Source organism: Streptomyces aurantiogriseus (assembly GCF_014649375.1).
Lineage (GTDB): Bacteria > Actinomycetota > Actinomycetes > Streptomycetales > Streptomycetaceae > Streptomyces > Streptomyces aurantiogriseus.
Genome location: NZ_BMSX01000003.1, coordinates 392,778 through 450,016 on the forward strand (window position 1 = coordinate 392,778; position 57,239 = coordinate 450,016).

50 protein-coding genes (2 of these 50 cut by a window edge) are annotated in these 57,239 nt (G+C 71.0%); 30 read left to right on the forward strand and 20 right to left on the reverse strand.

All coding sequences use genetic code 11. The annotated features are described in order from the left end of the window. Both mca and IE263_RS08370 read left to right on the forward strand, forming a co-directional pair. On the forward strand, positions 1-110 hold the end of the coding sequence (mca, locus tag IE263_RS08365) for a mycothiol conjugate amidase Mca (protein ID WP_189934334.1). It extends 751 nt beyond the left edge of the window; 110 of the gene's 861 nt are visible here — the last part of the coding sequence; the start codon falls outside the window, past its left edge; the stop codon is at positions 108-110. Continuing rightward, positions 103-369, forward strand: coding sequence for a hypothetical protein (locus IE263_RS08370; RefSeq protein ID WP_189933877.1), 267 nt, complete (start codon positions 103-105; stop codon positions 367-369). Before mca ends, IE263_RS08370 begins: the two co-directional genes overlap by 8 nt. 246 nt (positions 370-615) lie before the next feature. On the opposite strand, the gene IE263_RS08375 is transcribed toward IE263_RS08370, so the two are convergent. Beyond that, positions 616-3,822, reverse strand: coding sequence for a tetratricopeptide repeat protein (locus IE263_RS08375; RefSeq protein WP_189933879.1), 3,207 nt, complete (start codon positions 3,820-3,822; stop codon positions 616-618). 159 nt (positions 3,823-3,981) lie between these two features. Here IE263_RS08375 and IE263_RS08380 point away from each other — a divergent pair, with 159 nt between their 5' ends. Then, complete coding sequence (locus tag IE263_RS08380) at positions 3,982-6,015, forward strand: thioredoxin domain-containing protein (protein ID WP_189933881.1); 2,034 nt, start codon at positions 3,982-3,984, stop codon at positions 6,013-6,015. 189 nt (positions 6,016-6,204) lie between these two features. Here the strand turns inward: IE263_RS08380 and IE263_RS08385 are convergent, their stop codons facing one another. Together IE263_RS08385 and IE263_RS08390 are read right to left on the reverse strand one after the other, a co-directional pair. After that, positions 6,205-7,410: a glycosyltransferase gene (locus IE263_RS08385; protein WP_189933883.1), complete on the reverse strand. Its 1,206-nt coding sequence runs from the start codon at positions 7,408-7,410 to the stop codon at positions 6,205-6,207. Next, positions 7,407-8,633 carry a glycosyltransferase gene (locus IE263_RS08390; protein WP_189934336.1) on the reverse strand — a complete coding sequence of 409 codons (1,227 nt, stop codon included), beginning with the start codon at positions 8,631-8,633 and terminating at the stop codon, positions 7,407-7,409. The genes IE263_RS08385 and IE263_RS08390 overlap by 4 nt, the downstream gene beginning before the upstream one ends. 657 nt (positions 8,634-9,290) lie before the next feature. On the opposite strand from IE263_RS08390, the gene IE263_RS08395 reads away from it, so the two are divergent. After that, positions 9,291-10,718 carry an ArnT family glycosyltransferase gene (locus IE263_RS08395; RefSeq protein ID WP_189933885.1) on the forward strand — a complete coding sequence of 476 codons (1,428 nt, stop codon included), beginning with the start codon at positions 9,291-9,293 and terminating at the stop codon, positions 10,716-10,718. Positions 10,719-10,881: 163 nt separating this feature from the next. Beyond that, a complete protein-coding gene (locus tag IE263_RS08400; RefSeq protein ID WP_229910871.1) occupies positions 10,882-13,290 on the forward strand; it encodes a galactose oxidase early set domain-containing protein in 2,409 nt (802 codons plus the stop codon). A gap of 5 nt (positions 13,291-13,295) precedes the next feature. Here the strand turns inward: IE263_RS08400 and IE263_RS08405 are convergent, their stop codons facing one another. From IE263_RS08405 to trhA, 4 genes are all read right to left on the reverse strand, one after another. Further along, positions 13,296-14,027, reverse strand: coding sequence for a Mut7-C RNAse domain-containing protein (locus tag IE263_RS08405; RefSeq protein ID WP_189933887.1), 732 nt, complete (start codon positions 14,025-14,027; stop codon positions 13,296-13,298). 34 nt (positions 14,028-14,061) lie between these two features. Then, positions 14,062-14,703 carry a TetR/AcrR family transcriptional regulator gene (locus IE263_RS08410; RefSeq protein ID WP_444545093.1) on the reverse strand — a complete coding sequence of 214 codons (642 nt, stop codon included), beginning with the start codon at positions 14,701-14,703 and terminating at the stop codon, positions 14,062-14,064. Positions 14,704-14,708: 5 nt separating this feature from the next. Beyond that, complete coding sequence (locus IE263_RS08415) at positions 14,709-16,253, reverse strand: DHA2 family efflux MFS transporter permease subunit (RefSeq protein ID WP_189933891.1); 1,545 nt, start codon at positions 16,251-16,253, stop codon at positions 14,709-14,711. A 152-nt stretch (positions 16,254-16,405) separates the two neighbouring features. Further along, positions 16,406-17,119, reverse strand: coding sequence for a PAQR family membrane homeostasis protein TrhA (gene trhA, locus IE263_RS08420; RefSeq protein ID WP_189933893.1), 714 nt, complete (start codon positions 17,117-17,119; stop codon positions 16,406-16,408). Positions 17,120-17,410: 291 nt separating this feature from the next. Between trhA and IE263_RS08425 the strand changes: the two genes are divergently transcribed. Next, a complete protein-coding gene (locus IE263_RS08425) occupies positions 17,411-19,234 on the forward strand; it encodes a phosphoenolpyruvate carboxykinase (GTP) (RefSeq protein WP_189933894.1) in 1,824 nt (607 codons plus the stop codon). 131 nt (positions 19,235-19,365) lie between these two features. Here the strand turns inward: IE263_RS08425 and IE263_RS08430 are convergent, their stop codons facing one another. Further along, positions 19,366-19,878 carry a GtrA family protein gene (locus tag IE263_RS08430; protein WP_189933896.1) on the reverse strand — a complete coding sequence of 171 codons (513 nt, stop codon included), beginning with the start codon at positions 19,876-19,878 and terminating at the stop codon, positions 19,366-19,368. Positions 19,879-20,007: 129 nt separating this feature from the next. On the opposite strand from IE263_RS08430, the gene IE263_RS08435 reads away from it, so the two are divergent. Beyond that, positions 20,008-21,006 carry a glycosyltransferase family 2 protein gene (locus tag IE263_RS08435; RefSeq protein ID WP_189933898.1) on the forward strand — a complete coding sequence of 333 codons (999 nt, stop codon included), beginning with the start codon at positions 20,008-20,010 and terminating at the stop codon, positions 21,004-21,006. A gap of 11 nt (positions 21,007-21,017) precedes the next feature. Here IE263_RS08435 and IE263_RS08440 read toward each other — a convergent pair whose 3' ends face one another. From IE263_RS08440 to IE263_RS08455, 4 genes are all read right to left on the reverse strand, one after another. Beyond that, positions 21,018-22,295, reverse strand: coding sequence for a glycosyltransferase 87 family protein (locus IE263_RS08440; RefSeq protein ID WP_189933900.1), 1,278 nt, complete (start codon positions 22,293-22,295; stop codon positions 21,018-21,020). Next, positions 22,292-22,915 (reverse strand): tetratricopeptide repeat protein, encoded by a 624-nt coding sequence (locus IE263_RS08445; RefSeq protein WP_189933902.1) that lies wholly within the window; start codon positions 22,913-22,915, stop codon positions 22,292-22,294. Before IE263_RS08445 ends, IE263_RS08440 begins: the two co-directional genes overlap by 4 nt. Positions 22,916-23,103: 188 nt before the next feature. Then, complete coding sequence (locus IE263_RS08450) at positions 23,104-23,529, reverse strand: SCO4983 family protein (protein WP_189933905.1); 426 nt, start codon at positions 23,527-23,529, stop codon at positions 23,104-23,106. Between the two features lie 103 nt (positions 23,530-23,632). After that, on the reverse strand, positions 23,633-24,844 hold the full coding sequence (locus IE263_RS08455; protein WP_189933907.1) for a pyridoxal phosphate-dependent aminotransferase: 1,212 nt from the start codon (positions 24,842-24,844) through the stop codon (positions 23,633-23,635). 875 nt (positions 24,845-25,719) lie between these two features. Here IE263_RS08455 and IE263_RS08460 point away from each other — a divergent pair. Further along, on the forward strand, positions 25,720-26,592 hold the full coding sequence (locus IE263_RS08460; RefSeq protein ID WP_189933909.1) for a trypsin-like serine peptidase: 873 nt from the start codon (positions 25,720-25,722) through the stop codon (positions 26,590-26,592). Between the two features lie 22 nt (positions 26,593-26,614). Here the strand turns inward: IE263_RS08460 and IE263_RS08465 are convergent, their stop codons facing one another. Both IE263_RS08465 and IE263_RS08470 read right to left on the reverse strand, forming a co-directional pair. Continuing rightward, a complete protein-coding gene (locus IE263_RS08465) occupies positions 26,615-28,240 on the reverse strand; it encodes an N-acyl-D-amino-acid deacylase family protein (protein WP_189933912.1) in 1,626 nt (541 codons plus the stop codon). A gap of 38 nt (positions 28,241-28,278) precedes the next feature. Continuing rightward, complete coding sequence (locus IE263_RS08470) at positions 28,279-29,556, reverse strand: amino acid deaminase (protein ID WP_189933914.1); 1,278 nt, start codon at positions 29,554-29,556, stop codon at positions 28,279-28,281. A gap of 193 nt (positions 29,557-29,749) precedes the next feature. Between IE263_RS08470 and IE263_RS08475 the strand changes: the two genes are divergently transcribed. From IE263_RS08475 to IE263_RS08490, 4 genes are all read left to right on the forward strand, one after another. Further along, a complete protein-coding gene (locus IE263_RS08475) occupies positions 29,750-30,817 on the forward strand; it encodes a sugar kinase (RefSeq protein ID WP_189933916.1) in 1,068 nt (355 codons plus the stop codon). After that, positions 30,814-31,575, forward strand: a complete 762-nt coding sequence (locus IE263_RS08480) for an IclR family transcriptional regulator (RefSeq protein ID WP_189933918.1) — start codon at positions 30,814-30,816, stop codon at positions 31,573-31,575. Before IE263_RS08475 ends, IE263_RS08480 begins: the two co-directional genes overlap by 4 nt. 45 nt (positions 31,576-31,620) lie before the next feature. After that, the gene (locus IE263_RS08485) at positions 31,621-32,031 is read left to right on the forward strand and encodes a RidA family protein (RefSeq protein ID WP_189933920.1); all 411 of its coding nucleotides are present in this window, start codon (positions 31,621-31,623) and stop codon (positions 32,029-32,031) included. Between the two features lie 87 nt (positions 32,032-32,118). Beyond that, positions 32,119-32,655, forward strand: coding sequence for a hypothetical protein (locus IE263_RS08490; protein ID WP_189933922.1), 537 nt, complete (start codon positions 32,119-32,121; stop codon positions 32,653-32,655). Positions 32,656-32,812: 157 nt separating this feature from the next. On the opposite strand, the gene IE263_RS08495 is transcribed toward IE263_RS08490, so the two are convergent. Further along, positions 32,813-34,168 carry a M14 family metallopeptidase gene (locus IE263_RS08495; protein WP_189933924.1) on the reverse strand — a complete coding sequence of 452 codons (1,356 nt, stop codon included), beginning with the start codon at positions 34,166-34,168 and terminating at the stop codon, positions 32,813-32,815. Between the two features lie 470 nt (positions 34,169-34,638). Between IE263_RS08495 and IE263_RS48320 the strand changes: the two genes are divergently transcribed. The 5 genes from IE263_RS48320 (at position 34,639) to IE263_RS08525 (ending at position 41,553) form a co-directional block, all read left to right on the forward strand. Continuing rightward, the gene (locus IE263_RS48320) at positions 34,639-37,686 is read left to right on the forward strand and encodes a LuxR C-terminal-related transcriptional regulator (protein ID WP_229910854.1); all 3,048 of its coding nucleotides are present in this window, start codon (positions 34,639-34,641) and stop codon (positions 37,684-37,686) included. Positions 37,687-37,874: 188 nt separating this feature from the next. Further along, positions 37,875-38,786, forward strand: coding sequence for an anti-sigma factor RsbA family regulatory protein (locus IE263_RS49465; protein ID WP_189933926.1), 912 nt, complete (start codon positions 37,875-37,877; stop codon positions 38,784-38,786). 94 nt (positions 38,787-38,880) lie between these two features. Further along, positions 38,881-39,363 carry an ATP-binding protein gene (locus tag IE263_RS08515; protein ID WP_189933927.1) on the forward strand — a complete coding sequence of 161 codons (483 nt, stop codon included), beginning with the start codon at positions 38,881-38,883 and terminating at the stop codon, positions 39,361-39,363. Positions 39,364-39,550: 187 nt separating this feature from the next. Beyond that, positions 39,551-40,885: an Nramp family divalent metal transporter gene (locus IE263_RS08520; RefSeq protein WP_189933930.1), complete on the forward strand. Its 1,335-nt coding sequence runs from the start codon at positions 39,551-39,553 to the stop codon at positions 40,883-40,885. 83 nt (positions 40,886-40,968) lie between these two features. Then, entirely contained in the window at positions 40,969-41,553 is a 585-nt protein-coding gene (locus tag IE263_RS08525; RefSeq protein ID WP_189933932.1) for an isochorismatase family protein, read from the forward strand. 28 nt (positions 41,554-41,581) lie between these two features. Here IE263_RS08525 and IE263_RS08530 read toward each other — a convergent pair whose 3' ends face one another. Further along, positions 41,582-42,856 carry a hypothetical protein gene (locus IE263_RS08530; RefSeq protein ID WP_189933934.1) on the reverse strand — a complete coding sequence of 425 codons (1,275 nt, stop codon included), beginning with the start codon at positions 42,854-42,856 and terminating at the stop codon, positions 41,582-41,584. 62 nt (positions 42,857-42,918) lie between these two features. Then, a complete protein-coding gene (locus tag IE263_RS08535; RefSeq protein WP_189933935.1) occupies positions 42,919-43,428 on the reverse strand; it encodes a SigE family RNA polymerase sigma factor in 510 nt (169 codons plus the stop codon). Between the two features lie 138 nt (positions 43,429-43,566). Between IE263_RS08535 and IE263_RS08540 the strand changes: the two genes are divergently transcribed. Both IE263_RS08540 and IE263_RS08545 read left to right on the forward strand, forming a co-directional pair. After that, a complete protein-coding gene (locus IE263_RS08540; protein WP_189933936.1) occupies positions 43,567-44,019 on the forward strand; it encodes a hypothetical protein in 453 nt (150 codons plus the stop codon). A 251-nt stretch (positions 44,020-44,270) separates the two neighbouring features. Next, positions 44,271-44,813, forward strand: a complete 543-nt coding sequence (locus IE263_RS08545; RefSeq protein WP_229910855.1) for an LppU/SCO3897 family protein — start codon at positions 44,271-44,273, stop codon at positions 44,811-44,813. Between the two features lie 25 nt (positions 44,814-44,838). Here the strand turns inward: IE263_RS08545 and IE263_RS48330 are convergent, their stop codons facing one another. Then, complete coding sequence (locus IE263_RS48330; protein WP_229910872.1) at positions 44,839-45,021, reverse strand: hypothetical protein; 183 nt, start codon at positions 45,019-45,021, stop codon at positions 44,839-44,841. A gap of 201 nt (positions 45,022-45,222) precedes the next feature. Between IE263_RS48330 and IE263_RS08550 the strand changes: the two genes are divergently transcribed. Further along, positions 45,223-45,648, forward strand: a complete 426-nt coding sequence (locus tag IE263_RS08550; protein ID WP_189933938.1) for a hypothetical protein — start codon at positions 45,223-45,225, stop codon at positions 45,646-45,648. A 302-nt stretch (positions 45,649-45,950) separates the two neighbouring features. On the opposite strand, the gene IE263_RS08555 is transcribed toward IE263_RS08550, so the two are convergent. Both IE263_RS08555 and IE263_RS08560 read right to left on the reverse strand, forming a co-directional pair. After that, the gene (locus IE263_RS08555) at positions 45,951-46,475 is read right to left on the reverse strand and encodes a hypothetical protein (protein WP_189933940.1); all 525 of its coding nucleotides are present in this window, start codon (positions 46,473-46,475) and stop codon (positions 45,951-45,953) included. Positions 46,476-46,695: 220 nt separating this feature from the next. Then, on the reverse strand, positions 46,696-48,387 hold the full coding sequence (locus IE263_RS08560) for a chitinase (protein ID WP_189933942.1): 1,692 nt from the start codon (positions 48,385-48,387) through the stop codon (positions 46,696-46,698). 239 nt (positions 48,388-48,626) lie between these two features. Between IE263_RS08560 and IE263_RS08565 the strand changes: the two genes are divergently transcribed. The 10 genes from IE263_RS08565 to IE263_RS08610 form a co-directional block, all read left to right on the forward strand. After that, positions 48,627-49,514: a hypothetical protein gene (locus IE263_RS08565; RefSeq protein WP_229910856.1), complete on the forward strand. Its 888-nt coding sequence runs from the start codon at positions 48,627-48,629 to the stop codon at positions 49,512-49,514. Between the two features lie 66 nt (positions 49,515-49,580). Then, positions 49,581-50,288, forward strand: a complete 708-nt coding sequence (gene cpaB / locus IE263_RS08570; RefSeq protein WP_189933944.1) for a Flp pilus assembly protein CpaB — start codon at positions 49,581-49,583, stop codon at positions 50,286-50,288. Between the two features lie 13 nt (positions 50,289-50,301). Further along, positions 50,302-51,552, forward strand: a complete 1,251-nt coding sequence (locus IE263_RS08575; protein WP_189933946.1) for a CpaE/TadZ family protein — start codon at positions 50,302-50,304, stop codon at positions 51,550-51,552. A gap of 113 nt (positions 51,553-51,665) precedes the next feature. Beyond that, positions 51,666-51,995 (forward strand): pilus assembly protein, encoded by a 330-nt coding sequence (locus IE263_RS08580; RefSeq protein ID WP_229910873.1) that lies wholly within the window; start codon positions 51,666-51,668, stop codon positions 51,993-51,995. Position 51,996: 1 nt separating this feature from the next. Further along, complete coding sequence (locus tag IE263_RS08585; protein ID WP_189933949.1) at positions 51,997-52,356, forward strand: TadE/TadG family type IV pilus assembly protein; 360 nt, start codon at positions 51,997-51,999, stop codon at positions 52,354-52,356. 24 nt (positions 52,357-52,380) lie between these two features. After that, the gene (locus IE263_RS08590; RefSeq protein ID WP_189933951.1) at positions 52,381-53,718 is read left to right on the forward strand and encodes a TadA family conjugal transfer-associated ATPase; all 1,338 of its coding nucleotides are present in this window, start codon (positions 52,381-52,383) and stop codon (positions 53,716-53,718) included. A gap of 162 nt (positions 53,719-53,880) precedes the next feature. Beyond that, entirely contained in the window at positions 53,881-54,825 is a 945-nt protein-coding gene (locus IE263_RS08595; protein ID WP_189933959.1) for a type II secretion system F family protein, read from the forward strand. A gap of 17 nt (positions 54,826-54,842) precedes the next feature. Continuing rightward, complete coding sequence (locus IE263_RS08600) at positions 54,843-55,730, forward strand: DUF5936 domain-containing protein (RefSeq protein WP_189933961.1); 888 nt, start codon at positions 54,843-54,845, stop codon at positions 55,728-55,730. Between the two features lie 50 nt (positions 55,731-55,780). Then, a complete protein-coding gene (locus IE263_RS08605) occupies positions 55,781-57,109 on the forward strand; it encodes a sensor histidine kinase (RefSeq protein ID WP_189934344.1) in 1,329 nt (442 codons plus the stop codon). Further along, positions 57,106-57,239, forward strand: the beginning of a protein-coding gene (locus IE263_RS08610) for a response regulator (RefSeq protein WP_189933963.1). The gene runs 586 nt beyond the window's last position; the window shows 134 of its 720 coding nt (coding positions 1-134); the start codon lies at positions 57,106-57,108; the stop codon falls past the right edge of the window. Before IE263_RS08605 ends, IE263_RS08610 begins: the two co-directional genes overlap by 4 nt.

The following is a 57,239-nucleotide window of genomic DNA, read 5'->3' on the forward strand; positions in this document are numbered from 1 at the left end:
AGGTCCAGAAGGAGGTCTGGCCGACGGAGGAGTACGAGCTCGCGAAGTCGCGGGTCGATGTCTCCCTCCCCGAGGACGACCTCTTTGCGGGCATCCGCGACAATGCCTGACATGAGCGCAAGCGTGAGCCTGGCAATGACGCACCTCACCACCCTCGCGAAGGAGGTGGACGAGGACAAGGTCACCCCTGGCGTCCTCGGCTTCATCGTCTTCGCGGTGATGGCGATCGCGGTGTGGGGCCTGATGAAGTCCATGAACAAGCACATGGGCAAGGTCGACTTCACGGAGGCCCCGGAGGACACGGACACAGCCGAGGAGGGCACCTCCGGCAAGGGCGCCCCGGGGAAGACCTCGTCGGCGAAGGGCTGAGCCAGGCCCCACCCCCGGCCGCCCACCACGCGGCCCCGGCCGCCCGCCACGCCACGCCCCGGCCCGGTGGGAACGGGGCGAGCTCGTCCGGGCGGGGCTCGGCCAGCGCGCCGGGCTGCGCCGAGCCTGCCGGACGCGGGCCCGCGGATCAGGCGCCGGCGCGTGGACCGGGCGGGTCGGAGTCGGCGACATCGGTGGGGGCGGGCCGCAGCGCATGCGGCGGCCCGGGTGCTGCAGACAGACTGTTCACCCCTCCCCGCCCTGCACCGCCACCCCCATCACCTCCCGCGCGTGCCTTCCCGGGACCATGCCCAGGCGCCAGGCCTGCCAGCCCGACTCCAGTCGTACCCCTCGCTCCAGCAGCAGCGCGTACGCGTCCAGGGACTCCGTGAGCCTGGTGTCGCGCAGCGGGTGGGCGGATCGCGCCAGCTGGGTCAGTTCCTCCTGGGCCACCGCTGTGCCGATCTCGACGCCGCCCGGGGCCGCGTACGGCAGCAGGGTGCAGCGCAGGAAGCGGGCCCAGTCCTCGCCGCGGTGGTCGCCGTAGGAGGCGAAGAGGGCTGCCGCCTCGTCGCAGAGGGTGAGGGCTTGCGGGAGGCGGGCGTTGCCCGCGTCGACGATCGCGAGTTCCAGACAGGTCCAGGCCTCGCCGTGGGCGAGGCCGATGCGCTGGAAGTCGGCGCGGGCGTCCATGAGGAGCTGGCGGGCGAAGCCCGAGTTGCGCAGTGACCCCGTCTGTGCCGCGCGCTGGTCTCTCGTCACCCGGGCCGAGTGGTGGCGGGCGCAGGCCAGGCCGTAGACGTCGCGCATCCGGGAGAAGAGGGATCTGGAGCGTTCGAGTTCACGGACGGCCCGGTCCAGGTCGCCCGTCTCCTCCAGGGCGAGGCCCAGGTAGTACACGGTCCACGCCTCGCCGCGCGCGTCCTCGTTGTCCCGATGGCGGGAGGCAGCGCCGCGCAGGCCGTCCACCGCCGGGGACGGGTCGCCGGCGATGAGGCGGGCGCGGGCCAGCTGGGTCAGCGCCCAGGCCTCGCCGCGGCTGTCGCGGGTGCGGCCGTACAGCTCGAGGGCCCGGCGCAGGTCGGTCTCCGCGCGCGGGACGTCGCCGCGGCGGAGGTTCAACTGGCCGAGCTGGTAGTGGGCCCATGCCTCGCCGTGCACCGAGCCGCCCTCGCGGTGCAGGACCAGGGAGCGGGTCAGCAGGTCCAGGGCCTCGGCCAGCCGCGCCCGGTCCCGTTCCACCGCCGCCAGCGCGTGCATCGTCCACGCCCGGTCCGTCGCCAGCTCGGGCGCTGCCTGGAGGTCCAGGGCCTCCCGCAGCTTCGCCGCCGCCTCCTCGAGGTTGCCCTGGTGGTGCAGGGTGATGCCCAGCGAGCACAGCGCGCGGGCCGCGCCCGCGTCGTGGTGGGCCTGGAGATAGAGGTCGACCACCGAACTGAGCGTCGTGCGGGCCTTGTCCAGCTCGCCCAGCTGGCGGGCCGCGATACCCGTACGCCACCGCACGGAGTGCACCAGCAGGTCCTGGCCGACCGACTGCGCCAGCTCGCTGATCTCGCCGAGGCGGTAGAGGTCGCCGCGCAGCAGGCAGTAGTCGCACAGGGCGCCCAGCAGGCTCAGTACGGCCGCCTGGTCGACGCCCTCGGTCTGCCGCAGGGTCGCGGTGATGAAGCTGGACTCGTCGTCCAGCCAGCGCAGCGCCTCGTCGAGGGAGGTGAAGCCGTGCGGGGTGAAGCGGTCCGACCGGGTCGACATGTTGCCGTCGACCAGGCGCAGCACCGAGTCGGCGAGCTCGGCGTAGCTGACGATGAGGCGTTCCTGGGCGGCCGTGCGGTCGGCCAGCTCCTCCTCGTCGGCGAGGCGGGCCTGGGCGAAGGCGCGGACCAGGTCGTGCAGGCGGTAGCGGTCGCCGCGGACATGGTCGACGAGCCCCGCCTGCGCGAGGGCCGTCAGATGACGGGTCGCCTCCGTGCGGTCGGTCGCGAGCAGGGCCGCCGCGGCCGCCGCACCGAGCGAGGCCCGCCCGGCCAGCGCCAGCCGTCGCAGCAGCCGGCGGGTGACGTCCGGCAGGTCGGTGTAGCGCAGCCACAGCGCGCGCTCGACCGGATCCACCGGGCCGTACGCCCCCAGGTCCGACGCCAGCCGGCGCGGGGAGCGCGGGCCCAGCGAGGAGCCCGCCACCCGCAGCGCCAGCGGCAGCCCGCCGCACAACTCCGTGATCCGGTCGGCGGATTCGGCGTCGTACGGACCGGAGGCGTCCTGCGCCGCCGCGCCCAGCAGCTCCTCCGCGCCCGCCGCCTCCAGGGGCCGCACCGGCAGGTCGTGCACCCAGGCGGACAGGTCGGCCGGCAGGTTCAGCGGGTCCCGTGCGGTGACCAGCACCAGGCTGTCGGAGCGTTCGGGGACGAGCGCGCGGACCTGTTCGGCGTCGGAGGCGTCGTCCAGGATCACCGTCACCGGCAGGCCCGTCAGATGCTGGTGGTACAGCTCGACCAGCCGCTTGACCTGCTGTTCCGGGGAGGAACGCTCACGGAAGAGAAGCTGCTCGCGGGGTGCGCCGAGCCGGTTCAGCAGGTGCAGCAGCGCGTCCCGGGTGGACAGCGGCGCCTCCTGCGCGCTGTCCCCGCGCAGGTCCACCACGCACGCGCCCCGGAACTGGTCCCGCAGATCGTGCGCCGCCCGCACCGCCAGCGCGCTGCGGCCACTGCCCGGAGCCCCGTGCAGGACGACCACCGTCGGCTGGGTCTGCGTGCCGGCCCGGGCCGCCTGCACCCACTGCCGGATCCGCCCCATTTCCTGCCGCCGCCCCGCGAACGGCCCGATCAGCTCGGGCAGTTGACCGTACGACTGCTCCAGCACCGTCCGCCCGCGTGCCGCCGCGCTCTTGTCCGCGCCGCGCAACTGCGGCCCCGGCTTCTTCGGCCCCGTCGTCGCGCTCAACACCCGCTGCTGGTCCAGGAACGGACGGATCCCGCGCACCTCCAGCGCCGTCAGCCACTGGAGTCTCAGCTGTTCCGGCCCGCCGGGCTGACCGGCCTCGCCCGCGTGGTGATGCGCGGCCGGCAGATGCGATCCCGCCGCCTTCACGACGGTCGTCGCCGCGCCGACGACCCCGACGGCCACGCAGGCCCCCAGCGCCGTGCCCGGACCCGTGCCCAGCGCCAGGTCGGCGACGGCGGTCGTCACGGCCGCGACGCCCGCCACCAGCAGCGGAGTACCGCCACCGGCCTCCCGTGCGTACCGCCGGCCGAAGCTGGGCCGGCCGGCCTCCGTCTCCTCCACGGCCCGCGCGTACGCCTCGTACTCCTCGGCGGCGGTCTGCAGTATCGCGTCCAGTGCGCCCCGCGCCCGCGTCGTCAGCCCCTGCCGGTCGGTACGGCCGCCCGAGCGCCGTACCTCTTCCTCCACGGCCCGTACCAACAGCCGCTCGGCTTCCGCCCGATGGCTGTTCCGCATGTCACGTCCCCCTTTGGCGGCCACAGCGTGTCCTGGTCAAGTGTGCTGCGGCGGGCCCACGGGCGCGAGGGTGCGAACGGGGTCCGATCGCCGGGGCCGACGGCGAGTGGCAGGACGCCTGACACGTGCCCGGCGGGGTACTGCGGCAGGATGGATCCCATGGCGAACCGACTGGCCCATGAGACCTCCCCCTACCTCCTCCAGCACGCCGACAACCCGGTCGACTGGTGGCCCTGGTCGGCGGAGGCGTTCGAGGAGGCGCGCAGGCGGGGGGTGCCCGTGCTGCTGAGCGTCGGGTACTCGAGCTGCCACTGGTGCCATGTGATGGCCCACGAGTCCTTCGAGGACCAGGAGACCGCCGACTACCTCAACGCGCACTTCCTCAGCGTCAAGGTCGACCGCGAGGAACGCCCCGACGTCGACGCCGTGTACATGGAGGCCGTCCAGGCCGCCACCGGTCAGGGCGGCTGGCCGATGACCGTGTTCCTCACACCGGACGCCGAGCCCTTCTACTTCGGCACGTACTTCCCGCCCGCCCCCCGCCACGGCATGCCCTCCTTCCGGCAGGTGCTGGAGGGCGTGCGGCACGCCTGGAGCGACCGGCGGGAGGAGGTCGCCGAGGTCGCCGGGAAGATCGTGCGGGACCTGGCGGGGCGGGAGATCTCGTACGGGGCCGGCGTGGCGCCGGGGGAGCAGGAGCTCGCGCAGGCGCTGCTCGGGCTGACCCGGGAGTACGACCCGCAGCGCGGCGGGTTCGGCGGAGCGCCGAAGTTCCCGCCGTCCATGGTGATCGAGTTCCTGCTGCGGCACCACGCGCGGACCGGGGCCGAGGGCGCCCTGCAGATGGCACAGGACACCTGCGAGCGGATGGCCCGGGGCGGGATCTACGACCAGCTCGGGGGCGGCTTCGCCCGTTACTCCGTGGACCGGGACTGGGTCGTGCCGCACTTCGAGAAGATGCTGTACGACAACGCGCTGCTGTGCCGGGTGTACGCCCATCTGTGGCGGGCCACCGGGTCGGAGCAGGCCCGGCGGGTCGCGCTGGAGACCGCCGACTTCATGGTGCGTGAACTGCGCACCGCCGAGGGCGGGTTCGCCTCCGCGCTGGACGCCGACAGCGACGACGGCACGGGCAGGCATGTCGAGGGCGCGTACTACGTCTGGACGCCCGCGCAGCTCACCGAGGTCCTCGGCGCCGAGGACGCGGAGCTGGCCGCGCACTACTTCGGCGTCACCGAGCAGGGCACCTTCGAGGAGGGGGCCTCTGTGCTCCAACTCCCGCAGCACGAAGGGGTGTTCGACGCCGAGAAGATCGCCTCGATCAAGGAGCGGCTGTTCGAGGCGCGGGCGTCCCGTCCCGCCCCCGGCCGGGACGACAAGGTCGTCGCCGCCTGGAACGGCCTCGCCATCGCCGCGCTCGCCGAGACCGGCGCCTACTTCGACCGCCCCGACCTGGTCGACGCGGCCCTCACCGCCGCCGACCTCCTGGTCCGGCTGCACCTCGACGACCGGGCGCGGCTGGCCCGCACCAGCAAGGACGGTCATGTCGGGGCCAACGCGGGGGTGCTGGAGGACTACGCCGACGTGGCGGAGGGGTTCCTGGCGCTGGCCTCCGTGACGGGGGAGGGGGTGTGGCTGGAGTTCGCGGGCTTCCTGCTCGACCATGTGCTGGTTCGCTTCGCGGACCCCGAGTCGGGGGCGCTGTACGACACGGCCGCGGACGCGGAGCGGCTGATTCGTCGGCCGCAGGATCCGACCGACAACGCGGTGCCCTCCGGGTGGTCGGCGGCGGCGGGGGCGCTGCTCTCCTATGCCGCCCACACCGGCTCCGAGCCGCATCGCTCCGCGGCGGAGCGGGCGTTGGGGGTCGTGAAGGCGCTGGGGCCGCGGGTGCCGCGGTTCATCGGGTGGGGGCTCGCTGCGGCCGAGGCGTTGCTGGACGGGCCGCGTGAGGTGGCCGTCGTCGGACCGTCCGCGGAGGACGACGGCACGCGGGAGTTGCATCGCACCGCCCTGCTGGGGGCTGCGCCGGGGGCGGTTGTTGCCTGCGGCACGCCGGGCAGTGAGGAGTTTCCGCTGCTCGCGGGGCGTGAGTTGGTCGGCGGCGCGCCGACTGCGTATGTCTGCCGACGGTTTGTTTGTGAGATGCCGGTGACGGATGCTGTGGGGTTGCGAGCGAAGCTCACTCCGTGAGGGTGAGCGGGGGCGGGTTTGAGGTGGGGGATTTTGTGCGTTGCGGGGTGCGGGTTCGTTGTGGCTGGTCGCGCCCCCGCGGCGGAGCCGCATATCGATACAGCCCCGCGCCCCTCAGCACGCTGCCCTGGGCCGGGATGCGAAGGTGCCCGGCGGGACACTCGTCCCCCCGGGCACCTTCGACGGCCGTCAGCCCAGCGGGTCCGGGACCGGATCCGGCACCGGATCCGGAGTGGGCCTGGTGACCGTGACCGGAGTCGTCGCTGGAGTCCGCTTCTGCAGGCGGCGGTACAACCACCGGTCCACGACCAGGAAGCGGGCGGTGAAGACGATGGCCATGGCGAGGGCCGTGGCCGGCAGGGCCGTCATGCCGCCGGCGCCGATGAGGAGGGCGGCCAGTGGGATGCGGGCGACCAGGTCGATGTTGCCGACGGCCGCGAAGGACAGGAGTCGTACGCCGCGTCGGCGGTGGCGGCGCTGGTTGCGGTAGACGAAGGAGTCGATCAGGGCGAAGTTCCACAGCAGTCCGGCCTGGTTGGCGATGATCTCCGCCGGTGCGTAGTGGAGGCCGGGGGCCCAGGTGGTGAGGAGCCAGAGCAGGGCCAGATTGGGGACGAAGCCGGAGAGGCCGATCAGGCCGAAGACCACGGCGCGGGCGCGGGGGTCGGCGGTGCGCAGGGTGATGAGGTGGCGCAGGAAGCGCATGCCCTCGCGGGCCGTCGACTTGGACTCGCCGGCGTGTCGCTCGCCGAAGGCGTACGGCACCTCGGCGATGCCGCGCGGCCGGCACCGTACCGCCAGTTCGAGGAGGATCTTGTAGCCGAGGGGCTGGAGGCCCTCGTCCTCCGTCGAGGCCCGGTCGACGGCTGTGCGGCGGATGGCGAAGAAGCCGCTCATCGGGTCGGTGAGGCCGTTCAGGGCGCGGGGGAACAGGGACTTGGTGACCAGCGTGGAGGTGCTGGAGACCAGCTTGCGGTAGCCGCCGTCGAGGCCGCTGCGGTCGCCGCCGGCCGCGTAACGGCTGGCCACGACCAGCTCGGCGCCGGTGGCCTCGCCGCGGGCGATCAGTTCGGGGATGAGTTCCGGAGGGTGCTGGAGGTCGGCGTCGATGACGACGATCCAGGGCGCCGAGGCGCGGGCGATGCCCTCGACCACGGCGCCGCCGAGGCCGCCCTCGGGGACGGGCCGGTGGTGCAGGACCACCGGGACGCGGCTGTACGCCGCCGCCTCCTCGATGACCTCGCAGGTGCGGTCGGTGGAGTCGTCGGCGAAGACGACCTCCGCGCGGGTGCCGGAGGGGATCGCGGCGGAGATGCGGGAGAGCAGCTCGTGGATGTTGTCGGCTTCGTTGAAGGTCGGGACGACTATGGACACGTGGGCGGGCAGCGCCGTCACCGTGCCTCCTGGGGCTGCGGGGTCTGGACGGGAAGGTGGGCGCCGACGTGCGAGGTCAGCTCCCAGTCGCGGCGCCCGGTGTACTCGCGCCACACGGCGCGCAGCGCGGCGGCCGCGAGGATCACGGCGTACACGGGACCGCCGAGGACGAGCTTGGCGTAGTGGCCGAAGCCGATGCGGAAGCCGTACTCACGGCCGAAGTCGTGCAGGGCGACCGCCTCGAAGACGATCATGGCGACCATCGGCAGCATGGGCAGCCAGGCGAACATCGAGAACGGCAGCGGAACGCCGCCGATGACGGCGAAGAGAACACCCAGCGGGATCATCACACCGGTCGCAGCCTGCACGAACGGGGTGCTGAGCGTGTAGCGGGCGAGCATCCGCTGGCCGAAGCCGGGCAGTTGACGCCACTCGCCCTTGCGCAGGACCTGCAGGAACCCCTGGTTCCAGCGGGTGCGCTGCTTGTAGAGCGCCTTGACCGAGTCGGGCGTCTCCTCGCGGGTGACGAGCGCGGAGTGGTAGGCGACGACGACCTTGGCGCCGCCGCTGGACAGCCGGACGCCCAGGTCGCAGTCCTCGGCGAGGCAGTTGCCGTCCCAGCCGCCGGTCTCCCGCAGCAGTGCGGACCGGACGAAGACGGTGTTGCCGCCGAGCGGGATGAACCCCTTGCGGGCGTGCAGGTGCAGCCGGCTACGGAACCAGAAGAAGTACTCCAGGCAGTTGCGCAGGCTGTACCAGCTGCTCTGGTAGTTGATCAGCTGGACGCCGCCCTGGACGACATCGGCGTTCTCGCGCCGGAAGGCGAAGTCCACGTGGCTGAGCAGCTCGGGGTGGACGACGTCCTCGGCGTCGAAGACCCCGATGACCTCGCCGCGGGCGTGCGGCAGCGCGGTGTTGAGGGCGCGGGGCTTGTTCTTCTTGGCGTGGGTGTCGACCACCGTGCGCACCTTGTCGGGGTGCTCGGCGGCCAGTTCGTGGGCGATGGCGGCGGTGCCGGGGTCGTCATGGCCGACGATCAGCAGGATCTCGTAGTCCGGGTGGTCGATGCGCAGCATCTGCTCGACCGTGTGCCGCAGGACGGCCTCCTCGTGCCGGGCGGGCACGAGGAGCGAGAAGGACAGGTCCGACCTGCCGTCGGGTGTGGCGAAGGCCGTCGACTCCAGTGTCTCCGGGGTGCGCCAGGCATGGAGCATCCACCACAGGGTCATGCCGGCGGCGGCCATGAGGACGATCGAATCGATGAAAAGAATGGCGGAGACCACGAATTCCCCCCTCGGTCTTTCTTGGTCATCCTTGAACGTGTGAACGATGGTTCATCTCGTACAGGTGCGCGAAAGCGCGGAATGCTTCCGTCCGTCTGCGGCCCCCCGACCGACGGTCTTCCAGAACGCTCGTGATCATTGCACGGCCCTTGGCGACGGGCCGGTTCCCAGCCGGTTCCCTCTCCGGTTTCCCGGAGTTTTCGCGCATGATCAAAGTGGGCCCACGAGCAAAGTAGGGCCGAAGTTAGCAGGTTCGGCATTTCCCCCGCAATGTGGTCTCGCCGTGATGATCCCCGCCGCAAGCGGAATCACATGTTCAGGTTATGTCGGGACGAAAGGTGTGCCATGATGCTCCGGCATGCCTGATTCCGGGGGGTTTCAAGGGGGAGGCCTCCAGGCTGCCATCAAGCCCAGAAGTGGGTGGGGGGATTCCGCATGGGGACTGCAATACCGCACACACGTGCGCGTGATGCGTCCGAAACTGAGATTTCCGAAGGTTCTTCTTCCGTTTCCCTGCAGACACCCGGGGATTCCGGTAGTGAACGGACCTCTATACGCGGGAGCGTGTTACGGAAAGATTTTCTCTGGGTTGCGCCCATATTCCTTGCCGGCCTTCTCGTGAGGGCTCTCGGAATCGGCAATTACCCATTCCCGAACGACGACGAGGGCACGTATCTCGCGCAGGCGTGGGCCGTACAGCACGGTGAACTCGCGCATTACACCTACTGGTACGACCACCCGCCGCTGGGCTGGATGCAGCTCGCCACCATGTCCTGGCTGCCCAACTGGCTCCTGCCCGACCTGCCCACCTTCGTGCAGGGACGGATCGCCATGCTGCCGGTGGCCGCGGCGGCGATGGTCCTGGTCTATGTGATCGGCCGACGCCTCGGGCTCGCCCGCCCCACGGCCGCCGCGGCGATGCTGCTGTACGCGCTGTCGCCGCTCGCCGTGGTGCTGCACCGGCAGATCTACCTGGACAACTTCGCCGTCCTGTGGGTGCTGGTGTCCTTCGCCTTCGCGCTGTCGCCGCGCCGCCATCTGTGGCACCACGTCGCGGCCGGCATGGCGTTCGCCATGGCGGTGCTCTCCAAGGAGACCATCGCCGTCCTGCTGCCCGTGCTGCTGGTCACCCTCTGGCAGGGCAGCCACCCCAGCACCCGCAAGTTCTCCTTCGCGGGCTTCGGCTCCGGGTTCGTCCTGACCGGCCTGTTCTATCCGCTGTACGCCCTGCTCAAGGGCGAGTTGTTCCCCGGCGCCGGACATGTGTCGCTGCTCGGCACGCTCAAGTTCCAGCTCGGCGGACGCGAGGGCAGCGGTTCGGCCTTCGAGGAGGGCACCGACGCCCACCAGCTGTTCACGGACTGGCTGGACCGGGACCCGTATCTGCTGATCGGCGGTGCCGCGGCGGCCGTGTGCGCGTTCGCGGTACGCCGGCTGCGGCCGGCCGCCCTCGCCGTCCTCGTGCTGACACTGGTCGCGCTGCGGCCCGGCGGATATCTGCCGCAGATGTACATCGTGCAGGTGCTGCCGTTCCTGGCGCTCACCCTGGCCGGACTCGCCCAGGCCGTGATCGCCCGTCTGCCCGGCAAACCGCACCTGCGGCCCGCCGCCGCCCTCGCGGCCGTGGCCGTGGCCGCGGTGCTCGCCGGACCGCACTGGTACGAGCGGGACCGCGCCGCCACCGCCGCCGACGACAACGGCGTCTACCACGACGCCGCGCGCTGGCTGCGCGAGACGCCCGTCGGCGACCGCGACCAGGTCCGCGTCGTCACCGACGGCGTGCTGTGGCTGGACGCGGTCGACGCCGGCTACCGCCCCGGCACCGGGGTCATCTGGCACTACAAGCTCGACCAGGACCCGGCGGTCACCAAGACGCTGCCGCACGGCTGGAAGGACATCGACTACGTCGTGTCCACCCCCGCCCTGCGCGGTGAGCGCGAGCATCTCCCCACCCTGCGGGACCTGTTCGCGCACGGCACCCCCGTCGCCAGCTTCGGCGAGGGCGGCGGCCGGATCGACATCCTCCGCATCGAGAACGACGAGTAACCGAGTGACGCACCACCTGTGGAACAGGGCCTGCCGATCCCGAGGCAGGCCCTCAGGGGGGCCCGTGAACAAGGGGGGACTCACCATGTACGGAGCCCGAAGACCAGCACGGCGGCATCTGCTGCCCCGCGGGAGAACACCGCGTCTGCTGCTGACAGCCCTCATGCTCTTCGCCGCCGCCCTCGGGCTCAGCCCGTTGGGCGCCCAACCCGCCACCGCCGCCACCAACCTGGTGAAGAACCCCGGCCTGGAGATCCTCGACGGGGCGTCCCAGTTCCCCCAGTGCTTCGAGAAGTCGGGCTGGGGCGACAACGACTACAGCTTCACCGTCACCGGCGACGCCCACAGCGGCAGCCGCGCCGTCCGTATCGAGCTGACCCGGCGCGGCGACGGCGACCGCAAGACGATGATGCTGGAGAACTCCTGCGCCCCGCAGGTCACTCCGGACCACCAGTACGACCTGTCGTTCTGGTACAAGTCCACGACACCGAACGTGGCCTTCACCCTCTTCCGGCACGACACCCAGCTCGGGTGGGTCTACTGGACCGACCTCAAGACCCTGGAACAGTCGGCCGGCTGGACCCGCACCGAGGTCCGCACCCCGGTCATCCCGCCCAACACCGACCAGGTGACCTGGGGCGGAGCCCTCTACGGGGTGGGCACCCTCACCACCGACGACTACGCGATGACGGACGCCACCGTCCCCTCCGACCCCGACCCCTGCACCACGGGCGGCACGGGACCGGAGTGCAAGGGCGAGTGGACCGTCCAGACCACGAAGATGCCGGTCCGGGCCATCCACTCGGTGCTGCTGCACACCGGCAAGGTCCTGCTGATCGCCGGCTCCGGCAACGACCTCGACATGTTCAAGGCGGGCACCTTCAAGACGTCGGTGTACGACCCCGCGACGGGCACCTACACCGACATCCCGACGCCGGAGGACTTCTTCTGCGCCGGACACGTCCAGCTCCCCGACGGCCGCGTCCTCGTCATGGGCGGCAACAAGGACTACGCCGCCCCCGACGGCAGCGTCGGCTACAAGGGCCTGCGGACGAGCTACGTCTTCGACCCGGCGCAGAACAAGTACACCAAGGTCAACGACATGCTGGCGGGCCACTGGTACCCGTCGGCGACCGCGATGGGCAACGGTGACGTCATCTCGCTGGGCGGCCTCGCCGAGGACTCCTCGGGCACGGTCGTCAACGAGCACTTCTCCTACGCCCAGAACAAGTGGCTGCCGCTCGGTGAGGCCAAGCAGGCCTGGTCCTTCTGGGGCCTGTACCCGTCGATGATCCTGCTCCAGGACGGCCGCCTCTTCTACACCGGCAGCCATGTCTTCGGCAACGGCCTGCCCGGAACCGGCGCCTCCGTCTACGACTACGACGCCGGGACCATCGCCGAGGTGCCGGGCCTGCGCAAGAAGGACGAGCGGGACCAGTCCATGTCGGTGCTGCTGCCGCCCGCCCAGGACCAGAAGGTCATCACCATCGGTGGCGGCAACCACACCGTCTCGCCCGACGCACACCGGCTCGTCGACCTGATCGACATGAAGGCCGACTCCCCGCAGTACGTGCCCGGGCCCAACCTGCCGCAGGGCCACTACAAGGACGGCACCCCGCAGACCGGCGACCAGGGCAAGGTCTACGTCTCCGCGGTCATCCTCCCGGACGGCAAGGTCCTGGAGACCGGCGGCGCCCTGCACACCTACCGCGAGGACCCCGTCTTCGAGGCGTCGATGTACGACCCGGCGACCAACAAGTTCGAGCCGGGCCTGGCGACCGACCCGGTCCCGCGGACGTACCACTCCTCGTCCCTGCTGCTGCCCGACGGCCGTGTCCTGAGCGTCGGCGACAACCCGGGCGACGGCTCCTTCGACCAGCGGGTGTCCCTCTACAAGCCGCCGTACCTGTTCAAGGGCGACCGGCCGCAGATCACGTCGATGGCCGGCAACAGTTGGGCGTACGGCACCTCGCAGCGCATCACGGTCGACAAGCCGGTGGTGAAGGCGTCCCTGATCCGCCCGGCCGCGATCACCCACTCCTCCGACCCGAACCAGCGCTACGTCGACCTGCCGATGAGGGTCGAGGGCAACACCATCGACCTCAGCCTGACCAGCAACCCGAACCTGGCACCGCCCGGCTGGTACATGCTGTCGGTGGTCGACGCGAACGGCGTGCCGTCGGTGTCGAAGTGGGTGCGGATCGGCGCGGACGGCCAGGTCGCCGCGGCCCGGGTCCAGGAGTTCGCGGAGGATCTGAAGGAGACCCCCGCGAGCGAGACGAGCACGGCCAGCCCCGAGAGCAGCGCCCACAGCGACCACCAGAACCACCAGGGCCACAAGGGCGTGAAGATGCCCGCCGGCTTCGACGGCTGCGACCACTCCTACGGCACCATCAGCCAGTGCGTGCCGTGGACCTTCCCGAAGAAGGTGAAACAGGTCGCCGAGCGGTGCGACTGGCTCAAGAAGCAGGGCTACGGCACCGGCCTGCAGGTCCACGGCCGTGACCGGCACGGCCTTGATCCCAACAGGGATGGCATCGCCTGCGGAAAGGGTGACGTGAAGAAGCGGTAGCAGCGCTAGCGGTTGCCGGCGAACTCCGCCAGGGCGCGCTCCACGATGGCCTCCAGCTGCTCGTGGTGCGCGCCCTTCCAGTACGCCCGCCCGCACTCCCGGCACTGCGCGAACACGTCGTACGACCGGTGCGTGCCGTGCTTCAGCTGGTCGGCGACCTCGTCCTTGGTGGCCTCCTTCAGCAGGCCGTTGCAGGCGGTGCACCGCGTCCACGGGTGCAGCGCGGGCGCGAACCGGTCGAGGACGTCACGGAGTTGGTCGTCGGGGCGGGTGCTGTAGACGAACGCGCCGGCCCACAGCTCGCGGCGGCGCAGCAGGCCCCGGTCACGGCTGAGCATGACCCGCTTCTCGGCCGCGGAGCGGGCGGCGAGCGCCGGGTCGCCGATGTCGGTCGACTCGTACGCCGTGTCCACGCCGAGCAGCCGCAGCCGGCGGGCGAGGGTGCCGAGGTGGACGTCGAGGAGGAAGCGCAGCGGTGCGCCCGGCACCTGCTGGGGGCGGGCGACCGGGCGGACGCTCACCGACTCTCCGTGTCCGGGGATGTGCGAGACCGGCACCTCCCGGCCGTCGACGACCAGGGCACCGACCTCGGTCAGCGGGACGCCGAGCGACTCGACGACATGGCCGAGGGTGGAGACTCCGTCGACGGCGAGGGCATGGGCGCCCCGGCGCCGGGTGTGCGGGACGAACAGGGCCAGCTCGGGGGCGACTTCGACGTGGATCTCGGGTGTGCTCACCCGGTCAGGATGGCACGGGGGAGGGGGGACGGTCTCAGGGCTTTTCTCCGGGGTTCTGCCGAGGCAGGCCGTGCTCCAGGACGTTCAGGGTGCGGTCGAGGAGGTCCTCGAAGTCGTCCCGGTGGCCGCGCTCGGCCCAGTACATGGACGCCTCCAGCAGACCGCCGACGAGGGACATCGCGTAGACGCGGACCTCCAGGCTGTCGGGGTCGCGGCCGGTGCGCTCGGCGATCGCGCCGCAGAACATGCGGCCGGTGACCGACATGCTCTCCATCATCCGTGAGCGCACCGCGGGCACCTGGACCAGCAGGTGGGTACGCAGCCGCGCCACCTCCAGATCGTCCTTGACGCCCATGCGGGCGGCCTTCAGCATCACGTACCGGACGGTGTCCGGCCATGGCTCGTCCACCGGGCGGGCCCGCAGTTCTTCCAGGAGGATCGGGTCCCACTCGTCCGTGAGGACGATGTCCTCCTTGGTCGGGAAGTACCGGAAGACGGTCGACGGCGACACCTCGGCCCGCTCGGCGATCTGGTCGATCGTCGTGGCGTCGTACCCCTGCTCCTTGATCAGCGCGTAGGTCGCGGTGCGGATCGCCTCGCGCGTCTTGATCTTCTTGCGCTCACGGAGTCCCAGTTGGGGGCGGTCGGCGGGGGAGGTGGTGCGTGCGGCCGTCATGGGGTTCATTGTCGGGCATCCGCCTTCGGGGCGGCCACGCCCGGCGTGGGGCTTTCCTCGCGGCGGGGCGTCCCCGGCAGGAACGCTGCGGCCAGCAGCGCGGCGGCCAGGGCGGCGACGCCGCACACGATCAGGACCAGGCCCATGCCGTGGACGTACGCGCTGTTCGCGGAGACGGCGAGATGCGCCGAGCCCGCCTTCTCCGCGATCAGGTGGGCGGCGACCACCGAGTCCCCGGCCGTGTCGGCGGTCCCGGCGGGCAGGCCGGTGACGTCGAGGCGGTCCCGGAAGGTGCTGGAGAGCAGGCTGCCGAGCAGGGCGATGCCGATCGCGCCGCCGACCTGGCGCAGCGTCATCAGCAGCCCGGAGCCGCTGCCGGCGCGGTCGGAGGGCAGGGTGCCGAGGGCGCCGGACATCGCCGGGACGAGTGAGAAACCGAAGCCGGCCCCGGCGACGGACAGCCACAGCGCGGTGAAGCCGTACCCGGAGTCCGCCGTCGTACGGCTGCCCAGGAGCGCGGCGAAGGCAAGCACCACCAGGCCCGCGCTCACCACGGCCCGCGCCCCGAAGCGGGCGACGACGGGCTGCGCGGCCCGCGCGGCCACCATCAGCCCGCCCATCATCGGCAGCAGCCGTACGCCGGTACCGAGGGCGTCGTGGCCGAGGACAGCCTGGAGGTAGGGCGGCAGGACGAACATCAGGCCGGACAGGACGAACATCACCAGGGTCGCCGCGAGCGTGTTGAACAGGAATCCGCGGTGGGCGAGCAGCCCCATGTCGAGCATGGGCCGCACGGCCCGCCGCTCGCGCAGCACGAGCGCGGCGATCAGTACGACGGCCAGGGCGAACATCGCGAGGACCAGAGGGTCGCCCCAGCCACGCGTGGGCGCTTCGATGATCGCGTAGATGAGCGCGCCGAGCCCGGCCGCGGTGAGCGCGGTGGAGACGGTGTCGACCTTGGGGGAGGCGGGGTCGCTGGTCTCGGGCAGCAGGAAGACGCAGGCGAGGATGCCGATCGCGGCCATCGGGACGTTGATGAGGAAGACCGAGCCCCACCAGAAGTGGCCCAGCAGCCAGCCGCCGATGATCGGGCCGAGGGGCAGGCCGAGCGTCGAGCCGGCGGACACGATGCCGACGGCCTTGGTGCGCTCCTCGGGTGCGAACAGCGAGGGCAGGACCGAGAGCGCGAGGGGCGTGACCAGCGCGGCTCCGACGCCCATCACCGCACGGGCGACGACGACCGCGTTCACGTCTCCCGCGAGCGCGCCCACGAGAGAACCGGCCAGGAAGATCCCGAGCCCGACGATCAGCATCCGCCGCCGCCCGAACCGGTCGCCCAGCAGGCCCGCCGGGAGCATCAGCGCCGCGAAGACGACGACGTACGCGTCCGCCATCCACTGCTGTTCGCCGGTGGTGGCGCCGAGGTCCTGCGCCATGGTCGGCAGCGCCACGTTCAGGATCGTCAGGTCGAAGCCGAGCGTCAGCATGCTCGCGACCAGGGCCCCGAGGGCCCACCAGCGGCGGGGGTCGGGTGAGGTGACAGTAGTCATGAAACTGAGAGTAGCTCTCAAAAACTAGAGACTGTCAATAGGGATCTGCTGTTGGCATACTGGCTCTGCTGTCGGCGTGGCGGGCATGCGAAAGGGCCACGGCTCGGAAGCCGTGGCCCTGGGGTGGCCCTCGGAAGAGGGCGGGAAATGATCTATGCGTGCTGGTACGCCACCAGCGAGATGCCCACGTAGTGCACGACGAACGCGGCCAGCGTGAAGGAGTGGAAGACCTCGTGGAAGCCGAACCAGCGCGGTGACGGGTTGGGGCGCTTGATGCCGTAGATCACGCCGCCCGCGCTGTAGAGGAGACCCCCGACGACCACCAGGACGAGTACGGCGATGCCGCCGGTGCGCAGGAAGTCCGGCAGGAAGAAGACGGCCGCCCAGCCCATCGCGATGTAGCAGGGGGTGTAGAGCCAGCGCGGGGCACCCACCCAGAACACCCGGAAGACGATGCCGGCGGCCGCGGCGGCCCAGATGCCCCACAGCAGCCACTGGCCCTTGGCCTCCGGCAGGAGCAGCAGGGTGAGCGGTGTGTAGGTGCCCGCGATGATCAGGAAGATGTTCGCGTGGTCCAGGCGGCGCAGGATGCCGTCCATGCGCGGGGTCCAGTCGCCCCGGTGGTACAGCGCGCTCACGCCGAACAGCAGGCAGGCGGTCAGGGCGTAGATGCCGCAGGCGATGCGGCCTCTCGTGGAGTCGGCCAGCGCGGTGAGCACCAGGCCTGCGATGAGGGCGGCCGGGAACATGCCGAGGTGCAGCCAGCCGCGGAGCTTGGGCTTGACCGGATGCGGCAGGGGGAGCGCGACGGGACCGCGGCCGTCGGCCGGCGGGTCCGTGGGCGCGTCGGGGGCGGACGCAGTCATGCGCCGCATCGTACCTACGGAACCGTAAGTTACGGGCCGATCCGGCGAGATGAGGGGCGAAGAGTGGCCATCATCTCATGCCGATCAGGGGTTACGGAGCGAATCCGGATGAACACGTGGCGAGCCTCACCCTGCTCATCTGTGACGTCCTCTGGACAGATGGGCTCATGCGTCGGATGATCAAATGAGTGCAGTCGGCACCGGATGAGCGCTCAGCAGCTCGCTGCGAAGCATCCGGGCCGCGGCCCCCACGGGGCAGACAAGAACAAAATCCCTCACTTAGGAGCGAACGTGGCGCGCGACATCGCGGCTCCCCCCGTCATCCCCACCCAGCATCAGGAACTGATCTCGTGGGTCAACGAGATCGCCGAACTGACCCAGCCGGACAACGTGGTCTGGTGTGACGGATCCGAGGCCGAGTACGAGCGACTGTGCGAGGAGCTCGTCCAGAAGGGCACCTTCCGGAAACTCGACCCGATCAAGCGCCCCAACTCCTACTACGCGGCCTCCGACCCGACCGACGTCGCTCGCGTCGAGGACCGCACCTTCATCTGCTCCGAGGAGGAGCAGGACGCGGGCCCGACCAACCACTGGAAGGCCCCCGCGGAGATGCGGGAGATCTTCACCGGTGAGAAGGGCGTCTTCCGCGGCTCGATGAAGGGCCGGACGATGTACGTCGTCCCGTTCTGCATGGGCCCGCTGGGCTCGGAACTCTCCGCGATCGGCGTGGAGATCACCGACTCCGCCTACGTCGCCGTGTCCATGCGCACCATGACCCGCATGGGACAGCCCGTCCTCGACGAGCTCGGCTCCGACGGCTTCTTCGTGCGTGCCGTGCACACGCTCGGAGCGCCGCTGGAGGAGGGCCAGGAGGACGTCCCCTGGCCGTGCAACTCCACCAAGTACATCTCCCACTTCCCGGAGACCCGCGAGATCTGGTCCTACGGCTCCGGCTACGGCGGCAACGCCCTGCTCGGCAAGAAGTGCTACGCCCTGCGCATCGCCTCCGTCATGGCCCGCGACGAGGGCTGGCTCGCCGAGCACATGCTGGTCCTCAAGCTGACGCCCCCGCAGGGAGAGTCCAAGTACGTCGCCGCGGCCTTCCCCAGCGCCTGCGGAAAGACGAACCTCGCCATGCTGGAGCCGACGATCTCCGGCTGGACGGTCGAGACGATCGGCGACGACATCGCCTGGATGCGCTTCGGCGAGGACGGCCGTCTGTACGCCATCAACCCCGAGGCCGGCTTCTTCGGCGTCGCGCCCGGCACCGGTGAGCACACCAACGCCAACGCGATGAAGACGCTGTGGGGCAACTCCGTCTTCACCAACGTCGCCCTCACCGACGACAACGACATCTGGTGGGAGGGCATGACGGAGGAGACCCCGGCCCACCTGACGGACTGGAAGGGCAACGACTGGACGCCGGAGTCAGGGACCCCGGCCGCCCACCCCAACGCCCGCTTCACCGTCCCCGCCTCGCAGTGCCCGATCATCGCGCCCGAGTGGGAGGACCCCAGGGGTGTGCCGATCTCGGCGATCCTCTTCGGCGGACGGCGCGCCACCGCCGTACCGCTGGTGACGGAGTCCTTCGACTGGAACCACGGTGTGTTCCTCGGCGCCAACGTGGCCTCCGAGAAGACCGCCGCCGCCGAGGGCAAGGTCGGCGAGCTGCGCCGCGACCCGTTCGCCATGCTGCCGTTCTGCGGCTACAACATGGGCGACTACATGGGCCACTGGATCGACGTGGCCAAGGACAAGGACCAGTCCAAGCTGCCGAAGATCTACTACGTCAACTGGTTCCGCAAGGACAACGAGGGCCAGTTCGTCTGGCCCGGCTTCGGCGAGAACAGCCGCGTCCTGAAGTGGATCGTGGAGCGGCTGGAGGGCAAGGCCGAGGGCGTCGAGACGCCGATCGGCATCCTGCCGACCAAGGAGGCGCTGGACACCAACGGTCTCGAACTCGCCGACTCCGACCTGGAGTTCCTGCTCACGGTCGACAAGGAGGTCTGGCGCGAGGAGGCCGCCCTGGTCCCCGAGCACCTCAACACCTTCGGCGACCACACGCCCAAGGAGCTGTGGGACGAGTACCGCGCACTGGTGCAGCGCCTGGGCTGAGCAAGCCCCCAAAACGCCGCGGCCGGCTCCGATCGTGCCCTGACCAGCAACATCGTCACGGTCGGCCGCGGTGACAGCACCACGGACCGGCGAGGCTTCGCACAACGGCGTGCGGGGCCCTGGGCCTGTCGTCACCGCTCCCCGTCCGCCCCGACGGGAGGCATGACGGCAGGCCCTCGCCTGTTCGGGACCTTGTGGCCGCGGTGTCCCGCTCCCCCGAACACCCACAGCCGCAGCAGGGTGAAGCGCAGCGCCGTCGCGGCGGCGTTCGCCACGATCAGTGCGGCGATCTCCACGCGCGGCGCGTCCGACAGGGTCCGGTGCGCCACGGCGAGAGCGCCGCTGCTGAGCGCGAGCCCGGCGACGAAGGCCACCAGCCCCTGGAGGTGATGCCGGGCGGCCCCCTCGGCGCCCTGCACCCGGAAGGTGAACCGGCGGTTGGCGGCGGTGTTGGCCACAGCGGTGACCAACAACGCGACCAGGTTGGCGGGCTGGGCGTCGAGCACCGGCCGGAGCGCCGTGTACAGGCCCAGATAGGCGGCGGTGGACAGCAGTCCGATGACCGCGAACACCGGCAGCTGCCGGGTGACCCGGGTGCTGCGGGGCGCGGCGGCGTGCCGGACGGGCTCGGCGGGGTTCGGCATCGGTTACGGCACCCGGGGTTCGTAGGACGTGTGTCTGTACGCGCTGAAACAGCATCAGATTATATGGTAACCGGGTAAAAGGGGCGCTTTGCTGCGCTCGCCCGTTCCAGAATGCGCTGGGATCGCCGAATGATCGATGTGAGCCACGACCCGACGGACCGGGTCGAGTCGTCCGTTGAGTTGTCGGTCGTCATTCCGATGTTCAACGAGGAAGAGGCATTGCCGGCGCTGGTGGAGCGGCTGCGGCCGGTGCTGGACGGAACCGGAGAGGAGTACGAGGTCGTCGCGGTGGACGACGGCTCCACGGACGGGACGGCCGAACACCTGGCGCAGCTGCGGGCCGGCTGGCCGCAGCTGCGGCTGGTACGACTGCGACGCAACAGCGGACACCAGGCCGCGTTGACCGCCGGTCTGCACAGCGCCCGCGGTGCCTACGCCGTGAGTCTCGACGCCGACCTCCAGGACCCCCCGGAGAAGATCCCCGAGATGCTCGCGCTGGCCCGCTCCCGGCACCTGGACATCGTCTACGGCGTACGTACCAACCGCTCCAGCGACACCGGCTTCAAGCGCCGCACCGCCGGCGCGTACTACTGGCTCATGCGCCGGCTGGTCGGCACCCATGTCTGCGCCCAGGCCGGCGACTTCCGTCTGCTGTCGCGCAACGTCCTCGACGCCCTGAAGGCCCTGCCCGACCAGCCGCAGGTGTACCGGCTCCTCATGCCCTGGTTCGGCTTCCCCAGCGGAGAGGTCACCTACCGCCGCGACCCACGCGTCGCCGGTCATACCAAGTACCCCCTGCGCAAGATGATCCTGCTGGCGGTCGACAGCATCATCGGCTTCTCCGTCGCCCCGCTGCGGCTGGCCATCTGGCTCGGCGCCCTCGCCTTCTGTGTCTGCCTCGGCATGCTCGTGTACACGCTCGCCGTGCACGCGGCGGGCGACACCGCCCCCGGCTGGACCTCCCTGATCATCGCCGTTCTCTTCGTCGGTGCCGTCCAACTCGTCTGCCTGGGCGTGGTCGGCGAGTACATCGGCCGCATCTACACCGCCGCCCAGCAACGCCCGACCTACTTCGTCGCCGACGACACCGCCATGGCCATCGCCAGGCAGGCCCGTAAGACACTGTGACCGAGCGGCCGTCAGGCCCGGGCCGGCTCGGCCGTGTTCCCGTCGGCGACCCGTCGGCCGGGCACGGCCGGCGCCTCCGGCCCGCGGCGCAGCTCACGGGCGGTCGCCCGGAGCAGGGGCAGCAGCGCCAACAGCATCAGCGCACTGTGCGCGGGCATCGACAGATACGGAGCCAGGTCCGCGGAGTTGCACTTCAGGTAGCTGCCGAACGAGGCGAGCTGCACCAGCACCGGCACGTACCAGAGCTGCCGGGGCCGTGCGAACGCGGCGATCACGGTGAGCACGTCCGCGACGTAGAAGTACCGCTCGTGCATCGAGGGCAGCAGGAACGGCACCACGATCGCGGAGCAGGCGGCCAGCAACACGATCCGGGTGTCCGTGAGTCCCGGCACACCGGGACCGGAGTCCGGCACGCCGGGCCGGCCGCGTCGCAGGGACCACACCGCCAGTCCGGTCAGGAGCGACACGAGCGTCCCCGCGACCAGCACCCCCGCGAAGCGCACACCGCCGGTGTCCCCGGGCACCGACACGAACTCGTAGACGGACGGCGCGTTGACGGACAGCAGCTGGTACGTGTTCGTCTGCCGGGCGTAGACCGTCAGCAGCCGCCACGGGTCGGCGCCGAGCACGAGGGCCGGGACGTCGAGCACGAGGTACGCCCCCGGAACGGCGAGCAGGCACCGCCACGGCACCCGCTTCACCAGCACCAGGACGAGCAGGAAGGGGAAGAGGAAAACGGTCTGGAACTTGACCGCCAGCGCGATCCCGAAGAACGCGCACGCCCACCACGGCCGCCGGCCCAGCACATGGTGGATCCCACCGACCAGGAAGGCCGCGTAGATGCTGTCGCACTGCCCCCACCACCCGCTGTTGGTGACGACGGTGGGCAGGAAGAGCACCACCGCGGCCGCGCCGAGGGCCGCCCGGGAGGAGGTGGGCCGGAGCCGGGACATCATCCGGAAGGTGTAGTACGCCAGCGCCAGGTCGAACAGGATCGAGATCCACTTGATGCCCGCCAGCGCCGGCAACGGCAGGTAGGTCAGCGCGGCCAGCAGGTAGAGGTAGGGGACGTTGTAGTCCGAGAAGCCGGGGTCGGCGAGGGCGTGGAACCCCCCGTGGCTCGCGATGTGGCGGTACCAGGGATCGAGAAAGGTGCGGTAGTCCAACGACTCGCCGGGCATCAAGAAGACGCGCGCCGAGAGGGCTGCCACGACCGTGGTGTACACGGTCAGCGTCAGCACCGTCGGATCGGCCGGGTGCCGGCGTGGGGCCTCGGTGCTCGACGTCATCGGGTGCTCCCTGCCGGGCTCGGTTCGGGTGAGGGGCTCAGGGAATCCCGGAAGGATTCCGGCACGTGGGAACGGAGCGAGGGATCGGCCGCGACGGCACGACGGTATTCGTCCGCCGCTTCCTCGTCACGATTCTTCTTGGCCCAGATGTCTGCGAGGTGCAGATGTGCCGTGGTCGCTTGTGGATTGGCGCCGATGGCGCGTTCCAGGAGCCCCATGGCACGGTCGGGATCGCTCGATTTCAGCAGGAGCGCCTCGTTGAAGAGAGCCGACTCGAATGCCGGGTCGATCTTCAGGGACTTTTCGTAGGCCGCACGGGCATCGGCCGTCCGGCCGTCCTCGTGCGCGATGACTCCCAGGTTGTACCAGGCGAGCTTGTTCTGCGGGTCCAGTTCCAGCACGCGCCGATAGGTACGGGCAGCTCCCTTGGAATCGTGGGTCTGCTGCTGCAGAACGCCGGTCTGCAGAAGTGCGTCGACATTCTCGAGTGTCTTTTTCGGCGCGGGCTGGGCCTTGGATTCCGGGGCCGCTGCCGAGGAGGAATGAATCGCCCACACCATCATTCCGGTGGCTGCCGCAGCCGCACCGGAGAGCACCATCAACAATCGCCTGCGTTTCACCGTGTCACGTTACGAAGTCATGTTGACGGTGCCGCCGCTCGGCGGGCACTCGGGTGCGCGGTCCACCCGAATGTACGCAGGGAATTACACAGATCTGCGCAGGGAAACGCACACAAAAAATGGCGCCCGGTCCGCGCGTCGCTGCGGGTGCACGCGGACCGGGGCCGTTCACGGGACCCCGGGAGGGGTCAGCCGGCGGTGGTCAGTTTCTGTTCCGCCAGCGCGGCGGAGTGCGCGTCCATGCGCTCCGCCGCCAGGATCGCCGCCGCCGTGTCCGCGCGGGACGCCGCGACGACGAGCGCGCGGCCCGCCAGGGTGTGCGCCCGCTCGTGAAGGGCCGCCGACGGCGGCTCGGACCGGTCGGCGGCCGGGGTCGTACGGACCGGCGTCCGCCCTCCCCGCAGCCGGGCCACCTGCTGCGCGAGCCGTTCGGCCGCGGTGTCCAGGTCGGTGGACGGTGCCAGCGCGCGCAGCTCGTCGGTGACGGCGAGCAGCGCCGCGAGATGTCCCGCGAGCTGGATGTCCAGCTCCTCCTCGCGGGACCGGTGGGGGAAGTCGGAGGTGGTGCCGGCCATCGTGCTGTGGACCGACTTGGTACGGATCGGTTCGTACATGAGGATGGCCTCCCGTGCTCTGACAGGAAGCCATCCTAGCTTAGATTTCGTCTAAAGTTGAGCGGATCGCAAAACCGGACCGTTCCATCACCGGTCGTGAGCGTCAGGGCTGGCCGTAGCCGTCCAGGAAGCGCCCGATCCGGCCCACCGCGTCCCGCAGGTCCGCCACCGTCGGCAGCGTCACCACCCGGAAGTGGTCCGGCTCCGGCCAGTTGAAGCCGGTGCCCTGCACGACCATGATCTTCTCCCGTCGCAGCAGGTCCAGGACCATCCGCCGGTCGTCCTTGATCTTGAACACCGTCGGGTCGAGACGCGGGAAGAGGTACAGCGCCCCCTTCGGCCGGACGCACGTCACACCCGGGATCTGCGTCAGCAGCTCGTACGCCGTGTCCATCTGCTCCTTGAGCCGCCCGCCCGGCAGCACCAGGTCGTTGATGGACTGCCGTCCGGTGAGCGCGGCCACCACGCCGTGCTGGCCCGGCATGTTCGCGCACAGGCGCATGTTCGCCAGGATCGTCAGACCCTCGATGTAGGAGTCGGCGTGCGCGCGGGGGCCGGAGATGGACATCCAGCCGACCCGGTAGCCGGCCGCCCGGTACGCCTTCGACATACCGTTGAAGGTGAGGGTGAGCAGGTCGGGGGCGACCTTCGCGGTGGGGGTGTGCGTGGCGCCGTCGTAGAGGATCTTGTCGTAGATCTCGTCCGAGCAGACGAGCAGGTTGTGGCGGCGGGCGATGTCGGTCAGGCCCCTGATCATCGCCTCGTCGTACACCGCGCCCGTCGGGTTGTTCGGGTTGATGATGACGATCGCCTTGGTGCGGTCGGTGACCTTGCGCTCGACGTCCGCGAGGTCCGGCATCCAGTCGGACTGCTCGTCGCAGCGGTAGTGGACGGCCGTGCCGCCGGAGAGGGAGACGGCGGCGGTCCACAGCGGGTAGTCCGGCGCCGGGACGAGGACCTCGTCCCCGTCGTCCAGCAGCCCCTGCATCGCCATCACGATCAGCTCGGAGACGCCGTTGCCGATGAAGACGTGCTCGACGTCGGTCTCGATGCCCAGGGTCTGGTTGTGCATGACCACCGCCCGGCGCGCGGCCAGCAGGCCCTTCGCGTCGCCGTAGCCGTGCGCCGACGAGACGTTGCGGAGGATGTCCTCCAGGATCTCCGGCGGGCACTCGAAGCCGAACGCGGCCGGATTTCCGGTGTTCAGCTTGAGGATGCGGTGCCCCGCCGCTTCCAGGCGCATCGCCTCCTCGAGAACCGGGCCCCGGATCTCGTAACAGACATTGGCGAGCTTGGTCGACTGGATCACCTGCATGTCTGGGAGCTTAGGGCTCGTTCACGCCTTCCGGAGGGTGTTTTCCGCCACGTGAGACACCCGCTTTGGGGGGATATCGGCGTCCGCTGTCCCAGTCGCCCCACGGGTATCTACAATCCGCGGCCATGTCCAGGCCAGGTCAGAGTGGGAACCCCCGGGTGCAGCCGAACGTGTACCTCCCGGATGAGGGGGCGGCGCCGGCGTACGAGGAGTACATGGATCCAGCCGCCGCGCACGGCTGGCAGAACGCGTACGACGAGACGACGAGGTTGCCTCGGGTCATGGAGGGTGGCTCCGCGGTCGGCTCCGCCGGTGGGGCGGGTGGTCGTGCGGACCGGCGTCGCGCCGCTCGCCGGCCGCGGCGGGTGGCGGTCGCCGTGGGGGCGCTGGGGGCTGTCTCCCTGGCTGCGGTGATCGCGGGGGTGGCCTTCTCGGGAGGCTCTGAGGGCGAACAGCCGGGGACGCGGGGAGGTACGCGGTCGGCGCCGGGGGAGTCGGTCGGGTCTGCGCCCGCGTCCGCGTCTGCGCCCGCGTCCGCGCCCGGGGGCGCGGACGCGGGTCCGACGCGCGGCGCGTCGGCCGGGGCGACCCCTACGGCGGGGGCTACGGCGTCCAAGGTGCCCGCGCCCACCTCCTCGGCCGGTGCTCCGGCTTCCACGGCGGCTGCGGCGACCTCCGCTCCTGCGGCCCCCTCCGACAAGGGGAACGGCAAGGGGCGTGGACAGGGGGCCTCCAAAGGGCCTCGGTAGGTGAGTGGCGCCGGTGGCTGAAATGTGATCCTTGTTCTCCCCTCTTCGCGCGTTGAAAATGCGCATGACAAATCAGCGGGCGGCCGGAAGATCTCCGGTCGCCTTGTCGTAAGAGGGGACCCCCACATGAGAAAGCCTCTCGTTGCCGCGCTCTTCGCCCTGGCGATCGCCGGGGCCGGTGCGGCACCCGCGGTCGCGGCGCCCGTGAGCGCGGCTCCCGCGGCGGCGGAGAAGGCGGACGCCAAGGCCGCCTCGCCGAAGCTCCAGGCCGTGACCCTCGCCGGGACGGTCGCGCTCAGCAACTGTTCCGGCTCCGTCGTGCGCTTCCCGAACTCCCTGGACACCGCCCCGGCGCTCGTGCTGACCAACGGGCACTGCCTGGAGACCGGGTTCCCGGGGCCCGGCGAGGTGATCGTCAACCGGGCATCCACCCGCACCTTCGGCCTGCTCAACTCCGCCGGCACCCGGGTCGCGACCCTGCGCGCCAGCAAGATCGCCTACGGGACGATGACCGACACGGACGCCGCCCTCTACCAGCTCACCACCACCTACGCGGCGATCCGGAACTCGTACGGGATCAACGCGCTGACCGTGCAGGACACGCACCCCACGGCCGGGACCGCGATCACCGTCGCCTCGGGCTACTGGAAGCGGCTCTACAACTGCAACATCGACGGGTTCGTGTACCGCATGAAGGAGGGCGACTGGACCTGGAAGGACTCGGTCCGTTACACCTCCGCCTGCAACACCATCGGCGGCACCTCGGGCTCGCCGGTCGTCGACCAGGCCACCGGCAAGGTCGTCGCCGTCAACAACACCGGCAACGAGGACGGCGAGAGCTGCACGGTGAACAACCCGTGCGAGGTCGACGCGAGCGGCAACGTCACCGTCCGCCAGGGCATCAACTACGCCCAGCAGACCTACCAGTTCCCGGCCTGCTTCACGACCGGCAACCAGCTGAACCTGAGCGCGAGCGGGTGTGTCCTGCCCAAGCCGTGAGGCGATGAGGAGGGGCGTTCCGTCACACGGGACTGCGACGGACCGCCCGCCCCGCCAGCACGTCCGTCCGCCGCCCGTCCTCGATCACGAAGCGTCCGTCGACCAGGACGTACGGGATGCCGGTCGGGAGCGTGCGCGGGGCGTCGTAGGTGGAACCCGCCGCGACCGTCCGTGGGTCGAACAGCACCAGGTCCGCGCGGTGGCCCTCCCGGATCAGGCCCCGGTCCGGCAGCCGGAGGCGGGCTGCCGGGCGCCCGGTGAGATGAGCGACGCACTCCTCCAGTGACAGGACCCCCAACTCCCTCACGTAGTGGCCGAGGTAGTGCGGGAACGTGCCGTAGGCGCGCGGGTGCGCCTTGGCGCCCTGGAGGACGCCGTCCGAGCCGCCCGTGTGGACGCGGTGGCGCATGATCGTGCGCACGTTCTCCTCGTGGCCCACGTGCTGGAGGATCGTCGGGGCCAGCCGGTCGTCCAGGAGCAGGCGACGGGCCGTCGTCCAGGGTGTCTCGCCGCGCAGGGCCGCCGACTGCTGGATGGTGCGGCCGACGTGGTCGGCCAGCCGCGGGTCGCCCACGCCCGAGATCTCGATCGTGTCCCATTCCACCGGCACGCCGTGGCAGCCGTCGGCGCCGGTCACCTCCAGGTCGTGGCGGATGCGCTGTGCCGTCTCCTCGTCGGCGAGGCGGCCGAGGATCGCCTCGGGGCCGCCCTCGCTCGCCCAGCTCGGCAGCAGGGCGACGAGGGTGGTGCAGCCAGGGGTGTAGGGGTACGTGTCGAGGGTGATGTCGGAGCCTGCCGCCAGCGCGTCGTCCAGGAGGGCCAGCAGCTCGGGCGCCCGGCCCTTGTTCACGCCGAAGTTCATGGTGGCGTGGGTGAGATGGAGGGGGCAGCCGGCTTCCCGGGTCAGCTCCACCATCTCCGCGTACGCTTCCAGCGCCCCGGCTCCGTACGAGCGGTGGTGCGGGCAGTAGTACCCCCCGTACTCCGCCACCACCCGGCACAGCTCGGTCAGTTCGGCGTCCCTGGCGTACATGCCGGGCGTGTAGGTCAGGCCGGACGACAGGCCGACCGCGCCCTGCTCCATCCCCTCCGCGACCAGACGCCGCATCCGGTCCAGCTCCCGGGGTGTCGCCTCGCGGTCCTCCCAGCCGACGGCGAGCGCGCGGACCGTGCCCTGCGGGACGAGGTAGGCGGCGTTCACCGCGATCCCCCGGCCCTCGAAACCGAAGTCCAGACGGTCCAGGTACTCGCCCACCGACCGCCAGTCGAAGTCGATGTCGTCACCGTGGCCGTTCCAGCCGGCGATCGCCCGGCGCACCCCCTCCAGCGTGCGGTCGTCGACCGGGGCGTACGACAGGCCGTCCTGGCCGAGGACTTCCAGGGTCACGCCCTGAGCCGCCTTCGCGCTGTGGTCGGGGTCGCGCAGGAGGGCGAGGTCGCTGTGGGCGTGCATGTCGATGAAGCCGGGGGAGAGGACGAGCCCTTCGGCATCCAACTCCCTTGTGGCCTTCGGGCGTTGACAACCCGCCGCCGCGGCCTCCTGGACGATCGCGACGATCCAGCCGTCGTCGACCACCACATCGGCGCGGTACGACGGCCCGCCGGTGCCGTCGACGACGTCCGCGTCCCGGATGACGAGGTCTTCCATACCGGTGCCTCCTGTCGGTCCTCTGGAAGGCCGGCCCTCTAGAAGAACGTGCGGATGTAGTCGACGACCGTGCCGTCCGCCCGGACCAGCGGGATCAGCTGCCACTTGTCGAAGGACGTGCACGGGTGCGACAGGCCCAGGCCGACCCAGTCGCCCACCTCCAGATCCGCCTCGGCCGTCGTACGCAGCCAGGCGTGCTGGTCGGACAGGGCGGTGACCGAGACGCCGGTGGCGGGGCGTTCGGTGCCGTCCCGGCGGATCACCTGGGCGAAGGGCAGGTCGAGGTCGTAGGCCGCGTCGCGCTTGCCCGCGTTGACGAAGGCCTGGTCGGGGGAGGGGCGGGAGACCACCTGGGTCCACAGCCGGAACGCCGGCTCCAGGGCGCCCTCCTCGGGGACCCGGTTGAAGGGGGTCAGCCTGCGGTAGTGGCCGTCGTCGTGCGAGACGTAGGCGCCCGAGCGCAGCAACTTCAGTACGGGAAGGGAGAGTTCGGGGATGTCGGCGAAGACGTCGGCGACCGCGTCGAACCAGGCGCTGCCGCCCGCGCTGACCACGATCTCGTCCACGCCCGCGAACCGTCCCGCCTTGTCGAAGTCGACGGCCAGGGCCACCAGCCGGCGCAGCCAGGCCCGTACACGCTCCGGGTCGGCCCGCGGGACCTCGCCCTCGTACCCCGCCACGCCCACCAGCCGCAGGGTCGGCACGCCTGCCACCGCGTCCGCGACCGCCGCGCACTCGGCCTCCGTGCGCACCCCGGTGCGGGCGTCCTCGCCCGCGGCCAGTTCCACGACGACGTCCAGCGGGCGAGCGGTGCCGTGCAGGGCCGCGTCCATCAGCTCCACGCCGCGCACGGAGTCGACGTAGCAGACGAGGCGGAAGTCCGGGTCGGCGGACAGTTCCGCCGCGAGCCGGCGCAGGGCCGCCGGGTCGACCAGTTCGTTCGCGAGGAAGACCCGTTGGACGCCGTAGGCCCGGGCCACCCGTACCTGGTGCGGGACGGCGAGAGTGATGCCCCAGGCACCGTGGTCGATCTGCCGCTGGAAGAGCTGGGGCGCCATGGTCGTCTTGCCGTGCGGGGCGAACGCGAGACCGTGGCGGGTCGCGTACGTCTCCATGAGGCGGAGGTTGTGCTCCAGGCGCTCGGCGGAGAGGGCGAGGACGGGGGTGGTGAAGCCGCCGGTGAAGAGGTTGCGGCGCTGGGCGGCCAGCTCGCCCACCGTGAGGCCGTCGGCGTCCGGCGGGAGGCCCTTGAAACGGTGGTCGACGCGTTCGCCGGCGAGGCGGGCGAGGGCTTCGGTACCGGTCTCACGAGCCATGCGAGCCTCCTGAAGTGATGCGTTGCAGTTTGTGCAACGATCATTGCGTATGTCGCTCATCGCTGTCTAACATCTCGGCCGACGGGGGTCAACGGAGCCGCCCCCGCGGACGAGGACCCCCCACGGACGAGGCCTCACGTACGAGGCCCCGCGTACGAGGACTCCCGCACACGGACTGGGAGCTACGACGATCGTGACCGCCACCGGATCCCGCAACGCCCCCGACGTCGTGGACGTCGTCGCGCTCGGCGAGTCCATGGTCACCTTCCTGCCCTCCCGGCCCGGCCGCCTCGCCGACGTGCCGTCCTTCGACCGGGCCATCGGCGGCGCCGAGTCCAACGTGGCCTGTGTGCTGGCGACCGCCGGCCACGCGGTGCGCTGGGTCAGCCGGGTGGGGACGGACGGGTTCGGCGACCATCTCGTCGAGACCATCGGGTCGTACGGCGTCGATGTCGCCTCCGTGCGGCGGGACCCCGACCGCCCGACCGGCGTCTACTTCCGCACCGCCGGGGACCGGGCCACCGACGCCCACGAGGTGGCGTACTACCGGGCCGGGTCGGCGGCCTCCGCGATGGCTGTGGGGAACGTGGACCTGGCGGCCGTGCGCGCGGGGCGTGTGCTGCACCTGTCCGGGATCACGGCCGCGCTGTCGCCGGAGTGCCGGGACCTGCTGTGGGAGCTGACCGAGCCCGGGCCCGGGCGGCCGCTGGTCTCCTTCGACGTCAATCACCGGCCCGGGCTGTGGCGGGACGCCGACGGCGCACAGGCGCTGCTGGAGCTGGCGCGCCGGGCCGACCTCGTGTTCGTCGGGGACGACGAGGCGCGGGCGGTGTGGGGGCTGCGCGGCTCACGTGCCGTCCGGGAGGCGCTGCCCGAGCCGGAGATCGTGGTGGTCAAGCAGGGCGAGGGCGGGGCGATCGCGTTCGGCGAGGACACCGACGGGCTGGAGGACGCCGACGGCACGGCGACGTCCGTCCGGGCGCCGCGGGTCGACGTCGTCGCCGCCGTCGGCGCCGGGGACGCCTTCGCCGCCGGGTTCCTCTCGGCCACCCTGCGCGGCCTGCCCGTACGGCAGCGGCTGCGCCACGGCCACCTCATGGCCGCCGCCGCCCTCACCGTCCCCGGCGACCTCGCCGCACCCCCTTCCCGTGACCACGCCGACCGCCTGGCCGCCCTGGACGACGACGCGTGGGGGAGACTTCGACTCGGCCCCGGCTGGACACGAGCCGCAGCGGCCCCGGAGGAGGTACGCACCCCATGAGCCAGACCGTCGACCGCGCCCTGAGCATCCTGCCGCTGCTCGCCGAGGGCCCCGCCGACCTCGGACAGGTCGCCGACCGCCTCGGCGTCCACAAGTCGACGGCCCTGCGGCTGCTGCGGACCCTGCACGAGCACGGGCTCGTCTACCGCCAGTCCGACCAGCGCTACCGGCTCGGCGCCCGCCTCTTCGCCCTCGCCCAGGAGGCCATGGAGAACCTCGACATCCGCGAGATCGCCCACCCCCACCTCGTACGGCTGAACGAGCGGTGCGGACACACCGTCCACCTCGCCGTGTACGAGGAGGGCGAGGTCCTCTACATCGACAAGGTGGAGAGCCGCTACCCGGTGCGGATGTACTCCCGGATCGGCAAGCCGGTCGCCATCACCGTCGCCGCCGTCGCCAAGCTGCTGCTCGCCGATCTGCCCGAACCCGAGCGGCGGTCGGTCGCGGAGAAGCTCGACTACCCCCTGTACACGGCCCGTTCGACGCCCAACGCCCCCGCCTTCCTGCGGGAGCTGGAGAAGGTGCGCGAACAGGGCTGGGCCACCGACCTCGGCGGCCACGAGGAGTCCATCAACTGCGTCGCCGCACCGATCCGCGGCGCCGACGGCCGGGTGGTCGCCGCGATGTCGGTGTCCGCGCCGAACGTCGTCGTCACCGCCGACGAACTCCTCACCCTGCTCCCGCAGGTGCGCCGCACGGCGGACGACATCAGCGGCGAGTACTCCGGAAGAACGCCCGTCAAGGAAGCGCCGTAAGGCCTCCAGGAAGCCCACGAGAAGCCCACGAGGAATGAACGCCGCATGACCGAGAAGATCGCGCTCACCCCGACGACCCACACCACCCCGCCCGCGAAGTTCTCGCACGGTGTCCGCAAGGGCAACATCCTCCAGGTCGCCGGCCAGGTCGGCTTCCTCCCCGCCGAGGAGGGCAGGCCCCCCACACCCGCCGGCCCCACCCTGCGCGAGCAGACCCTCCAGACCCTCGCCAACGTCAAGGCGATCCTCGAGGAGGGCGGCGCGAGCTGGGACGACGTGATGATGATCCGCGTCTATCTGACGGACGTGGACCACTTCGCCGAGATGAACGAGATCTACAACGCGTACTTCGAGGAGCAGAACCTCACCCAGCCCCCGGCCGCCCGTACGACCGTCTACGTCGGCCTCCCCGCCGGGCTCCTCGTCGAGATCGACGCGCTCGCCGTTCTGGGCTGAAATGTCGAGCCTTCTCGTGTAGGCGTCTCATAACGAAGTTGGGGGCGGGCTGTGTCCGGCACAGGATCGTCGACCATACTGCCCGCTGTGGAGCAGCGCATAGGTTCGAGCAGCCAGCCCCTGGAGGGCGCCGGATTCGACCCGGCATTCATCCCCGGGCTCACCTCGCCCGTGACCGCGGAGCCGGAGGACGCGAAGGCGGAGGACGACGAGGCCACTTCGGCTTCGGAGGACGCCTCCGAGACCGAGCCGGCCGACGTGGCCGAGGAAGAGCCGGACGAGGACGTCCTGGACGGTCCCGTCTTCGAGGCCGCCGACCGCCGGGCGCGGATCGTCGCCGACGCCAGGGGTGTCCGCCTCCGCCTCGACGAGGAGGAGTGCGAGTTCCGCTGGGACGAGATCGGCGCCATCGAGACGGAGTCCCCGCGCTTCGGCAAGCGGTTCACCATCACGGTGCACACCCCTGACCGCCGCTGGTACCCGATCGAGATCGAGGCGACGGCCAGGGGGCGCTTCAAGGAGTGGGACGAGCAGCTGGACGCGGTGCTGGACGCCTACTTCGAGGAAGAAGTCGAGGACGCCGGTGACGCCAAGGACGTCGATGGCACTGAGAAGGCCGACTAGGTCCTTCGAGTAGGTCGGGTGAAGTCCGCTGCGGTTCGGCAGCGCCCCTGAAGGGGCGCGGGGCCGTGTCGACATGCGGCTCCGCCGCGTGCGCACGACCAGCCACGACGGTGCCGCAGACGACCGACGGCACATCGCGGCCCTTCCAGCGGAGCGCCTAGCTGCAGTACTGGGCCTGCTTGCCGATGGACCGGTACATGCAGTCCGCGTTCTCCAGCAGCTGGAGCACCGCGTCCTTGTTCCGGGCGGTCTCCCGCTCGATGACCTCGTCGGGCGGGTAGAACCCACCCCCGGAAGCCGAGCCCGGGTACATCTCGAAGGTGTACGCGAAGATCTTGTGCGTACCCCAGAGATAGTCGTCGATCGACCCGTCAGTGATGTACAGGTCGCTCGCCTGCTCGGGCGTGTACCCGTTGCTCGCCGCCATCGAACGGCCGACGGTCGCGAAGGCGTTGCGGTCGTCCGCCGTCATCCCGGTGGTGGTGTCGGCGGTGGTGTACCCGAAGGGCCACAGCACCAGTTCGCTGTACGTGTGGAAGTCGATGCCGGCCTTGATCTGCTGCTTGCCGCCGACGACCCGGCTGCGCACGAAGTCCGAGACGACCTTCACCTCGGGCGCCGACTCGGCGGCCGTACCCCGGTAGGTCTCGGAGGACGTCGAGCCCGAGGAGCCGCCGCAGCAGCCCCACCGGTAGGCCCAGTTGCGGTTGAGGTCCGTACCGACGTACGAGGAACCGGAGTTGGGCTGGCGGTTCTTGCGCCAGGAGCGGTAGGAGCCGGTGGCGACGTCGTACTCGCCGCCGTCCGGGTTGAGGTCCGGGACGATCCAGATCTCGCGGTTGTTCACCATGCTGGTGACGCGGGAGTCGGTGCCGTAGCCGGCGCCCAGCTCACGGATCAGGTACAGCGCCATCTCCACGGTCAGATGCTCGCGGGCGTGCTGGTGGTGGGTGAACAGCACCTCCGGCTCGGCCTCGTCCGTGCCGACGTTGTCGCTGATCTTGATGGCGACGATGTCCCGGCCCTGGTACGACTTGCCGATCACCCGCTTGCTGATGATGCTCGGGTAGGCCGCGATGCGCTGGTCGATCTCCGCGGTCATCTCGGCGTAGTTGTGGTACCGGGAGTCGGCGGACGGGAAGTCGTACAGCCGCACTTCGCCCTCGGCGGTGCGGTCCGGCGCTGCGCCCACCGGCGCGACCTCGTAGCCCTGCGAGGTCAGTTTCCTGATCTGGTCCGCGCGGCCGGAGACGACGACGGTCTCCTCGTCGGCCTCGTCGACGCTCACACCGGACGCGGCGATCGCGGTGCGCATCTGGGGTGTGCTGTGGTGGATGTGGATCTCGTACTGACGGATGTCGTCGGCGGCGGCCGCCGCCTTGGGGGCGCTGCCCGCCGCCGCGTCGGTGGCCGTCGCCGAGACCGGTGCCGCGAGAGCGAGGGCCATGAGGGCGGCGAGGGCGGCGGTTCGTCTGCCGCTGCGGGCGCCTGAGCCGCGTGTGCGGAGTCGCATGAGAGATCTCCTCGGTTCTCCAGATGTCCGGGGTCGCCGGACGTGTGGGGAGTGGAGCGGGGGGTGGTGCTTTCGTGCGACGTGCTGTCCGCTTGCTGGTTCTGGACTTGCCGTGTCTGTGCGCCTTGCTTGGGACTTCGCGCTTGCCGTGTCTGTGCGCTTGCTGTGCCTGGCGTGCGGGGTGCCGCTCATGGTCGACTCATGACATGGTCAGGTCAAGAGAGGCCCGGGAGCCGGTGGCTGGAATCGTGCGGAACGTGGCCGGGTGGCCGCGGAGTTGTCCGTGGCCGCGGGCGGCCGGGCAGTGTACGCACGACCGCCGCTCCCGATGCGGTACTCGGCAAAGCTCACCCGCGGGTGTGAGGCGTGCGTGCATATATGTACGGCCCGGGGGAGGCTGAGGGTCCGCACAAAAGAGGCGCCGCACCCTCCGGTTGCCTCCGACCACACCCCCAGAGGACTGGCTGATCATGGGCGGATCAGCGCCACGACGGGACTGCCACCTGCCGGTGGAGACGACCAGCTTCGTCGACCGGCGGAGTGAACTGGCCGAAGGGCGCGAGCTGTTGGCCAGGGCCCGGCTGGTCACCCTGACCGGCCCCGGCGGCGTCGGCAAGACGCGCCTGGCCGGGCGGATCGCGGCCCGGGTCGCCCGCGCCTTCCCCGACGGCGTGCGCTTCGTGCACCTGTCCGGGCTGCGCGACCCGGCCCTCGTCCCGTTCACCGTCGCCGCCGCGCTCGGCCTGCACGACTACTCCGACCGGCCGGCGCTGGACACCCTGGCGGAACGCCTCCGGGACCGGCGACTGCTCCTCGTCGTCGACAACTGCGAGCACCTGCTGCGGGCCTGCGCCGACCTCGCCGCCGCCCTGCTGCACGGCACCACCGGCGTCCGTCTCCTCACCACCAGCCGCCACCGGCTCGGCCTCACCGAGGAACACCTCCTGGACGTACGGCCCCTGCCCGTGCCCGACCCGGACGGCGACCTCTCCGCCGCCGACGGCTACCCGGCCCTCGCCCTCTTCGCCGACCGCGCCGCCGCCGTCGCCCCCGGCTTCCGCCTCACCGCCGCGAACCGTGCCTCCGTCGCCCGCCTGTGCCGACGCCTCGACGGCCTCCCGCTCGCCATCGAACTGGCCGCCGTCCGGATGCGCGTCCTGGACGTCGACCAGCTCCTCCAGCGCCTCGACGACCGCTACCACCTCCTCACCTCCGGCAGCCCCACGGTCCCGCTCCGCCACCAGACCCTGCGGGCGGCCGTCGACTGGAGCCACGAGCTGTGCGACGAGGTGGAGCAGGTGGTGTGGGCCCGGCTGTCGGTCCTGCCGGGCAGCTTCGACCTGGAGACGGCGGAGGCGGTGTGCGGTGATGCCGGGGAGCGGGCCACAGCGTGTTCCGCTCCCGCCGCTCCTGTCCTTCTCGCCTCCGGGGATTCCGCTCCCGCCGCTTCTGTCCTTCCCGTCTCCGGGGATTCCGCTCCCGCCGCTCCTGTCCTTCTCGCCTCCGGGGACTCCGCCCCCAGACCCCCGGTCGACGCCCACCCACCGCGCGACTCGGCAACTCGAAGCGCGCACGACCCGGGCGAGGCCCACTACTTAGCCGACCGAGTCGGGCAAAGGGACGGTCACCTTTCATCCGACCGAGCCGCGAGTCGTGAGGCCTACGTCCCAGCCGACCGAGTCGGGCATGGGGAGGGCCACCTTTCACCCGACCGAGCCGCGAGTCGTGAGGCCCACCTCCCAGCCGACCGAGTCGGGCGGTGGGTGGACGAAGGGCCGGGGGTCCAGGGGGCGGAGCTACCTGGCGGGGTCGAAGGGGCGGAGCCCCTGGAGAGGGGACGGGTAGGGGCGGCGGGGGCGCAACACACCCCGCCCCTCCACCCGCACGACGTCCTGGAAGCCGTGGCCGGCCTGGTCGACAAGTCCGTCCTCAGCCGCGAGACCGGCCCCGCCGGCACCGTCCGGTACCGCCTGCTCGACACCCTCCGGGACTACGGCCTGGAGCGACTCAAAGCACGCCCCGGCGAGGAACGAGCCACCCGCATCCGCCTCCGCGACTGGATGCAGCAACGGGCCGCCACCTGCGAGCGGGAGTGGTTCGGCCCCGGCCAGCCCCAGATCGTCACCCGCCTGAGAGCCGACCAGGACAACCTCCGCGCCGCCCTCGACTTCAGCCTCACCGCCCCCGGCGAGGCCCCCGCCGCCCTCCGCCTGGCCGGCACCCTGTGGTTCCACTGGCACGCCTGCGGCGCCCCCCGCGAGGGCCGCTACTGGCTCGACCGAGCCCTCGAAGCCAACCCCGCACCCACCCGCGAACGCGCCCGCGCCCTGTGGGCCGCAGCCCTCCTCGCCGGCTGCCCCGAGGACCTCACCCGCGGCCGTCACCGCGCCGAACAGGCCCGCGACCTGGCCCACCGCCTCGGCGACGCGGCCGAGGCGGCCCACGCCGAGTACGTCGTCGGCGTCATCCGCCTCTTCAGCGACGACCTCACCGGCGCCCTGGACCACTTCCGCGCCGGCGTCGACCGCGGCCGCGTCCCCGGCCAGCACCTCAGCCTCGTCGGCCTCGACCGCGTCGAACTCGCCTGCGCGTTGTGCTTCCTGGGCCGCGCCGACGAGGCGATCGCGGTATGCGAGGAGACCCGCCGGCTGTGCGCCGAGCACGGCGAGCGGTGGGTGCTGTCGTACGTCGAACGGATGCTGGCCCTCGCGCACACCGTGAAGGGCGACTGGCGGCAGGCGGAGCGGCACGGCCGGGAGGCGCTGCGCCTGAAACTCGCGGTGCACGACGTCCTCGGCATGGGCCTCACCCTCGATCTGCTGGCCCGGATCGCCGCCGAGCGCGGCGCCCACGACCGCGCGGCCCTCCTCCTCGGCGGCGCCGACCGCGCCTGGGCCGACGTCGACCGCAGCCGCTGGGGCTCGGCGGCCCTCAACTCCACCCGCCGCGGCAGCGAGGAACGAGCCCGTCGCACGCTGGGCCGCACCGCCTTCCGCCAGGCCTACGACCGGGGCGCCGCCCTCGCCCTCACGGACCTCGTCGCCCACGCCCTGCGCGACAAGGTCTCGGCACGGCGCCCCGTATCCCCCTCGGGCGAGCCGGACCCGTCCCCGGCGTCCGCGACGCACAGCCCGGCCGACGCACCGCCGACCGCCGGCCGCACGCACCCACCGCACGGACCGGCCGAGAGCTCCCCGCCCCCACCCCACGGCACGGCCGCAAGCCTTCCGTCCTCGCCGCCCGGGTCGGCCGCGAGCCCTCCGCCCTCGCCGCCCGGACCGGCCGGCTGCCCTTCCCCGCGCAGCTCGTTCATGGCCGCACCACTGGACGCCGTCCGCCTCACCCGCCGCGAGGCCCAGGTCGCCGAGCTCGTCGCCGAGGGCCTCGCCAACCAGCAGATCGCCGACCGCCTGGTGATCTCCCGCCGCACGGCCGAGGGCCACGTCGAACGGATCCTCAGCAAGCTCGGCTTCAGCAACCGCAGCCAGATCGCCGCCTGGGTGACAGCCCAACGGTGACACCACGCAGGACCCGCCCATGCACGCCCGCTGACGCGGGACCCGTTCACACAGGAACCCGCCGACGCACCACCCACCCACCTCCTGCCTCGCAAACACACGCACAACCACCGACAGGCAGTCAGCCGCAAGCACGTCACCCACACGCACACCACCCACACCACACGCACACCACAGATGGGGCACCAATGACCGCTCAACCCGCCCACTCCCCAGGGGCGTTCGACCATCGCATGGCCGCCCCCGCCACGGACGACGCCTTCCTGGCCGCCGCCCTGCCCTTCCTCGCCGAAGGGCTCGCGGCCCCCGACGAGCCCCCGCCCGTGGCCATCGCCGCCCCCGCCAAACTCGACCTCCTGCGCGACGCCCTCGGGGCCGACGCCAAGGAGGTCGGCCTCGTCCCGCACACCGACTGGTACACCGGCTCCGCGGCCAACGCCATCGCCCGGGCCGCCGGTCACCTGGCCGCGCACGCCGGCCCCGGCGGCCGTATCCACCTCCTCATGGAGCCGGTGTGGAACGGCCGGGCCGGACGCTCGCCGCGCGAGAGCGCCGAGTGGATCCGCTACGAGGCCCTCGCCAACCTCCTCTTCGCCCCCACGGCCACCACCGCCCTGTGCGTCTACGACACCCGCACCGCCGGCTCCGCCCTCGTCGCCGCCGCCCGCCGCGCCCACCCCGACACCGGGGTGTACGAGGACCCGGTGCGGCTCGCGGCCGAGCTGGACGCCGTACCGCTGCCCCCGCCCCCGGCGGACGCGCGGCGGCTCACCGGGGAGCCCGCGCCGGGCACCGTGCGCGCATGGGCGGCCGGGCGCGGACTGGGCGCCGCCGACGCCGAGCTGTTCGCGGCGGCCGTCACCGAGGCGGCCGCCCTGGGCCGGGTCACCGGCGCCCTGCTGTGGGGTGAGGCCCCCGGCTGCGTCTGCGAACTGACCCTGGCCCACCGCGTGGACGACCCCCTCGCCGGCTTCGTCCCGCCGGCCGGCCCCGACCTGGAGCCCGGCCAGGGCCTGTGGTTCGCCCGCCAGGTCTGCGCGTACGTCGACCTCCGCGACGCCGGAGGTGGGGGTATGTCCGTACGTCTCCAGTACGAATGACCCGTGGACCCGGCAGGTATCCCGGGTACCTACAGGTACGGAATCGGGTAGTCCTCCCCGTGTACGGAACCTACGGGGCGGTCACCCTGAAGTCATGCTGGAACTCTCCGGGGGGCGCCTTTCGGACCCCGACCCTCCGTACGGCGCCTGTCTGCAACCGCCCCTGGGGGCGGGGAATCTGAGCATCGGGTACGACCCCCGGCCGTCCGCGGTCGGCGAGGCCCGCGCCGAAGTGCGCCGGCAGCTGGAGGGGTGGGGGCTGGCCGACCGCGGCGACCTGGCGGACACCGCCGTCCTGCTCGTCAGCGAGCTGGCCACCAACGCCCTGCTGCACTCCGCGAGCCACTTCCGGCTCACGCTGTCCGCCGCGCACGGCGTCCTGCGCTGCGAGGTGACCGACACCGGCCGCCGCACCCCGCAGGTCCTTCAGGCGGGCTGTGCGGAGAGCGGCCGGGGGATATTCCTGGTGGAGGCGCTCGCCCGGCGCTGGGGCTGCCACCAGGACGGGCCGGGCAAGACCGTGTGGTTCGAACTCGACACGTGCGGGTGCGACGGCTGTGGCCCGCTACAGCCCTAGGAAATCCGGGAGTTGAGGAGCCCCGCGTTCTCACGTCCGGAACCACGGCCCGGGCCCCGGCGGCACGCCCAGCCGCCGGGGCCCGCTCTTCCCCCGATCAGGGTGTTTCACCAGCACGTGAGCACATCGGGTGGAGAACACGCACACCCTCTTGCCGTACCGGCTCCTTTGGGCTTTCTTGACCCTCATGGCGGACACCACGGGAAACCCCACGGACACCGAGGCATCATCCGGCAGTAAGGACTCCACGAACTCCTCCCCCCGCAAGTCCAGTTGGCGTTACATCGGCCCTGGCATCGTCGTCGCCGCGACCGGCGTCGGCGCCGGCGACCTGGTCGCCACCCTCATCGCCGGCAGCAACTTCGGCTACACGCTGCTGTGGGCGGCGGTCCTCGGCTGCCTGGTGAAGATCTCCCTGGCGGAGGCGGCCGGCCGCTGGCACCTGTCCACCGGCCGCACCCTGTTCGACGGCTGGGCGAGCCTGGGCCGCTGGACCACGTACTTCTTCGTGGTCTACGCCGTGATCTGGGGCTTCGTCTACGGCGCGGCGGCGATGTCGTCCAGCGCCCTGCCCCTCCAGGCGCTGTTCCCCGACGTGATGGACCTCAAGTGGTGGGCCGTCGCCTGCGGGGTGGTGGGCCTCGTCTTCGTCTGGTTCAACAAGTACGAGGTCTTCGAGAAGGTCATGACGGTCCTGGTGGGCGTCATGTTCGCGGTGACGGTGTACCTGGCCGTCCGGGTCACGCCGAACCTCCCGGACGCCGTCGCCGGCCTCCTGCCCGTCCTCCCCGACGAGAAGGACTCGATCCTCAACACCCTCGGCCTGATCGGCGGCGTCGGCGGCACCATCACCCTCGCGGCCTACGGGTACTGGGTGAACGCCAAGGGCTGGACCAACACCGGCTGGATGAAGGTGATGCGCCTGGACAACCGCGTCGCCTACGCCACCACCGGCATCTTCGTCATCGCGATGCTGTTCGTCGGCGCGGAGCTGCTGCACTCGGCGAACGTGGCCATCGCCAGCGGCGACAAGGGTCTCATCCAGCTCGGCGACATCCTGGAGGCCGAGTACGGCAGCGCCACCGCCAAGTTCTTCCTCATCGGCTTCTTCGCCACCTCCTACACCTCCCTGATCGGCGTCTGGCACGGCGTGAGCCTGATGTTCGCGGACTTCGTCGCCCGCTACCGCAGCCGAGCGGAAGCCACCGGCGAGGAGGTCGCCTCCGGCGAGCGCGAGCGCTCCTGGCCCTTCCGCGCCTACCTGCTGTGGCTGACCTTCCCGCCGATCGTCCTGCTCTTCCAGGGCCAGCCCTTCCGCCTGATCATCCTCTACGGCGTCCTGGGCGCGGCCTTCCTGCCGTTCCTCGCGGTGACCCTGATCTGGCTCCTCAACTCCGAGCGCACGCCGAGGGAGTGGCGCAACGGGTGGGTGAGCAACACGATGCTCGCGGCGGCGGGGTTGTTGTTCCTGGTGCTGTGCGTGAAGCAGGTGTGGGACCAGCCGTGGTCCGAGTTCTTCTGAGTGAAGCTTGAGTTGCGCAAGAAATTGACTTTCGCAAGTACCTCTCCTAGGCTGCTGTTCCCCTAGGAGAGGTACCTCGCGCCGTGGCCGTGACCGTGCTCGACGACAAGACCGCGCTCGTGCTGATCGACCTCCAGGCCGGCACGCTCGCCGCGCCCACCCGGCCCCACCCGGCCGCCGACGTGGTGGCCCGCGCCGCCGAACTGGCCGACGCCTTCCGTGCCGCCGGCGCCCCCGTGGTGCTGGTGCGCATGGCCACCTCGCCCGACGGCGCCGACGCGACGCCCGGCCGCAGCGAGGCCGCCCGCCTGGCCGGCGGCCGCTCCCGCCCGTACGACCTGGGCCCCGTCGCCGAGCCGCTCACCGGCCACGACGGGGACGTCCTGGTCACCAAGCGGACCTGGGGCGCCTTCCACGGCACCGACCTCGACCTGCAGCTGCGCCGCCGGGGCGTCACACAGATCGTGCTCGGGGGCATCGCGACCAGCCTCGGCGTCGAGTCGACCGCCCGTGCCGCCCACGAGCACGGCTACCACGTCACGTTCGCGGTCGACGCGATGACCGACATCAACGAGGAGGCGCACCGCCACAGCGTGTCGTACCTCTTCCCGCTGATCGGCGAGCCCGGCACGACGAAGGAGATCCTCGACCTGCTGGCCGGCCGCTGAGGGCCAGTCGGTCACCGGGCGCCGTCCGTCAGCCCACTTCCAGCCACGTCGGACTGAGGGCGATCTCGCGCAACTGGGCGATGGTGAGGGCGGGTTCCGGTCGGCTCGCCGCCGACTGCAGGTCGGCTGAGTTGTAGGCGCTGATCACCACGCGCTTGCCGTCCTTGCGCATCGTGTCGACGGTCCACGTGACGACCCCTTCGCGGCCCTTCTCGTCCGGCTGCTGCTGCGTCGCGACGAGTGTGCCGTCGGGGAGGGCCTCGGCGTCGGCGTAGAGCTGGTGGGCGACGTCCAGCATGTTCGGCTGCACGTTGACCTCGACGAAAGTCCTGCCCTTGCCGTCGTCCACGACGAGATACGCGTACTCCGTCTCCTGGTGGCCGCGCGAGACGACCTTCAGACCGGCGGGCAGCGAGGTGGCGAGCACCCGCTCGACCACCTTGCCGGAGGCGGCCCGGGGCCGGGGAGCGGCGGAGGCCTGGCTCGTCGTGGGCGTCGGCCGGCGGCTCTGCTCGGGCAGGGCGTCGATGATCGTGCGCCACTGCGTCGCGGCGGCCAGAGTCTTCAACTGGGCGGTGCTGAGCGGCGGTTCGGGACGGCTGACCGGCTGCCCCTTCTCGGCGGGGGCGTTCCACTCGCTCACGCTGACACGCTGCCCCTCCGGCGTGACCAGCTCCGCGCCCCACGCCTTGGTCTCCTCGCGGCGGTCCGGGTACTCGTAGCCCTGGAAGACGGTGACGACGGACCCGTCGGCCAGTTTCTCGGTCTCACAGCTGTCGAACGCGGACCGGGCGCCGGCCTCCGCCTTCGGGCACGGCATCACGGCACTGGCCGGATCGAAGCCGTTGTCGCCCGTCTCAGCGCTCAGCTCGATCCGCTCCAGACCCACCGAGACGGCGGCGGCACCCTTGCCGTCGTCGAACACGAGCTGCGCGGACGGCGGCAGGTCGCTGTGCGTGCCCCGCCCCTCCTGACTGTAGGTCTTCCCCTCGGGGAGCAGCTTCTCGAGCGTCCGGATCACGTCGTCCGCGGAGAAGAACCCCGGCTTGGCGGTCCCGTTCGTGGCGACGGAGGCGGTCTCCCGGACGCTCCCGTCCGACGGCAGCAGCACAGCCGCGCCCACCCCCACGAGGACGAGGCTCGCCGTGCTCCCCGCGACGGCGAGCCGCCGCAGCCGCAGCCGGCGCCCGTGCGCCTGACCGGCGGCGGCGAGTGCGGAGCGGTTGGTGTCGAAGGTGCCGCCGGCCTGGTGCAGGGCGGCGGAGAGGCGGTCCTCGAAGGGGTCGTGCTGGTCAACGGGCATGGCACACCACCGTGTTCGGTTCGAAGCGAAAGAAGTCGACGGGATGAGGAAGCCGGGTGGCTTCAGGGGCGGGCGTACTCGCCGATGTCCTCGCCCAGCAGCTCCCGCAGCCGCCCGAGAGCCCGTGAACACCGGGTCCGTACGGCGGCGGAGCTGGCGTTCAGCGCGCCGGCGGTCTCCTCGATGGACCGGTCCTCCCAGTAGCGCAGGACGACCACGGCCCGGTCCTTGGCGGGCAGCCGCGCGAGGGCCTGGAGCAACGTGAGCCGCAGCGGTACGTCCGCCCCGGCGGCGTCGGCCCGCTCCGGGAGGACGTCCACGGCACGCTCACCGCTGCTGCGCCGCCGCTGGTGGGCGAGGAACGTGCGGGTGAGGACGGTCTGCGCGTACCCGGCGGGGTTGTCGGCGCGGGAGACACGCCCCCAACGGACGTACAGCCGGCCGAGGGTCTCCTGAACCAGATCCTCGGCGAGGTGCGTGTCTCCCGCGGTGAGCAGGCACGCGGACCGGTACAGCTGCCCGGTCCGCGCCGCAGCGAACTCCGCGTACTCGTCCGCGCGGGCCTGCCTCATGTGCTCCCCCAGTTCGTCTGTCCGTCCGCACTGCGCTGTCCTCACCCCATTGATGGGGCGGGGTGGGGGAAATGTTTCAACGAGGACGGAAAGAATGTGCACAGACTCCGTTTCACCGCGACACACGAGGACCGCCGGATGACCCACCAGCCACCACCACCCCCGGGCTTCGGCCCACCTCCGCCGCAGTACGGCCCCCCGCCACCGCAGTACGCCGCCGCCCCGCCACCGCAGTACGCCCCCCAGGCACCCCCGTACGCCCCACCGCCGCCCCCGTACCCCGCCGCCCCGGCACCCCAACCCGCGCCCCCCGGGCCGGAGTTCATGGCGGTGGACAAGCACAACTCGGTTGTTGTCGACGCCTCGGGCGTCGCCTTCGAGGTGCACGACGTGTCGGCGGACTTCGACTGGCCCGAGATCCGCAGCATCCACTACAAGGCGAGCCCCAACGGCAAGGCCTTGATGGTGGCGGTGGTCCATCTGGACGGGCAGGTCTACGAGGCCGCGGTGGACGCGAAGCCCAGGGCGCGCTTGAACGAGTGGTTCGCCCAACTGGCCTGGGTGCTGGGGCACTACCGGCCGATGGGATAGGGCGAGGTGACCGCCCGGATAGAGTGCCACACCGGCTTTGGATCACCGACGGAGACTTCGTGAGCACACCACCGCCCCCCTACCAGCCTCCCGCCGGCCACCCGGCATACGTGCCCACGCCGCACCCACAGGCCGGCCCGGCACCCATGGGCGCACCGATGGGTCCCGCACCCGCCCTGGCTTGCGAAATATGCGGTGCCGCCCCCGCCGCGCCGGTGACCGTCCGAGGCCATCAGGGCATGATCGTGATCATGCGCTTCCTGAAGCGGCAGGGCGCGTTCTGCCGAAGCTGTGGGCTGGCCGTCTTCCGTGAGATGCAGGCGAACACCCTGGTACAGGGCTGGTGGGGCCCGCTGTCGGTGCTCGTCACTATCTTCACCCTGCTGGTGAACCTGGACGCCCGGTCCACCCTGCTCCGTCTCCCCGAGCCCACCGGGGGCTGGCGGCCACCCCTCGACCCGGGCAAGCCGGTGACGAAGCGACCGGCAGGCATGATCGCCCTCGCGCCTCTCGCGCTGCTCGCTGCGGCCGTCATGTCCATCCCCGTGTTTCTGATCATCGGCTGGATGGCCGGAGACAGCAGCCCGAAGCCCCTCACCGTCAACTCCTGCGCCCGCAACGACGGCTCCTGGAGCGACCAGGACCTGAAGACCGTGCCCTGCGGCTCGGCGGACGCGCAATTCCAGGTCACGGACCCCGGGACGGGGGAGTGCGAGGAGGGCGACTACGTCGCCGACCTGAAGTACAGCAAGGACGGCGAGACCTCCTTGTGCCTGCACCCTCTGGACCGCTGAGGCCGACCGGAGAAGGTCGCCGTCCTCAGAGGAGGTGGTCGGCCTTCCCCGCCTTGATGTCGAGGATCATCGCGCGGAGCGCTTCACGGGAGTCGGCGAGGTAGGTGTCCTCGGCGCCGGCTATGGCGATGTAGGCGTTGCCTTGTGGGTCGGTGCCGATGCGAAAGCAGGCCGATCCCTCGGCGCAGAACGGGTCTTCCCGCGTGATGTCGGGATGGTCGTCTCCTCAGAGCTGGCTGGCGATGTGCTGGATGAACCCGTACGACTCCTGGGGCGACAGCGCACGTTCCTCCATCCGGGACAGCCCTTGGGCGGATGTGTGTTCGCGGCACTGGTTCCTGGGCGACCAGGAGCTTCGCGGCAGCCGGGGGAGACGGAGATCCGTTGTCGCAGCCATGAGAATGGCGATATGAGGACCGAAGAGGACACCCCGCTCAGCGAACGCGTTCTGCTCGTCGAGAGCCGTGCCGACGAGACTGCTCTCACGACCATCGGTCAAGGGCTGCCCCGGCGCTCTGCGAACGAGGTGCCCCTTTTCCTCTCCTACAACTACGCGGACGTGCCCGTGGGGAGAAGCTTCGACTGCTGCTACCGACGCTCCGACAAAGGGGATGTCGCCTGGGCGAGGACGACTGTCGTGGCGGTCACTCAGCAGTTCGGAGTCGAGTGGGACACGATCCCTCACGGCTGGAAGACGCTGACCGTGTTGAGGTTCGAGCCCGAGATCCCCGCGCTGATCCGTGACCTTCCGGAAGCCGCTGCATGGTTCGACCAGCGCGTCTCCCTCTATGTCTCGGACAAGGACACGTGGGAAGCGCGAGGCACGAGCCGGTAGCCCGATGTGATCTGACATCAGGATGTCCCACCCCGCTGAAGCGCGCTGAACCGGGGCGGCTCCCGGCTCGCGTCGAGAACGACGACGTGCAGCCGCCCCCCTGGCTGCCTCCACGGTCGGCGCCAGCTTGGAGGGGCGCTTTTGGCTCGCCCTTCGTTGTGCCTGCCCCCGACCGTTGAGGCCGATCAAAGAAGGCCGGGCTGTCTGGCTCGGCGCGGTGTCTCGTAGATCCCCGCGGCCAAGGGGAGCGGCCACGGCAGTGCGACGTCCTGTCTCATCGGGGAGCCAACTCGGGTGCAATTCTATGGTGTAGGGTCTGAGAAGGGGTTCTCAGTGTCATTCCAAGTGAACGTGTAATCGCCGGTCAACGCGTTGAATGCAGCGGCCACATCATTTGCAGCCAATCCGAACTCCTCGCGGAGCCACAAGTTCATGGCAAGTGCTGCAGCTTCGGCTCTGTAGTCGCTCAGCGGCATTCTGAGGTCGAGCACTTGAATTGTGACGCCTTCAGGGAACGCGGTGTTGATTTCTTGGGCGTTGATGGCAATCCCGAAGGAGAGCCACGCAACATCCTTCCAGTGAAGCCCGCCACGCGGCAAAGCCATGCGAACTTTTCCGTACACCTGGATATCCGGAGCGGTAGCATCCGTGGACCGTAGTGCCTCTGCGGTGAGATCGACGAACGCTTCGGCTTGTTCGGGTGTCATGGAGACGATGTCTGCTTTCTTCATGCCAGCGAGATCGTCACCGGAAACCCTGAAGGTGACTATCTCTACTTCGCCTCCGCGGCTCCTGATTCGGTCTGCATACCGGACCGCCTCATCCATGGAGCCCCATGAGTAGACACCCTCTCCGTACTGGCCACGAATATCCTCGGTAGTGACGGAAGTAGTTGTAGTGCAGCCCGGTCTCGGGGTCGCAATACTGGCCCGGGGAAGCGGAGAGGCGTGTGCATCAGCACCTTACCGACCGCAACGCGCGCCCCCGGACGGCGGGTTCGCGCGCTGCGGTCGGTGTGGGTTCCCCGTTACGGCGAGCCCTTCACGGTCACGGCAGCGCGTGCACGTGCGGCCCCACCGCCCCCGACCAAGCGTTCCCCGCCGTCGCGTCCCAGTTCGTCGACCAGGTCATGGCGCCCCGCAGATCGGGATATGTCCGCGGCGGCTTGAACGAACCGCAGCCCGTGCCCTTCGTCAGGCAGTCCAGGGCGTTGTTGACGACGGTCGGCGAGACGTACCCGCTGCCCGCCGCGCGTGTCGAGGCGGGCAGGCCGAGGCCGACCTGGGAGGGGGACAGGCCGCCCTCCAGTTGGATGCAGGCCAGGGCGGTGAGGAAGTCCACCGAGCCCTGGCTGTAGACCTTGCCGTCACAGCCCAGCATCGAACCGCTGTTGTAGTACTGCATGTTGACGACGGTCAGGATGTCCTTCACGTTCAGCGCGGTCCGGAAGTAGGAGTTCGACGTCGACTGCATGTCGATCGTCTGCGGCGCCATCGTGAGGACCATCGACGGGCCCGCCTTCGCCGACAGCGCCCGCAGCGCCTGCGTCATGTACGTCGCGTCGAGGCCGTTCTCGAGGTCGATGTCGACGCCGTCGAAGCCGTACGTCTGCATCAGCGCGTACACGGAGTTCGCGAAGTTGGTCGCGGACGCGGCGTCGTTCACCGTGACCGTGCCGCGCTCGCCGCCGACGGAGACGATGACCTTCTTGCCGGCCGCCTGCTTGGCCTTGATGTCCGCCTTGAACTGGTCGACCGTGTAGCCGCCCAGGCCGGCGGAGTCCAGGTTGAACGTCACCGCGCCCGGCGTCGTCGTCGCGTCCGCGAAGGCGACGGCGATGATGTCGTACTGGGCGGAGACGTCCGAGACGCGCTGCACCGTCGCGCCGTTGTCGAAGTTCTGCCAGTAGCCCGTCACGGCGTGCCTGGGGAGGGAGCCCCCGCCGCCTCCGCCGGTCGCGAGCGTCCTCCCCGTCACCGCCGCCGACTTCACCGACTCACCCGCCGCGTTCGTCGCCGTGACCTGGAAGGAGTACGACGTCGAGGCGGCGAGGCCGGTCACGGTCGCCGAGGTGCCGGTCACGGCGGTCACCTTCGTACCGTCGCGGTGGACGCTGTAGCCGGTCGCGTTCGACACGGGGTTCCATGTCAGGGACACCGAGGAGGAGGTCGTACCGGAGACGGTGAGGCCGCTCGGCGCGGACGGGACCGTCGGGGCCGGGTCGCCGCCTCCGCCGCCGTCCGGGCCGTACACCGAGACGTCGTCGGCGTAGTACGCGGCCTGGCCGTACCAGCCGTGCGTGTACACCGTCACCGACGTCGTCGAGGAGCCCGTCGTGAAGCTCGTCGACAGTTGCTTCCAGGAGGACGAGTCGGGCGTCCATGTCGACACGTCCGTCGTGCCTGTGCCGGTCACGCCCAGGTAGGTGTAGCCGCCCTGGACCCACGCGCTCAGCGTGTACGTCGAGTCGGGCTTCACGGCCACCGTCTGGCTGCACCTGGCGTTGTCCTGGCCGGCCGGGGTCGCCTTCAGCGCGGCGGCGCCGCCGTGCACGGGGGAGGAGACCGTCGTACCGCTCGACGCCGAGCAGGTCCAGTTGGTCAGGCCGGACTCGAAGTCGGCGTTCTTCGCGTTGTCGATGTCCGCGGCGGACGCCTGAGCCGCGCCCGCCATGGCCAGGGTGAGGGCGGCGGTCGCCGCTCCCGACCAGAGTCGTATCCATCGTTTGTGTGGGGACATGACAACAAGTTGGTCCAGACCAATTGTGTTGTCAAGGTGTCCGTCTGTGGAGGCTCCGTGTGTGTAACCTGCCCCGCTTTGGCCCGACTTGAGCGAAGAGGAGTTGCTGCACAGCCACGGAAAGTGGTTCTCCGGCCACAGGGGCGTGGATACAGTGCTGAGGTAGTCACGCAATGAAGTCACCTCGGTGCACCGGAGTAACGCCGGTGGGCCGGACCGCGGGAATCGGGGAGCTGCGCGTGCCAACTGCCATTGCCGTGACCGGTGCCGATCTGGCGCTGCCGCCGCAGGACGAGCGGACCCTGCCCGCCGCCGTCCTCGACGGCCTGGACCGCCGGCCCCTCGACCAGGCCGTCGCCGCCGTCCAGACACTGATCGAGCAGCACGGGCATGTGATCGTCGTGTACTCGCGGGCCGTCCCCACGGCCGTCGAGCACCGGCTGCACACCATCCGCTCGCTCCTGGAGAGCGACCGCGTCGCGTTGTTCCGCCCCGATCTGCCCCCGCTCGGACTCGCCGTCCTGGCCCGCCAGTTGCGCCAGCTCGCCTCCTGCGACCTCAGCCCCGGCGTCCTCGCCTCGGCCGGCCGTCTCCTCACCCACTACATCCACACGGGCGCGCTCCTCGCCTCCGTCGCCCGCCTCGACCGGGTCCCCGTCGGCCTGAAGTCGCACGCCAGGTCATGGGTGCCGGGCAGTCAATTCGGCGTACTCGCCCATCCACAGCCCCAGTTGGTGAAGGCGGCCCCCGACACCACCTTGCCGGGCCCCGAGTTCGGCACCTGGATGCTGGTCGCCCGGGGACAGCTCCAGTCCGACTGGGTCACCGGCACCCTCGCCCCCGCCTGGAAGGCCCAGGGCCTGCGCGAGACGGAGCTGCCCGCCGAGTCCGCCGACTGGTGGGGCACCGGCAAGCTGATCGAGTTCTGCGCCTACCTGCCCGACCTGCCGGTCCTCTACCAACTGGTCACCTCCGTACGCCGGACCGTCTGCCACTGGTGCGGCATCGACGTCATCGGCGACCGCTGTGTGTTCTGCTCCGCCACCCCGCCGCCCGCACACGAGACCACCCGCCCCGCGCTCACCGCGGGTGGCCGCCACAGCCGCGCACTGACCAGCGGCGGCTGAACCAGGTCCACCGCCCCGCCCGCTTCCGTCCGCTCGACCCGACCCCCATACGAGGTTGCACGGTTCATGAACTCCCGTCAGCGCCGCGGCGTGATCCTCCTGCTCCTGTCCGTGTTGTGTGCCCTCGGCGCCTTCGCCGGCGTCCTCTCCGTCATCGACGACGTCGAGTCCAAGGTCGGCCCCGAGGTCGCCGCGTACCGGCTGAAGGCCGACATCGCGCCCTACACCCCGCTCACCACGGCCCAGTTCGAGAAGATCGAGATGCCCGAGCGCTGGCTCTCCGAGAACGCGGTGACCGATCTCGCCGGTATCCGCGGCAAGATCGCCGTGACGACCCTGAAGAAGGGGTCCCTGCTGCAGAGCGACATGATCGTCGACCAGCCCGCCCTCCAGCCCGGCCAGCAGGAGGTCGCCATCATGGTCGACGCGGCGACCGGTGTCGCCGGCAAGATCACCCCGGGCTCCTCGGTCAACGTCTACGCCACCTTCGAGGGCGTGAAGGAAGGCGACCCCGACCAGTCGAAGATCATCGTCACCAACGCCCGCGTCCTCGACATCGGCGAGCTGACCGCCCTCAGGCCCGACGCCGACGACCGCGGCCGGGAGCCCACCGACGCGGTCCCCATCACCTTCGCGCTGTCCACCCTCGACGCCCAGCGCATCACCTACGCCGAGTCGTTCGCCAAGCGCGTCCGGCTCGCGCTGGTGGCGCCGGGCACCCCCACCACGGTTCCCGAGCAGGACCGTACGTACGAACTCGCCACGGACAAGTGAGAGGCCGCCCGCCATGCCCACGAGGATCCTCCCGGCCGTCGGCGACGCGGACGCGGTCCGCTCCCTCACCACCCTGCTCAGCCAGCTCCCCGACGCCGAACCGGTCACCCCGGTCGCCGACTCCACCCAGCTGGTCGACACCCTCGCCCGCCTCGCCGCCGAGTCGGTCGACGAGCTGCCCGAGGTCGTGATCGTCCACGAACGCATCGGCCCCGTACCGGCGCTGGAGCTGGTCCGCGAGGTCGCGCTGCGCTTCCCGGCGGTCGGCGTCATCCTCGTCACCACCGACGCGAGCCCCGGCCTCTTCGCCGCCGCCATGGACTCCGGCGCCCGCGGCCTGGTCGCCCTGCCCCTCAACTACGAGGAGCTGGCCAGCCGCGTCCAGGCGGTCGCCCAGTGGTCGGTCGGCGTACGACGCCATCTCGGCCACGGTGGCGACGTGTTCACCGGCGTCGGCGGCGCCGTCGTCACCGTCAGCGGCGCCAAGGGAGGCGTCGGCGCGACCCTCACGGCCGTCCAGCTCGCCCTCGCCGCCCAGGCGTCCGGCCGCCCCACCGCCCTGGTCGACATGGACCTCCAGGCCGGCGACATCGCCTCCTACCTGGACGTCCAGTTCCGCCGCTCGGTCGTCGACCTCGCCGCCATCGCCGACATCTCGCCCCGGATCCTCGCCGAGGCCGTCTTCCGTCACGACACCGGAGTGGCCCTCCTCCTCGCCCCCGGTGAGGGCGAACGCGGCGAGGAGGTCACCGACCGAGCCGCCCGCCAGATCGTCAGCGCCCTGCGCTCCCGCTACGAGGTCGTCGTCATCGACTGCGGCGCCCAGCTCGGCGGCGCCGGCGCGGCGGCGGTGGAGATGGCGGACACCGCCCTGCTGGTGACCACCCCCGACGTGGTCGCCGTCCGCGGCGCCAAACGCACCGTCCGTATGTGGGACCGCCTCCAGATCCGCAAGGCCGAGGAGACCACGGTCGTCGTCAACCGCAACAGCCGCGCCACCGAGATCCAGCCCGCGCTCATCCAGAAGATCACCGGCACGGCCATCGCCACGACCACGATTCCCGCCAACTTCAAGGAACTCCAGGCCGCGGTCGACGCCGGCCGCGTCCACGCCCTCGACGGCAAGGGCACCGTCCGCCAGGCGATGTTCGCGCTCGCGGGCGAGCTGGGCCTGGTGAAGGCACCGGAGGGCGCGGAGCGCCGGGGCGGACGGGCGCGGGGCGGGGACCGCGGGCCGGTCGGGTTCCGGCGGAGGAGGGACTGAGGGTGCCTTTACGAGCCGCGAGGAGAGCGACGTTCCGGGCCGTACGGCGAGCGGCGTTCCGGGCCGTGCGGGGAGGCCGGGACCGGGGCCAGGTCACGATCGAGTTCCTCGGCATGACCCCGCTGATCATCGTGACCCTGGTGGTGGTGTGGCAGTTCGTGCTGGTGGGGTACACCTTCACGCTCGCGGGGAATGCTGCCGACGAGGCGGTGCGGGCGGGGACGGCGGCGCATCCGGGGGAGCGGCAGGCTGTGTGCGAACAGGCGGGCAAGGAGAAGCTGTCGGACGCGTGGCAGTCGGGTGCCCAGGTGAGCTGCTCGTCGTCGGCGGGCTTCGTGACGGCGGATGTCACGCTCCAGGTCCCCGTCCTCTTCCCGGGCGCGATCGCCTTCCCCTTCGAGGTGCACGGCCACGCGGGCGCGGTCGAGGAAGAGGACGACTGAGATGTCGTACGGACGCGGCAGACGTGACCGGGGCCAGGTCGCCCTGGAGTACCTGGGCTTCCTCCCGATCCTGATTCTCATCGCCCTGGCCGCCGTACAGCTGGGCCTGGTCGCCTACGCGGTCCAGCAGGCGGGCACGGCCGCCCGGGCCGGGGCCCGCAGCGCGTCGCTCGACGAGGGCGCCGAGGGTGCCTGCCAGAACGCGGTCAGCAGCTGGCTGGCCGACGGCACGAGTTGTGCGAGCGCGAGCCTGGGCGACGAGGTCCAGGTCACCTCCAGCGTCACGATCCCGTCCGTCATCCCCGGGATCGGGGACTTCGGCCAGGCCCACAGGACGGCCACGATGCCGGTCGACCACTGAAGGCCGTGAAGGAAGGCACCGGACATGAGCCTGCGAGCACGCATCACCTCCCCCGAGGAGAACGGCAGCCGGGGCGAGGACGGCCATCTGGTCGCCTCCTACCGCGCCAAGCTGCTGGAGGAGATCGACCTCGCGGAGATGAGTTCGCTGGCGGCGGCCGAGCGCCGGGCCCGTCTGGAGCGGGTGCTGGGGCACATCATCAGCCGCGAGGGCCCGGTGCTGTCGACGGTGGAGCGCTCGCAGCTGATCCGGAGGGTGGTCGACGAGGCCCTCGGCCTCGGCATCCTGGAACCGCTGCTCGAGGACGCGTCCATCACGGAGATCATGGTGAACGGCCCGGACGCGATCTTCGTAGAACGGGCGGGCCGGGTGGAGCAGCTCCCGATCCGCTTCGCGTCCGACGACCAGCTGATGCAGACGATCGAACGCATCGTCTCGACGGTCAACCGCCGCGTGGACGAGACCAACCCGATGGTCGACGCGCGGCTGCCGTCGGGCGAACGCGTCAACGTCATCATCCCGCCCCTGTCCCTGACCGGCCCCATCCTCACCATCCGCCGCTTCCCCCGCTCCTTCACCCTCCACGAGCTGATCGGCTTCGGTTCGCTGGACGAGCACATGGTGTACCTGCTGGCGGGCCTGGTGCAGGCGAAGTTCAACGTGATCGTCTCGGGCGCGACGGGCACCGGGAAGACGACCCTCCTGAACGCCCTGTCGGGGCTGATCCCGGAGGGCGAACGCATCATCACCATCGAGGACTCGGCCGAACTCCAGCTCCAGCAGTCGCATGTGATCCGCCTGGAGTCCCGCCCTCCGAACGTGGAGGGCAAGGGCCGCATCACCATCCGCGACCTGGTCCGCAACTCGCTGCGGATGCGCCCGGACCGGATCGTCGTCGGTGAGGTCCGGGGCGGGGAGTCGCTCGACATGCTCCAGGCGATGTCGACGGGCCACGACGGCTCCCTGGCCACGGTCCACGCGAACAGCGCCGAGGACGCTTTGATGCGCCTGCAGACCCTGGCGTCGATGTCGGACGTGGAGATCCCCTTCGTCGCCCTTCACGACCAGATCAACAGCGCGGTGGACGTCATCATCCAGCTCACCCGCTTCGCGGACGGGGTGCGGCGGGTGACGGAGATCGCGTTGCTCGACAGCCACGGCGGAGAGCCGTACCGCCTGGCGACCATCGCCCGCTTCAACGCCCAGCCGATGGCGGCGGACGGCCGTATATACGGCGCCTTCGAGTACTTCCCGCTCCCGCGCCGCACCGCCGACCGCCTCTACATGGCGAGCCAGCCCATCCCGCAGGCCTTCGGAGTGGCCCGCACGCGGGACGAACTGGCCACCCGAGAAGCCCGTTAGCCCCTCTGTCTGCAGCCAGGACAGCCAGGGCAGCCAGGACAGTCAGAACAAGCGGAACAGCCAGGACAGCCAGAACAAGCGGAACAGCCAGGACAGCCAGAACAAGCAGAACAGCCAGGACAGCCAGAACAGCAGGACAGACAGGACAGGCAGGACACCCCCATGGATCTCCAGACCCTGATCACCCTCACCACCGGCGTGGCCCTGCTGACCTGCGTCCTGGCCGTCGCGGGCCTGCACACCTACGCGCGTGGCCGCGCCCAGCGGGCGGCCCTCGTCGACCGCCTCTCCCACACCGGCCGGCCCGCCCTCACCGGCCGCCGGCGCCGCTTCCGCACCCTGGACCGCCGCCTGCGCCGTACGAACCTCGGCCGCACACTGGAACTGAAGCTGACGGCGACGGGCCTGGACGTGACGCCGGGCGAGTTCTTCGCCTACATGCTGGCGACGGTCGCCGCCCTGTGGCTGATCGGCCAGGCCACCCTGGCCCCCTTCTTCGGCCCTCTGGCCGGCCTCCTCGGCGTCTGGGCAGCCGTCCAGTTCCTCAACTGGCAACGCCAGAAACGCATCGAACGCTTCATCAACCAACTCCCCGAACTGGCCCGCATCCTCGCCAACGCCACCCACGCCGGCCTCGCCCTGCGCACGGCCATCGGCATGGCGGCGGAGGAGCTGGAGGCACCGGCCGGGGAGGAACTGGCGAAGGTGGCCAACCAGTTGGCGATCGGGCACTCCCTGGACGACGCGCTGCAGGAACTGGCGGAGCGGCTGCCCTCGCGGGAGCTGGTCGTCCTGGTGACGACGCTGGTGCTGTCGAACCGGGCCGGCGGGCAGGTGGTGGGGGCGCTGCGGAACCTGACGGAGACGCTCGAGGAACGCAAGGAGACACGACGTGAGATCCGCACCCAGCTCTCCCAGGTGAGCATGACGTCGTACGCCGTCCCCGCCCTGGGTGTCGGCTCGTTGTTCCTGATGAACGGGGTCAAGGACGGCGCCCTGGACCGCATGACCGGCTCCCCGCTCGGCCAGGGGGCGGTCATCATCGCCTTCGGCCTGTACGCCGTCGGGTTCGTCCTCATCCGCCGTATGTCCCGCATCGACGTCTGAGCAGGAGGTATCTGGTGATGGGCCTGCTGCTCGCACTGGTCATGGGCCTCAGTGTCTGGGGCATCTTCGCCGGCGTCCGCATGTTCCGGGCGGACGCGAAACTCCCCGCCGACCTCGCCCTGGCCCTGGAGGTCGGGTCCACCCGTACGGGTGCGATGGACTCGCTGGTCGACCGCATGGGCATGCGGTACGCGCCCGCCGTACTGCGGCTGATGGGGCCGAGGCAGGTCGCCAGGTACCGCCGCAGGATCGACCTGGCGGGCAACCCGGGCGGGCTGACGATCGACCGGTACGCGGCGCGCCGGGCGGTGTACGGCGCGCTGGGCGCCGTGGGCGGTCTGGTGTTCGCGCTGCGGGGCGACTGGTTCGTGGCGCTGCTGATGCTGGCCTTCGGGGCGCTGTGGACGGAGGTCGGCATCTGGTCGGCGATCCGGGTGCGCAAGGACGTGATCGAGAGGACGCTGCCGGACTTCCTCGACGTACTGGCGGTGGTGGTGAGCGCGGGCCTGGGCTTCCGCCAGGCACTCGACCGGGTGGCGACGCGGTACGAGGGCCCGTGGGCGGACGAGATCCGCATCACCCTCCGCCAGATGGACCTGGGCATGAGCCGCCGCCAGGCGTTCGCCGAGCTGCGCCGCCGCAACGACTCCGAACAGGTCGCCATGTTCGTGACGGCCCTGCAGCAGGGCGAGGAACTGGGCGCCCCGATCGTCGACACGCTCGTCTCCATCGCCAAGGACATGCGCCGTACGGACGCGCAGAACGCCCGCCGGAAGGCCGCGCGCGCGGTGCCGAGGGCGACCTTGATGATCACCACGTTCATGGTCCCGGCGACGATGCTGCTGCTGGGCGCGGGATTGCTGCTGGGGTCCGGGACGGACTTCGGCACGATCACGGGGAAGTAGGGGGGAGGGACCGGGTGGCGACGACGGCGGGCACGGCCGGACTGACGGCGATGGGGATGACAGGAGGGAGGGGACTGAGGGCGGTGTTCGGGCGGCGCCGGACGGCACCTCGGGATCCCGTGACCGGTCCGCCGCTCACCCTCCAGGTCAACGCCCTCCAGGCGATGTGCCGCCAGGTCTTCGGCTTCCGCCTGGCGATGATCGCGCTCGCGGCCCCGGCGGCCCTGCTGAACGCGTCCCCCGGCCTGGGCGCCCGCATCGTGGGCGCGGCGGTCGTCATCACCTTCATGGTCTCGTACGCCCTGTTCCGCGACTGGGAACGCTTCGGCCCGCTCCTGCTCCGCCACCCCACCCTCCTGGCCGCGGACACCCTCCTCGGCTCGCTGCTGCTGATCTCGGCGGGCCCCGACACGACCCTCGCCTACGTCAGCGTCTGCACTCCGCTGCTCGCGGGCATCGTCTACGGCTGGCGCGGCGCCGCCTGTTTCGCCTCGCTCCAGGCGCTGATCCTGCTGCTGGTGTACGCGACGACGCTGGAGGCCCAGACGCAGGAGACACACGTGAGCCTGGCCGAACGGCTGCTGCTGCCGGGCTTCTGTGTCATCACGGGCGCCGTGGGCTCGACACTGCGGGGCCTGACGCTCCGCTTCGGCGAGGCGACGCAGGCCCTGACGACGACTCAGGCCCGCCTGGCCGCCAGGGAGGCGACCGACGCCGAACGGGCCCGCCTGGCCCGCGAGATGCACGACTCGGTGGCCAAGACCCTGCACGGAGTGGCCCTGGCGGCAGAGGCACTGGCCCACACGGCGGACGCCCCGGACACCCACCCGGAGCGGTTGCGCGAACAGGCGGACCTGGTGGCACGGGCGGCGCGGCGGGCGGCGGCGGAGTCCCGGGAGCTACTGAGGGACCTCAGGGGCGAGCCGACGACGGTGACGCACATCCTGTCGGATCTGCGGGCCAGGGCAGAGGACTTCGGCCGACGGACGGGACTGCCGACGGAGTATCACTCCGTGGGCACCACCACGGAGTCACAGGTCGCACGGCTCCCCTCCGGGGTGGCCCGCCACGTCCTCACCATCACCGAGGAGGCGATGGAGAACGCCCACCGCCACGCCCGCGCGACCCACCTCGACGTCCACGCGGGCGTACGGGACGACCACCTGTACGTCACCGTCCACGACGACGGCCGGGGCCTCCCCCCGGACGCGACCCTCGAACACCTCCGCCGCGCGGGCCACTTCGGCCTGCTGGGGATGATGGAGCGAGCGGCTTCGATGGGCGCACGGATCGAGATCGGCAGGGGCGAGCGGGGCCGGGGCACGGAGGTCCGCCTGGAACTTCCCCTCTCCGGCAGGGGATCGGAGGCCGCCGAATGACACAGCTGCGGGTCGTGGTGGCGGACGACAACCCGGTGGTCCGTGCCGGCCTGACGGCCCTGCTCTCCGGCCGCGACGACATCACGGTCGTGGCGGAGGCGGCGAACGGACACGAGGCCTGCGAGGCGGC

What these genes read in the sequence shown, in the direction of transcription:
- IE263_RS08370 (WP_189933877.1), top strand. Translation starts at nt 103, where the DNA reads ATGCCTGACATGAGCGCAAGCGTGAGCCTGGCAATGACGCACCTCACC.
- IE263_RS08375 (WP_189933879.1), bottom strand. Translation starts at nt 3,822, where the DNA reads ATGCGGAACAGCCATCGGGCGGAAGCCGAGCGGCTGTTGGTACGGGCC.
- IE263_RS08380 (WP_189933881.1), top strand. Translation starts at nt 3,982, where the DNA reads ATGGCGAACCGACTGGCCCATGAGACCTCCCCCTACCTCCTCCAGCAC.
- IE263_RS08390 (WP_189934336.1), bottom strand. Translation starts at nt 8,633, where the DNA reads ATGGCCGCCGCCGGCATGACCCTGTGGTGGATGCTCCATGCCTGGCGC.
- IE263_RS08400 (WP_229910871.1), top strand. Translation starts at nt 10,882, where the DNA reads ATGCTCTTCGCCGCCGCCCTCGGGCTCAGCCCGTTGGGCGCCCAACCC.
- IE263_RS08410 (WP_444545093.1), bottom strand. Translation starts at nt 14,703, where the DNA reads ATGACGGCCGCACGCACCACCTCCCCCGCCGACCGCCCCCAACTGGGA.
- IE263_RS08415 (WP_189933891.1), bottom strand. Translation starts at nt 16,253, where the DNA reads ATGACTACTGTCACCTCACCCGACCCCCGCCGCTGGTGGGCCCTCGGG.
- trhA (WP_189933893.1), bottom strand. Translation starts at nt 17,119, where the DNA reads ATGACTGCGTCCGCCCCCGACGCGCCCACGGACCCGCCGGCCGACGGC.
- IE263_RS08430 (WP_189933896.1), bottom strand. Translation starts at nt 19,878, where the DNA reads ATGCCGAACCCCGCCGAGCCCGTCCGGCACGCCGCCGCGCCCCGCAGC.
- IE263_RS08435 (WP_189933898.1), top strand. Translation starts at nt 20,008, where the DNA reads ATGATCGATGTGAGCCACGACCCGACGGACCGGGTCGAGTCGTCCGTT.
- IE263_RS08440 (WP_189933900.1), bottom strand. Translation starts at nt 22,295, where the DNA reads ATGACGTCGAGCACCGAGGCCCCACGCCGGCACCCGGCCGATCCGACG.
- IE263_RS08450 (WP_189933905.1), bottom strand. Translation starts at nt 23,529, where the DNA reads ATGTACGAACCGATCCGTACCAAGTCGGTCCACAGCACGATGGCCGGC.
- IE263_RS08455 (WP_189933907.1), bottom strand. Translation starts at nt 24,844, where the DNA reads ATGCAGGTGATCCAGTCGACCAAGCTCGCCAATGTCTGTTACGAGATC.
- IE263_RS08460 (WP_189933909.1), top strand. Translation starts at nt 25,720, where the DNA reads ATGAGAAAGCCTCTCGTTGCCGCGCTCTTCGCCCTGGCGATCGCCGGG.
- IE263_RS08465 (WP_189933912.1), bottom strand. Translation starts at nt 28,240, where the DNA reads ATGGAAGACCTCGTCATCCGGGACGCGGACGTCGTCGACGGCACCGGC.
- IE263_RS08470 (WP_189933914.1), bottom strand. Translation starts at nt 29,556, where the DNA reads ATGGCTCGTGAGACCGGTACCGAAGCCCTCGCCCGCCTCGCCGGCGAA.
- IE263_RS08480 (WP_189933918.1), top strand. Translation starts at nt 30,814, where the DNA reads ATGAGCCAGACCGTCGACCGCGCCCTGAGCATCCTGCCGCTGCTCGCC.
- IE263_RS08485 (WP_189933920.1), top strand. Translation starts at nt 31,621, where the DNA reads ATGACCGAGAAGATCGCGCTCACCCCGACGACCCACACCACCCCGCCC.
- IE263_RS08495 (WP_189933924.1), bottom strand. Translation starts at nt 34,168, where the DNA reads ATGCGACTCCGCACACGCGGCTCAGGCGCCCGCAGCGGCAGACGAACC.
- IE263_RS48320 (WP_229910854.1), top strand. Translation starts at nt 34,639, where the DNA reads ATGGGCGGATCAGCGCCACGACGGGACTGCCACCTGCCGGTGGAGACG.
- IE263_RS49465 (WP_189933926.1), top strand. Translation starts at nt 37,875, where the DNA reads ATGACCGCTCAACCCGCCCACTCCCCAGGGGCGTTCGACCATCGCATG.
- IE263_RS08515 (WP_189933927.1), top strand. Translation starts at nt 38,881, where the DNA reads ATGCTGGAACTCTCCGGGGGGCGCCTTTCGGACCCCGACCCTCCGTAC.
- IE263_RS08520 (WP_189933930.1), top strand. Translation starts at nt 39,551, where the DNA reads ATGGCGGACACCACGGGAAACCCCACGGACACCGAGGCATCATCCGGC.
- IE263_RS08530 (WP_189933934.1), bottom strand. Translation starts at nt 42,856, where the DNA reads ATGCCCGTTGACCAGCACGACCCCTTCGAGGACCGCCTCTCCGCCGCC.
- IE263_RS08535 (WP_189933935.1), bottom strand. Translation starts at nt 43,428, where the DNA reads ATGAGGCAGGCCCGCGCGGACGAGTACGCGGAGTTCGCTGCGGCGCGG.
- IE263_RS08540 (WP_189933936.1), top strand. Translation starts at nt 43,567, where the DNA reads ATGACCCACCAGCCACCACCACCCCCGGGCTTCGGCCCACCTCCGCCG.
- IE263_RS08545 (WP_229910855.1), top strand. Translation starts at nt 44,271, where the DNA reads ATGCGCTTCCTGAAGCGGCAGGGCGCGTTCTGCCGAAGCTGTGGGCTG.
- IE263_RS08550 (WP_189933938.1), top strand. Translation starts at nt 45,223, where the DNA reads ATGAGGACCGAAGAGGACACCCCGCTCAGCGAACGCGTTCTGCTCGTC.
- IE263_RS08555 (WP_189933940.1), bottom strand. Translation starts at nt 46,475, where the DNA reads ATGGATGAGGCGGTCCGGTATGCAGACCGAATCAGGAGCCGCGGAGGC.
- IE263_RS08560 (WP_189933942.1), bottom strand. Translation starts at nt 48,387, where the DNA reads ATGTCCCCACACAAACGATGGATACGACTCTGGTCGGGAGCGGCGACC.
- cpaB (WP_189933944.1), top strand. Translation starts at nt 49,581, where the DNA reads ATGAACTCCCGTCAGCGCCGCGGCGTGATCCTCCTGCTCCTGTCCGTG.
- IE263_RS08575 (WP_189933946.1), top strand. Translation starts at nt 50,302, where the DNA reads ATGCCCACGAGGATCCTCCCGGCCGTCGGCGACGCGGACGCGGTCCGC.
- IE263_RS08580 (WP_229910873.1), top strand. Translation starts at nt 51,666, where the DNA reads ATGACCCCGCTGATCATCGTGACCCTGGTGGTGGTGTGGCAGTTCGTG.
- IE263_RS08585 (WP_189933949.1), top strand. Translation starts at nt 51,997, where the DNA reads ATGTCGTACGGACGCGGCAGACGTGACCGGGGCCAGGTCGCCCTGGAG.
- IE263_RS08590 (WP_189933951.1), top strand. Translation starts at nt 52,381, where the DNA reads ATGAGCCTGCGAGCACGCATCACCTCCCCCGAGGAGAACGGCAGCCGG.
- IE263_RS08595 (WP_189933959.1), top strand. Translation starts at nt 53,881, where the DNA reads ATGGATCTCCAGACCCTGATCACCCTCACCACCGGCGTGGCCCTGCTG.
- IE263_RS08600 (WP_189933961.1), top strand. Translation starts at nt 54,843, where the DNA reads ATGGGCCTGCTGCTCGCACTGGTCATGGGCCTCAGTGTCTGGGGCATC.
- IE263_RS08605 (WP_189934344.1), top strand. Translation starts at nt 55,781, where the DNA reads ATGGGGATGACAGGAGGGAGGGGACTGAGGGCGGTGTTCGGGCGGCGC.